This window comes from Alkalihalobacterium elongatum, from assembly GCF_019024285.1.
Lineage (GTDB): Bacteria > Bacillota > Bacilli > Bacillales > Bacillaceae_F > Alkalihalobacterium > Alkalihalobacterium elongatum.
In genome coordinates this window covers 57,320-114,990 of sequence record NZ_WMKZ01000003.1, presented here as the reverse complement: position 1 = coordinate 114,990, position 57,671 = coordinate 57,320, and the positions used below count along the sequence as shown (strand labels likewise).

The following is a 57,671-nucleotide window of genomic DNA, read 5'->3' as shown; positions in this document are numbered from 1 at the left end:
GAGTGTATCAAGAGCTTTTAAATCAGCCCCAGAACTAAATGAAGTGTCGCCTGCTCCTGTTAAGATCGCGACTTTTGCTAGGTCATCCTCTTGAAACTTTTTCCAGGCCAAACCAAGTCCTTTGGCTGTTTCACCATCGATGCAGTTATGTACGTCAGGACGATTAATGGTAATAATCGCTACTGGACCCTCTAATTCATAGCGAACTTTTCGTTCCATTTAACCCCTCCCTAGTGATATTTATGTTTTCTGATTTTTCTAACTTATTATACTTTATAGTTAACGTTAATGTAAAGTATTTTACGTTAATTGTATTTCTGTGCAAAAAAAAAAAAAAAAAAAAAAACCAAATGGCTTTTCCTCTTCTTAATCAGCTTACAGTTGATTTCTGTTTTTCAACTGCTATTACTGGTGTCTGAGAGTTCCATTTGGGGTTGTATTCATTATGTTTCTTTATTTAGTTTCTTGTACTGCTCTTCTGCATCTCTTATTGCTTTTAATAATTCAGCTTCTAATTCTTCAAATTCTTTTCTTCTTTTTTGCACCGTTTCTAAATGCTGATAAGCTAGTTTTATCCCTTCCTCAAACTGCTTCTTTTGAGTTGGATCAATTTCATAAAGCTCAAATAAAGATGATGTTTGTTCAAGTGAAAAACCGAGTGTTTTTGCCCGTATAATCATTTTTACTCGAGCTCGATCCCGTTTCGAATAAATTCGATGGTTACCAGATGTGCGTTTGGGTTGAATAAGGCCGATCTCTTCATAGTAACGAATGGTTCGCGGGCTTATATTAAATTCATTGGCTAGGTCGGAAATGGAATAACCGATAGCGTCGTTACCTTCCATCTACATTCACCTCTACCTTATAAGCCTTCTTCTTCAAAACGTTTTAAATCATTTTTATGACCGATTACGATCAATATGTCATTTAAGTGGATGAGATCATCTGGTAATGGCGATACGATAACTTCCTCTTTTCGTTTAAAAGCTAAAATTGTACAGCCGTATTTGGCACGTATATCTAACTGTATAAGTGAACGATTTGCTACTTTTTCTGTTGCTAATAATTCGACGATACTATATTCATCAGATAGCTCAATATAGTCTATAATTTTTTCAGAAACGAGGTGCTGCGCAATACGAATTCCCATATCTTTTTCTGGGTGAACGATACGGTCAGCTCCGATTTTTTCTAACACTTTGTGATGATAATCGTTTTGTGCTTTAACCCATACATTCTGAACGCCCATCTCTTTTAATAACAGCGTACATAGAATACTAGATTGAATGTTTTCACCGATTGCAACAATAACATAGTCAAAATTACGTATACCTAAGCTTTGCAAAGTACTTTCCTCTGTTGCATTAGCAATGACCGTATGTGTAGAAAAGTTAGTGAATTCATTAACTTTATCTTCATTTGTATCGATCGCTAATACGTCGTGTCCCATTTTATAAAGTTCTTTACAAACAGATCCCCCAAAACGCCCTAAACCAATAACTGCAAATTGTTTCCTCATGATACTCTCCTTTTTAACACACCAAAAAGACCATCACTAAGAATGGTCTGTCGATTAGACCTTTCTCTCGATATATGTTTTAACGCTTACGAGGTTAGCTGTCGGGTTAGGGACTGAGAGTATCCCTTCAAAAAAGATTCACCCCTAGACAAATTGTCCAAAACGGTTCCCCCGCTCAAAAGATTCAGCGAATAAAAAGGTGTATTTCAATTTAATAGTATAATATTGTAATTTACTCCTACATACCACTTTTGTCAATGGTGGTGTTAAGTTTGATTTTTGATTTGATTTAATATGGCCTTGTCAATAAAAAAAGAAAAGGAAACCGCTCATTAAGAGGTACCTAGGCTTCCTTTCCTTTTATTTTAGTTAATAAGTGTACAGAAATAAAAGTCATATTACTATCTTACTTTTCCCAGTTATTAATGATGTGCATGATCATCCCCGTGTGCTGAGATAATTTCGAGTTTTTCGTCGATGATGCCTTGTGTTTGATAAGAAACTAAGTTTGTCGTTCCTAGAAGATAACCATGGTTATAAGGCCCTTCTGTTGGTTCAACATCAAACATTGGCTTAATGAGTGTTAGGAAGTCATACCAATCTTCCGTTAAATCACCTTCCTCTAACCATACCATCGGCGCATGCTTTCCAAGGTGTGCAAATGGAGCGGCGAGGATCGCTAGGTCAGGCGACGCAGTTGAGGCAATCATTAAACCGTGTCCAGGTTGATTTACTCCCCAGCCGAAGTTTGTTGCCGAATCTTTAAATTTTGCAAATTCAATTGATAATTCGACAGGTGTTTCCCCAGAAATTTTAGTTACAGTTCCATAGTCTTCTAGCTGTTTAAACACTTCTTGAGAAATGACATCTTCAGAACCGAGAACATAAATTTCTGCATTCCCATTCCGACGCTCTAATGCTTCAATTGTTTCTTTAGGCAACTCTGTCTTGGTAACGTAAAGAAGTGGTTCTGACATATGGGAAATCCAGCTGCCAGCAGGAATTGAATGTAACTTAGCATCTTCATCCATAGATCCAATGATAACGCCATTTGGTGTTCCATGTGTTAGTTCAGCATAAATTTTATCAATCTCATTGGCAAATGCAGCTGCTTCTGTTTCCTCTGTTTGTTCCACTTTAAAGCCAGCTAGCTTGTCCAATTCTCCATCATTAACTTTTCCCATAATCATTACTTGCGTTCTGGCAACATTGCCTTTCGGTTTTAATCGGTTGATTTCCATTACTACCCTATCAGGAATTGAACCGTTCTCTGTAAAGAATAACGGTCCATCATTAGGGTGATGAACGAGATTTAAACTTGCTAATGATAGCTGCCAGTTTTCAAGAGGTGCTAAGATGACAGTTCCTGGCTGATTTTCCTCGTGTGTAGCAGGCCAAATCATTTGCGAGGTAATTATTGATAACTCCATTGGGTTATCAGATGGTAAACGTGTGATGTTCTTTGTATTGTAATGAAGCAAATTTTCAGCTGCGTTTTCATTAAAGTTTGTAGGTGCAGTAAGTGTATCTGCGTGGTGCCCATCATCGTGATGATCGTGGCCATGTCCGTGATCATGCACATTGTCATCTCCTTCAATCTCTAGCTCCTCTTGAAGTTCAGTCTCCTCTAGGCTTGGATTTTCTTGGTCATGATCGTCATGATTGGCGCAAGCTCCTAGAACAGCAATGAATATTGTTAAAGCTACGATTGATATGGATCTTTTTATTTTCCTCATAGATTGTCCCCCTAAGTAAAATTCAGTATATTTATACGGTAACAAAGAATTTTGAAGAAAGTTTGCAGAATGGAAGAAAAACAGAACTATTTTTACAAATGTTAACTAATTGGACAAATTATTTTATTCAGCGGATGTTTGACTCTTCACACATAGCGTGAAGCTTAAACGGTCCAATGGCAACAAAGTATACAAGCCTTTTGAATAGACAAGAAATCTTTAGTTACATTCCAAATTAAATCGAAATAAAGCTGCAGATGCACCTTTATCAATTTGCCTCGTTTGTATTTTTATTATTCTTCAATAGGCAATTGTGCTAAAAGCCGTTCGGAAAAAGGTTTCGAGTCAAGTCTGGCAGCAACATGAGGAGGGTGATTTCGTCTCATCGCTTCAAGCGGGAGCCCTAACCATAAAACTCGTCTATCGATAAGTACAAACGGAAATGGAATATCTTCTTCAATCAATTTATACGGTTGTCCTATCGGCTGTTCAGTTGTAGAAAGGATTGTAATTTTTATTTTTTTTGACAGCTGATTAAATTGCTTTTTCCATTCTATTGGTAACATCATTTGATTGGGTAGTGATAAAACGATAGACTCGTCCGCTTCTCCTATATCGTGGAAAACTCTCGTTAATTTTAAAGCGTGTATCCATTGTAGCCGTGGATGTTGACTTTTAATCCATGTTCCGATGTCTTTTGGTGCAACTACTTGATTGTTGTCTATTTGATGTTCAATCAGTTGTCGCAGTGTCTTTCCTCGAAAAACACGTTGTTTAATAAATGCAGTATTGCTTACGTGAATAAACTTACCCTTCGTTCTTGTAATTGCGACATTCATCAGACGCTCACTATCTCTTCCTATTAATAACATTCCTGCTCGCTCTTCAGGGTAACTATCAACCGAGTCAAAAATCATTACATCTCGCTCACTTCCTTGAAAGCGGTGTACAGTTGCTGAAATAATATCAGCTACTAGTCGTTCTTGCTCATAAAGGTCATCAAGTATAACCTCCATCATTTGCGCTTGCGCTCGGTACGGTGTAACATAGCCAATCGATGTCGTCTTGTTGATAAATGCTTCATGTATTAATTGAAAGGATAATAGTAACTGCCAAGCATTAAAACGAGACTTCGAGAATTTTTCTTGCAAACCGTATTCTCCTGTGTAGCTTGTATCCAATAAAATGGAAGCTTGTTGTGGAAATGGTTGTTGATTAACTGTCTTTTCACGCTTTACTCGAACCGTTGGATGATCACCGACTAGCCCTTGATAAATATATTGATTTGTAAAAGCAGAAATGTCAGGGTGCATGCGCCGCTGTTCTTTTAATAAATACAAATGAGGGTGAAGTTTACCTTTATTTACAACATCAACAATACCTGCACGATGAAAAATATCTTCCTTTAACCACTTTTCGACTAACTCATGTCTTGCTGATGCAATCGGAGGTAATTGCTTGAAATCACCACATATGACCACTCGCTTTCCAAGAGATGCAGCAAATGCTGCTTGTGGTACATAGGCCATACTCGCTTCATCGACGATGACAATATCAAATTCCTTTTCATAGATTGCAACGTCTGTTGCCGCTTTAGCTAATGTCGTACAAACGATCGAGGCTTTTTTTACATATTGAATTTCTTTTTGGCGAATTTTCTCAAGCACCCTCGCAATCTTCGTTTCAAGTTCAAGTAATTGATCGGTATCTCTTTTACTAAAAGAACGCGCTAAATCTTGCTTTAGGCCCCGGCGCTCTGATAGGAGTGCCTCTCGTTCTTCGGCTAAATGTGGTTCACGCCTATCTAACAGTTGACTTGTAGTTATGGCTTCATGAAGTTGGAGTAACTCTCCTGCTTGTGAGCCGTAACGAAGAAGGTCTCCTTCTTCAAAACGTTTTTTCTTTTTAATAAATGATGCAACTTCACTTGAAAGCACATCGACTGCTTGGTTGCTGTGTGACAATATTAAAACGTTTCTGGCATTAAAATACATATTGGCGGCAACACGAGCTAATGTGTACGTTTTTCCCGTACCAGGTGGGCCCCAGACGAAAGTTACGGGATTCGTTTTAGTCTTTAAATACAATTCGTGAGCAGCGGTTTTCGCTATTTCAGTCGATTCCTTCACTTCCATTGTAGGGTCCATCAACTTTTTTATTCGTGCTCGTCTTTTTTTACTTTTTTTCAATTCTTCTAATCGTTCAATTAATTCATCAAGTAATTCCCAAGGATCGTGGAAAATAGTTGCTTCTGAAATGAGGTCGCCAATCGATTGTTCAACAGATATTAAAATGCTTTTTCCTTCAGATGATAGAATTCTACCATCTTGTTTTACGTTTCCCCATTCTAAACGGACATTAGAGCCAACAGGGACTCGTATAGGTGATGTCAATTCAAAATAGTACGTAAAAAAATTATCGGTTGATAATAGATGACCATTAACAACGCGATACTTATTGCTCCCATACTTTTTCAAGTGAGCAATTTCAATTTGGAGTGCTTTTTGCCATTCTTTTATATATGTTAATGTACTCGTCATCGATCTCTTCCTTTGTATCTAATTCTGAATCTTCCAGCATAGATAGCTTTTATCGTATGGATTTCCGTAAATCAAAAGTTCATGAGGACAGCTTCTGCTAAAAATATTATCTTAACATAATTAAGGCTAGCTTTTCACTTTTTTATTATGAATGGCTGGGAGTAGTTATTGTATTTGATCGTTGCCTTGTCCTATTTGTGTGAAAAATAATACTATTCTTATTTTGTATAGTTTCTGCATATGCTTTGTATTATTTCCATATAATAGTTAACGTCTCCTAACTCAATACATCATGAAATGGCCCGGGCTGATACTTAGGGTTAGGGGACACCAAATGATTTCCTTTAAATAACTTTTAATGTCCGATACAAACTATACTACGATTTTTTAATCCTGTATCTAACCGTTAAAACAAACATTGAATAAACCAAAAACGCGTACATTCCTTGAAAACGGACGCGATTTTATGCCTTTGTTTTATATTTTCTTATTTTCTTTTACGGTACAATCAAGGTCTTGTTTAAATTCCCCTTTGTATTCAACAAGGTCAATTTGACATCCAGGACCGATACGAACATTATTTCCACGAACAATTTTGGCGCTTGTAAATTCAAGGTCAACTTCATCCCCTTCGATCAGTTCAACGGTTAACTCACGAGTTAGTGCTTTAATTAATTTATCAAGACCGAGAAAGCTGCTTGCTTTTTTCACTTCGATTTTTTCGCAACCAATTTCTTTTACGTGAGATCTTCCGTGTAATCCAATTTTTATTTGATCTGCATTCAATAAACCATTGATAGAAAAGCTACCATCTAACTGAACTCTTTCAGCTTCGCAGTCTCCACCTACTTTTACAGAACCTTGTAGAAAGAATTGATCACCTGCCATACTTTTACCAATTGATGCTGAACCTTTCACCTCAATTGTTTTAAAGTTGACTTTACCTTCAATTGAAGTAGTTCCAGAAACATCCAATCGGTCTGCCTGAACGTCACCATTTATTTTTGCGCTACCTTTTATAGAAACGGTTTGCCCATTCAAATTCCCTGTTACTCTACTTGCACCGTTCGATTGGAAATCTAGACATTCCACGTCACCATTTACTTTTCCGTTCCCGTTAATTTTAACATGCTGAAATTGCCCACCAGCTGTACTTCCATTCCCTGATATCGTTAGGTCACCTGTGTAGGTTTTGTTCATATAGACCACTCCTTTTAATTTTGGCAAATTTTACGATTGCTTGAAAGAATTCATTTTTATTAATTATTCATCAAGCTTCCTTACCTCTTCTACTCTACAATCAAGTCTTTCTAGCTTTTTAAAAGAAGTACTGTATTCAACGAGATCAATCTGACAATGAGCCCCAATCACAACATTTTTACCACGAACAACTTTAGCTGTCGTATGTTCTAAGAAAATATTATCTCCTTCAATGATATTTGCTTCTAGACGGTGGGGCCCTTTATAGACGTTGATTGATTTACTGCCAACTTTAATCGTTTCTCCACCAAATTCATTTATACGACTTGTTGCATGCCGCAAGTTAATCGTAAGTTGACCGACATTTAATAAGCCATCGATTGAGACCCCACCATTAACTGTTATTTTTTCAAATTCAACATTTCCTTTTACATTCAGCCACCCTTTTACGTTGGCTTGTTCACCTGTTAGGTACTCTTAAACATCCAGATTCCCAAAAATTTTTAGCCTTTTTGCAACTAAACTCCTGTGAAAGGAAGTGGAGCCAAATAAATGAAATCTATTAATACATGCTTTCCCTTCAATTTGACTTTCTCCAAAAACTTTCATTTGCATAGATTGAAAATCACTTGTAACTTTGCCCTGACCCATAATGGTTACTTTTTGAAAATCTCCGCCAAAAGAGCTTCCTTCTCCATAAATTTTAATATTTGGTTTAGTTGTTGAAGTCATCCCTGTCCCCCGATCAATAATTTATTTTTAAGTTGTTCATGTATTTTTCCAATTTTAATTTGAATAGCAATTTTAGCAGCATCTTCTAGAAAAACTTCATCTTCTTGTGCCCAGAGTAATAAAACAACAGTTACCCCCATCTTTCGAATGACTAATAATTTAGCGTCTAGTTGCTTTGTTTTCGGAAGATGATTAATTAAAGTTTGTAGTACTTGCTTTGCTTCACTTAAACTAATTTCACCACTACGTAATGCTTCATCAATGATGTAAACAAATAAAATAGTCTCATATGAAAGATTGTCGGATGCTCCTATTACTTCTTCATATAGATCAACGGCTGCACCCGAAACAATGTTACGTTCTATCAGTTGTTTTTTCGTTAAAGAAATGTCAAAAGGTCCTTGGGAAAACATATTTGCTAGTTCATCTAAGGAAAGACCCGCTTTCATATTGATAATCTTGTCAATTCTCTCGAGTATACGGTCTTTCGGAAAAAATGTCTCCTGTCCTGTGAATGTGGACTTTCGAATAAACCAATCTTCAGGTACAAGGTTCTTTCGTTTCCACCGGTATAATTGACCGTAGGAAATACCAGTTTGTTTTAGTAAGTCTTTTTTTGAAATAAGTTCTTCCTCCATTACGTTCACCCCTACAACTTTAACTTAACTTTAATGTAACATAACACTGTTATGTTGTAAATATACATAAAGTGAAACTTATTTAATGGTGGTTTTCCTTCAATCTTCTACTGAGAATTTTTTAAATTAATCGTGTTGTTCTCTCGCCAACGATAAAGGTCACACAAAGGTTGCCACAGGACGTGCGACTTCACTCATGAAACCTCATCTACAACTTAGCCTCTTTTACTCACTCAAAAGGCTTGAAGTGACAGTCTTAGCCCCAGGTAAACGGGATGAACCATTTTTCTTGTATAATGAATAAAAAGCGACTTCCATCATACAATTCAATAGTACTTATTTGAGCTTTTAGGAAGGAACTGGACCTATGAATTTTTAATAGATTAGCTTATAATTGTTTTTTGGGAAGGAGGTAATAACATGGCAGATATACAACAATATGTGTTCTTTGATTTTGAAATGTTATGTTCAAATCGAGGAATGCCTTTTGAAGATATGGAGGCAATACGGTTAGGTGCTGTTAAATATGACCTAGCTACAGAAAACATTGTCTACTTTGATGAATATATTCGTCCGACAAACTTTAAACCCCTCTCTGCTTTTTGTAAAAAGCTAACGGGCATTCACGATCACAACTTAGTTGATGCACAGAACTTTGAAACAGTTTTTGAAGATTTTCTTACGTGGGTTGGCGGAATTAAACGGACAAGGTTTTTCTCCTGGTCTCCAAGCGATATTTCGAGGTTAAAACTTGATGCCCAAAGACATGAAATTCCTAGCAAAACGATCAAAAAAATTGATCAACGATATGTAGATTTTCAAGCTATTTTTACAAAGCGTGTTACAAAAGAAAATGTTTCTGTTGAACGTGGGCTTGATTTCTATGGTTTAACATTTAATGGACAGCAACACAACCCAATGCATGATGCTTATAATACACTTCGAATTTATTTAAGCTTTGTAAACGATCCAACTACAAGTGATTTCATTATGCTTAAACAATTCATCTTTCCAGACGCTAAATTTATTACACGTAACCAATACAAGTTAAATCAAGAAATCCGCAATCAGTTGGAACATGATGTACATTCTTTTTTACTTGAGTTAAAAGAAATTTATAAAATGAAAGACGCGTCAAAGTTAACAAAACGAGCTAGACGACTTGCCCAAAAGTATGAAAATATTTTAATTAATCGTTCAGGGATGTTTGCAGAAGACTTAATTGAAGATATTCGACTCTTAGTTGATTTTCATCATGAACTACAATTATCTTTTGAAGAACATATTACTCATGAATCGAGAGTTATGATCTTACCAGAAAGCATCGTAAAACCAATGAGTGAGCTTTCACTGAAGCGAGGTTGCTAAGCCATCTTGCTTCATACATAATTAAAACTGTACCAATTCTACTTATAACTCCAAAATACGCTTCACAAGATAAGTCCTTTCCTTTACGAAGAAGTTACACCTATTTAATTATCTTTAACTTCACTAACATAATCCTCATTACTTTGTTTTTTCTATATAATCTGTCATTAATATCTTACCCAAATTATCGAGCACTATTTAAGGCAAAAACTAGATACTTTTGTAACCTTCTCCTCGCATATTTGTATTAGTTGTGGTCGATTATAACTAATGTTTGAGGCAGTACTTCAAACATCATTTAGGAGGGGGATTTCAATCATGAACATGTTCGGAAGAAGACGAAACAACAATCGTAATGGTTTAATGTTGTCTTTAGTAGGCTTAGGTGTAGGTGCTGCTGCTTACGGAATGATGCGTGGTCGAAACAACAATAACAATAATATGAACATGAACAATATGATGGATACTGTGGGTCGAGCTATCCGACAAGTTCGTGACTAATCGTTTGAACGTCTTGAACAGCTTATCAAAGATAGGCTGTTCATTTTTAATGTAAAACTAATGAATTGAGGTGAGTGAATTGAAAAAAGAACAACACCTTGAAAATGAGCCTAAAATTGCAACGGGTATCGATGATGACGAAGAATTAAGTCAAAAGGCAACCAGAGAAGAAATAGAACGCGGCGAATATACGAGGGTAGTATCATTAAGATACGATGAAGATCCAAGGCTTTAAATGGACGAGGGCGCATACCCTCGTTCATTTTGAGGAATATGATTCTTGCTGTTTTGATACTTTCCTTATAAAGTAAATACTAATTCGAACAATAAAGTACTTTAATGTCATAGAAAAATATGTGTGGTACCATTTCCACCCTTTTTTCCAGCGAATAAGCTTAGTGTACCTTTCAGCTAAAACTTCAAGCAACATGTGAAAAATTGTAAATGGAAAGAGCTTTAAGAAAACTCTAAATGATTTATCTTTATACGTCCATTGGTTGTAGGCCACAGATACAACAGGACACATAATGTAGTCAAAAAGAAAATGAATTTGAAACTTTTTCGGAAATAAGCGTTTTGGATAGCTTAAATAGTTTTTACTAACAAGTACCATATCAATTATCCCTGAAATAATGCCTGTAAAAAGAAAAACGATTATCCAATCCTTTATCGGAGGTTTTCTGAACAATAGTAAAGGGATACTAATTAAACCTCCACAGAAAAAAATCCTTAAAACAATTTTTTCGAACATGTTTCTCCTCCTTTCTCTTATTTGTAGTATAGTATGTTCCCTTTTAGCTCTTTTAATAGGGATCTTTTTTTTTTGAAAGATTGTTACTATTGCTATTGGAAAAAATTCTCACGTATTACTTGATCTTATGGTCGAACAACAATTTATGATAAAATTAATACATAATGTAGCTTAACTACAATGAGTAAAGGATTGGAGGATCCAAACATGGACATACCAAAATACCCCGAAGGATTTGACGAATGCGATCGCAGCAAACGATTATCAGAAGAAGAAATAGACAAAAAGATAAATAAGGAAATTGAAAGTATGATTAATTATATGACTCGAAATGATACAGAAAACTATTCTAAAGCTTTTGAAGATGTTTTGATTATGATCGACCGAATTTACGAAGATGACCAAACATATTATGAAATTTCGGTCGCAAAGCAACATAGCAGAGCAATTGTTAGATAATAAAACTTCTTACTTGTAAGTAAGTAATTTACTACAGAAAATGAAAAATCCAAAAAGCTGACACTAAGAATAACCTTAGTGTCAGCTTTATTTAACATCTGGTTTAATTGTACTTACTTTAAATTTTTCGTTTTCTAAGATTTCAATATGGTTGTCTGTTGTTGTAGCAATCGCTTTTGTATGTTCAACTAATTGAATAACCGTACGATGTGCTTGCTTTGCTCCCTTTATTAGTAGTGGAACGCCGATAAAATCAATGCCGAACCGTCTTGAAAACAAACCGCCAAAAGTCATTGCAACTGGAACGGTTGGGGAACAATTAGAAAAAACTATTCGATCTATGTCTTTGCCATCGTCCTGCAGTAAAGAAATGAAGGAATGAAGAGCTGGAATTACAGCTGTTGACTTTCCCCTCCCTACTGTATAAACTTTATGTCCGTTTTCATCTTTCCCATGATAAATAAACCTACCGAAATCTCCTGGTGTTAATTTATTGAAAATATCAATCTCTAATATTTCATCTTTCGTTGGTTCTCGATCTTTCGGCAGCTTATCTAGATGGTATGCAGCAGCTAATGCCGAAGAGTGTGTTCCAGCAAAGCAATTATAAATATAAAGCAACACAAGCTCCCCCTTGCTGTAAAAGTAAACGATCGAATGTCATCTATCTGAACAAATAATTTTTATATACTTTGTAAAATGCCTTAGTTCTAACAGAATTATACTTTAGGAATAAAAATAAAATTAGAAATTAGATTATATTTTGCCAGAATGAACTACTTACTAAAATGCATAGTGGATAAAGGGAATCGGTAAAAATAATAATCGAAACTCAATAAAAACTATTGTAAAGGTGGGGAAACAAATGTCTCAATCAAAAAGTCAAGAAGATCGCCAATTTAGAAAGCGTAAAGAAGCACAAAATCCGCATGGTAAAATAAAATCCTTAAAACAATTGGCAGCTGAAACACCGCCTAAAGAGTAGTTGAAATCCATTGCTGTTTGTTATATTGTTGAGCCTTAAATCAACAATCAAAACAGCACCGACAATGGCTGGTTAAAATTGGACCGTTAACGAAACATAAGCATGTTATACTTTTTGCAAAAAAAGACGGTCCAATTGCAACAAATTTTACGATAACAGCCTTTAGACTAGTGCTAAATAAAAAACAGACACATAATAGCGTCTGCATTGAAAAATTAAAAACGTACTATTTTTTTCCGTTACAGTCATTTTATCTTCTTCTGTTTATTATAGTCTGCTAACATAATATTTAGATTATGAAAAGCAAACTGGTCCGCAGCTTTTTCATGAGGGATATTTCGATATTTTTTCTTTTCTTTATACGTGTGGCCGTATTTCATTTCTGCAATAAATCGATCGTAAAAATATTCTCCTCGATTAAAGTAGTCAAACAAACGATCTCGTTTGTCTCGTCCTTTTCCTCCAAGCAACCCGTGACAAAGGTGTCCCACTTCATGAAGACAAATAAAAGCAGCATATTGATAACAAGACACGTCCGCTTTTTTCATATCTAATAGATATTCTTTATTCTTAAAATCTTCAGCAATCGCCATGATGTTCATATAAATAACAGGTTTGAAGTCTCCTTCATCATCGATTTCTAATTGGCCAGGATAGTTGATGGGGGCATCGGAAATATAAAAGGTTACATCTTCAATAACGTTTTTGTAAATTGAAGTTTCTAACCAGTTAATTGTTGCTCGAATACCTGTTAATGCCTCAATAATGTGGTGCTTCTCAATTTTATACTTATTACGTATACCCTCATCTGTTTCATCTATAAAGTCTAATGATTCTATCTTTTTAAATGCCCGACACCCCCCTTTTGCTTTTTAGGTCAAAAGCCTAGTTAAGAGATTCTATTCTCTATTCGAATAAGATATGTTAAAGCCAAGAGGAAATCATCTTAATCTGTCCTGCTACAATTTAATGAATAGATAAAATCGAATTAACAAAGTCTATAAAAAAAACTCTTTTCTAAAGGATTGTTACTTTCTGCTATTAGAACGTTTTTTAGCCAGATGGGACAAATTAATTTGCCCATCTGGCCTGATTACTCTCAAAGTGATGAAATTCAATATATTCAAAGTGAATAAAATAAACAAAAAGAAGGAAAAAACATGGATAATCGCTCCTCTACACAACATGCTCGTTATTATCGTGCATACGTTAGTTCATTTAATACGAATGTAATTCACCCGAAAAATCCGTGGGTACCTTTATGGTGGTCTGCAGCTTTTCCTGGTATGGGGCACTTGATGCACGGTGCGTATATTAAAGGGTTTATTCTTTTTATTTGGGAATTTGTCGTCAACGTTAATTCTCACATTAATGAAGGAATGGTCTATTCTTTTACTAGACAATTTGAATTGGCGAAAGAAGTTATCGATACGAGATGGGTTTTACTTTATATACCTGTGTACATTGCTTCGATATGGGATAGCTATCGGAAGACGATTGATATTAACAAGCTTTGCGTATTAGCAAACAAGGAAAAGGCTCCCATTACCCCGTTTAATCTCGGTCCGATGGGATTAAATTTTTTAGATAGGCGTCAGCCGTGGCTAGCTATGGTGTGGTCTATACTAATGCCAGGAATGGGACATTTATACTTAAAGAGAATGCCCACTGGGTTCTTTCTATTATTTTGTTGGATGTTATGTACATATTTTTCTAACATACTTCCTTCTCTTCATCTTACATTAATAGGCGAATTTGCATTGGCTACTGCTGTTCTTAACCCGCAATGGGCATTGTTTATGCCGTCTCTCTATGGATTTGCAATTTACGAGGCTTATGCTTTAGCGGTTGAGTACAACAAGTTATACAAAATGGAGCAGTCAGAATACTTAAAAAAAGATTATCAAACATTGCAGTTACATTTGGAACAAAGGTGATAACTATATGCTAGTTGTATCCTCATTTGAACAATCGGCTTCATTAGAAATAGCGATTACTAATTTAGAGCAAAATGGAATAGCAAAGGAAAAAATTTTAGCTATCCCCTTTGACAAACGACGAGAAGAACGAAAATTTTTTGATAGTATTCATCGTTCAGACGGGTTAAGTTTGTTTGATGTATCTGCAGCTCTAGGAACAGCGTTTTCTGTCTTAGGCGCAAGTTTTGGGTTTGTTTTATATTGGGGGCCAATTATTTGGGGATTAATTGGCTTTGCAGTAGGAGCGATATTGGGTTTTATTATTGATTATTTTTTTACAAAGAGCCGTACTAAAAAACGCAAAAAAATCAATACACCATCGACTGAAGTCGTACTTATTGTTGAATGTGAACCCTTTCAAAGTCATATAGTTGAAGATATTCTTTGGTCCAACCTCGCTCTAGGGGTAGCCCAAGTAAAATGAATGAAAAATTGATAACTACTAAAAGGAGTATATAACATGAACAATAACAATGTCATTGATACACTTAATGAATTTTTGCAGGGACAATACATGGGTATTCACGCCTATGAGCATTTAATAGAAAGACTAGACGATGCGCAAGTGAAAAAACACTTTCAAAAAATCCAACAAAATCATAAACAGCATGCAATGCAAGTGGCAGATCGCATTCAAAACCTTGGAGGTACACCTGTAGATGATGAGGGGATAGTAGGTTCAATCCAAGGATTTATGAGTCAGTTTACATTACCTGAAAACACTGCAGACATTATAGAGTCTGCTATTAAAGGAGAAAGTGATTATGGAATAGGTATGTCAGAAAAAATTGTTCGAGGCGATTTAGACCCTGAAAGCTATCAGCTTATTGAACAAATCTTTGATGAAGACCGTAGACATGTTGATTTTTTAAGAGGTTTACTGCATTAGTTGGTTTGTGAGCACTTTTGATGGTCATATGTAGTCAAATACGATCCTAAAAATAAAAAAATGATCCGAACTAGTCAATTTATAATCCAAATACCATCGTTTATGATCCGAACTTTAATTTTATGAACGAAACAGTTGACGTACCTGTTACGTGACAAAACAAGAAGCAGAGCCCTAAAAAGGTTATACTCTGCTTCTTCTTCATTCATGATATCTCGGTATATAAATTATGCCGTTTGAACTTCAGAATTAATTTCGACCGTTGCTTTTTGTATTCGACGATTACGGACTTCCTCAATATAAATTTGGATATTTTCGTACACCATCGTCTCTCCTTTTTTTGGAAGGTACCCTAGCGTATCTGAAATCCAGCCACCAAGTGTGTTTGAACTTGTTTCTGGTAGAGTTATATTAGCAGACTCACAAAATTCCTCAACCGTAATGCGACCGTCTAATCGTAGTTTACCATCTTCAAGAACCTCAATCAATTGTTCGTTTTCATCATGTTCATCCCAGATCTCACCAACAATTTCTTCTAGAATATCCTCTATCGAAATAATACCAGCTGTTCCGCCGTATTCATCGAGGACGATCGCTAAATGTACTTTACTCTTTTGTAACTCCTTGAGTAGATTTGAGATTTTAACCGAACCAATAACGAAGTGTGGTTTACGAATAATCTCATCTAACGTAAATGAACCTTCTTGCACGTATTTTGTAAAAAAGTCACGATGAGAAATGATACCGATAATATTATCAATTGAACCATTATAAACAGGGACTCTTGAATATTTTTCATTAATGAACACATCTTTAATGTCATCAATGGGTGTTTCAATTGAAACGGCAATCACATCTGGTCGTGGTGTAAGAATATCCTTAACTACAATGTCATCAAATTCAATTGCGTTATGAAGAAGTTCTCGTTCTTGAGTGTGAAATGTCCCTTCTTCTTCTCCAATTTCGACTAAGGCCTTTACATCCTCTTCAGTCACGCTTGGCTCATCTGCTCTTTCCCCCATAAGTTTATTGATACCTAATTTGAGCTGCACAAAAAGCCATGTAATTGGATAGAAGATTTTCATGACTGCCCTTAAAGTTGCAGAGATTGCAAGTAAATATTTTTCTGCATATTGCTTAGCTAATGATTTCGGTAAGATTTCACCAAACACTAGAACTAATAAGGTAATAACAATCGTCGTAACAAGCAACGTACTCCCACTGCCACCGAACATATCCGTTGCAATCTTCGTTGCGATCGTTGCCATCGCTATGTTAACGATGTTGTTACCAATTAAAATCGTTGATAAACTTTGGTCAAAATTTTCTGCTATTTTTAGTGAACGCTGTGCTTTTACATTGTTTTGTTCGGCTTGATTTCGCAGCCTTACTTTATTTACGCTCGTAATTGCAGTTTCTGACGCAGAAAAATATCCAGATAACAATAACAATGCCCCTAATAAGATAATCGAGTCATAGGGTATACTGTCCAAAATTCCATCACTCTCCTGAAATGTATTACTACTAATATATATTACCTAATGAAATTTTAGCAATGTTTTTTACATAAATATTGAGATAACTTCATAAAATGAGCATTTGATCAGTTATGTCCCTATTACATATTTTTTATCTACAGAATGCAACCTAAAACGAAGGAGGTGTCATATTAAATGGATAAAGAAAAACAAGGAAGCAAAAATATGCCTGATTTTGATAAGTTATCGGATCGTATGATTGCCGAACCAACGGATAGTCCTACTTTTGTAATGAAAACAAACTTAGACCCCAAAAACGTAACTGAAGATAATCCTTATTTTAATGAAAAAAATAAACAACAATCTGAGGAATTTTGTGATTACTTTGAAGAGGAGTAGTTGCCTATCTTAAAGCTGGGGAGTTTCCCTAGCTTTTTTATATATTTTGTTGCAATGAAAACTAAAATGTAGATGCAAATGGTGACTCTGCTAAACGGAAAAATATTGTCACACAAATAACAGTTGCTATTATTTTACAGTTCACAATATACTCTTTGTATATACACCGTGATTTAATTTTAATAAGAGGAGAATGTTATGAGAGCTAACCCGACGACTATTTTTGTCACCTTCCTACCATCTATTTTAATTATCCTGTTATCCGTACTTTCATTTTCTGAAGTAACCGCTAATATAAAAGGACTGTTCATCCTTTCTTTACTTCTAATATTCCCAATTTTATTTGTTCTTCAAGGTGTCGCTTGTGCATTGGGAAAGGGATCGTTAGTAGTGTCGCTTCTTTTTTCAACCATTACGTTTATTGTCATTCTTATTATCTATCTAAATTCATCAGCTCTCATTTATATTTTTATTTACATCGTTTCTGGATTAATTGGTTATGGTATTATTAAGCTTTTTCAGAAAAACAAATAGCTTTTTTTAAATTCATACGATAATAATAAATACGTTAAGAAGTCAACATTATCCCGTTGACTTCTTAACGTTTCTTCACTCTGTAAAATGTTCCTGAAGTAGTGCTAACCAGTTCCCCTTCTTCATTAAAAATATCACATTCTGTAAACACCACATTGTAGCCATCTTTAGAATAACGAGCTTTTGCAATTAATTTTCCGCTCGTAATTGCTTTCATATGAGTTGTTTTTAATTCAAGTGATACGTATGGATCTTCCTTAAAGCGAAAATTTAAATGCCCAATCGCTGTATCTGCTAAATATGTGTAGATCCCTCCATGAACAGTACCAAAGGGGTTAAACATCGTTTCACTTACTGGACATTCGATCGTACATTCCTTCTTCTCATCATCATAAGAAAATTTAAAGTCAAAGAATTGAAATAAAAATGCTTTCTCTGGTGCCAGTTCCGTTTTTTCTGCAGCATTTCCCGCTTGTTGTAAAACATAGTCTTTGTTCATTGTTTGCCCCCTAATAATTCGTCTATTCCATTAATTTTTTAACCAACGTTTAATTTCTATGTTTATAGTTAAAAACCCTTCTTTTTAACGAAAATTGTAGTATTTTTGATATCAAATGTTAATAAGCAGGATTTAAAAAGAGACTGCCTTTGTTAGTGAGCCCAAACAGCAAGTTATAAAAATCCCAACATGCTATTACAGACTCCTTTAAGGTCAGTCTCTTTATTACATGGTTATGGTTTTAAAACAACTTTAATACAGTCATCTTCATGGTCGTTAAATATTTTATATGCTTGGCTTGCGTCATCTAGAGAAACTTTATGTGTAATAATTTCCTTAGGATCATATTCACCGTTAACAATTTGATCATATAGCATTGGCATATAAGGGATAACTGGGGCTTGTCCCATCTTTAACGTTATATTTCTAGCAAAAAAAGCACCTAACGGGAAAAGGTTATAATTCGACCCGTATACACCTGTTAGATGTACAGTTCCATTTTTTCTTACCGCTTTTGTTGCTATTTGAATAGGGCCTAAAGTTCCACCTTGAAGTTTCAGCTTTTGTTCAATAAATTCAAGTGGCGACTTTTTACCGTCCATGCCTACACAATCGATAACAACATCCGCTCCACCTTGTGTAATTTCTTTTAGATGTTCACCCATATCAGGAAACTTTGTGAAATCAAAAACTTCAACATTATTCATTTTTTTTGCATGGTTTAAGCGGTAATCTAAATAATCAATCGCAATTACCCTTTTTGCTCCTTTCATCCATGCATATTTTTGTGTCATTAATCCTACTGGCCCACAGCCGAGAACGATGACGGTATCCCCCTTTTTTACCCCACTATAATCAACGCTCCAATAAGCTGTAGGTAAAACATCCGATAAAAATAAAAGTGATTCATCCTCTAATTCACATGATTCTGGAATGACGAATGGCGTAAAGTTTCCAAATGGAACTTTTAAAAATTCGGCTTGTCCTCCTGGGTGATCTCCAAACTTTTCAGTGTACCCAAAATATCCTCCTGAATCATAATGAGGGTTAGAATTATCACATTGACTCGTCAAATCATGTTCACAGTAAATACAGTGACCACACGCAACATTAAATGGTACAACGACACGATCTCCTTTTTTCACCTTCGTAACTTCTGGTCCAACTTCTTCTACGATACCCATCGGTTCGTGCCCAATAATATATCCATCAGGTAACGGCATATTTCCTTGATATAAATGCAGATCGGATCCACAAATAGCGGTTGACGTAATTCTAACGATAATATCATCTTTTTTCTCTAATGTGGCATCTGGCACGTTTTTAACGACAACATTATTTGGTCCTTGGTAGGTTACAGCTTTCATAATTTCACTCCATCCAGGTTGATTAATTATTGATGATTAATGATGGCATATTTAAGGCTTTGAGCCCTCAAGCATAATATATATAGCTAGTGTGCCCATTTCTTCTTTTTAAATATTGCTTTTATAACTAGTAAGATGTGTAAAAATCAGAGGATGGGTGTATAATTTATGAAAGTTTCTTAAGATAATGCCCGTTTATAAAGTCATTAGGAAAACATGGTTACGAATAGCCTCGATCTATCTGTTTCGTGACTTTGCGAGGAAACTTTTAGAAGAATGCACTGTGATTACTACGAATAAGCGGGGCGGGTATGCTCCCATACATCAAAAAAACAATAACTTAGGGTTTAAAACATTGTTTCTAAGTTCCTGCCAAAGAACTAAATAAACAAAAACAAGACCCCTCCTAAAAGGGGTCTTCTAAATACTGGTACCTTGTTATTTTTTTATGAACTCTGCCTCGCGTTTTTCCAAAAATGCACTAATTCCTTCCTGACCTTCCTGACTGATTGCTCGCTCGGAAAGTGATGTTGATTCAATCGCCATTTGAGATTCAAGCGTTTCTTGTAAAGAATGTGCGAAAAGTTTTTTCGTTGCTCCAAAAGCATTCATTGGTCCTTGGGCTAGATTTTCTGCTAATTGAATGACAACATTCATTAGTTCAACTTCCGAAACGACATCATTAACAATACCCCAATCATTCGCTTCCTGAGCATTTAAAATACGGTTAGTATACATTAATTCTAAAGCGCGTTTCATCCCGACAATACGAGGTAAAAAGTAACTACCCGAACCATCAGGTGTTAGTCCGATTTTATTGTAAGCCATAACAAATTTAGAGTTTTCCGATGCGTAAACAAGGTCACATGCGCAAGCAAGACTCATCCCTGCCCCTGCTGCAATACCATTTACAGCACCAATAAACGGCTTATTCATTCTGGCGAAATAAGAAATGGCTTGATGTAAGTAAGCGGTAACTGTTTTCAGGTGCGAACCTATAGCTTCTCCTTCTTTGGCAAAGCTCTTTAAATCGCCACCAACTGAAAACTTATTTCCTGCTCCTGTTATAACTACAGCGCGAATTTCTTCATTCTCCGAACAGCTAATTGCTACTTCCATTAGTTCTTTAGCCATTTGTAAATCCAGTGCATTTCCAGCTTCAGGTCGGTTTAAGGTTACAATACCAACATGGTTTTCAATGGTTAAGGTTACTCGCTCCATATGTATTCCTCCCAATTTTTATTTATTATTACCATTTCATTCTAACAAACTTTGTATACAAAAATAAGAATTTTACAAATTTATTTTACGACAAAAATCTCCCTATGTGTTTGGTGCAAATCTATTATCAGATAGGACTGTAGTATTAAAGCATTTAATGATACATTGATTTTGGCTCATCGTATGAAAAGTTCATTTCACCACACCTTCCAGAAAAACTTTCTTTAATGAGCCCAAAATTAACACGAACAGCGCTTATTAATAAATCTAAAGGGTTAACATACGTTTTCTGGTATTCCTAGGTCATTCACGCAATGGTTTGCCCTCTTATACGTACAAGCCAATTTTCTTCCTGACTTTTTTAATAATATTGGCTGGGCAATCTTTCTTGCTTTTTCAGGACCTTCTAATCCAACTACTAAAAGCAAATAATCCATACGACACCACCTTCTTTGCCTCTAATGAAATACTTTATTATCATAAACAAAAATTCCCTTTATCGTTAGTGAGTGAAAGGCGTTTGAACTGAATATTCCAGCCGTTGGGCTGAACATCAACGGATATTAACAATATGCTGTAAAACGGCAAAAAAAATTTTGAAATGTATTTTAATAAAGTCGAATAATAATTTTGTTTTTCTCATTTTAAAAAGTGTAAAAAATTTCCTTTGGAAGAAACTTGCATTGTACTACTTGAACCTGCTATTATAAAAACAATTATTTTTGCTCCATAAAACATAAGAACAAATACTTACATATAAGTACTTCCGTTTCAAAAATTTTATTGGACAAAAATAGTAATTCTATCGTGGTATAACCACTCTGGAGGCATTTACACATGGCAGAAGGAAAAGTAAAATGGTTTAATGCAGAAAAAGGCTTTGGATTTATCGAAGTTGAAGGTGGCGATGATGTTTTCGTTCACTTTTCAGCTATTCAAGGTGATGGATTTAAGTCATTAGAAGAAGGTCAAACTGTAACGTTTGATATCGAACAAGGCGCTCGTGGACCACAAGCTGCTAATGTTCAAAAATAAGCAAAAATGGACTCCAATACTGGGGTCCTTTTCCTTTCTTTACCCTAAGTTCTTTAGGCTTTCTAAGCTTCTCGCTATAGCGTGAAGAACCAACTTTGGCTTTATTAACGATCCAATAGCTTTCAGAGAAAAAAGCTGACTCACCATCATTTCGATGAATTCAGCTTCCTCTTTTTTCAGCTATTAAAAAATGATATGTGCTATTAAAACAATAATAGGCAGTGTAATCAAAGTTCTTTCAAAGAAAATAATGACTAAGTCGGTAAATTTAACAGGTAGTTTCGAAGCCAATAATAGTCCACCAACTTCAGACATATAAATGAGTTGAGTGACAGATACACAAGCAATCACAAAGCGAGTAAAATCACTTTCAATTCCACTACCAATAACAGCTGGTAAAAACATATCAGCGAAACCAATAACCATCGTTTGGGCTGCTTGAGCAGCTTCAGGAACTTGCATTAAATTGAGAAGAGGAACAAATGGTGCACCTAATACCGCAAATAACATCGTATGTTCTGCAATAATTACAGCAATAGTCCCAAATGCCATAACGACAGGAAGAACGCCAAACCACATATCTAAAACATTTTTAACTCCGCCTTTTACATTTGCATTAATACTATTTGAACTAGATGTTGCCCGTTCAACTGCTTTCTGTATAGCAAGCGTAAAAATATTTTTACCTTTTAATTGACCATCATCAATACGCCGTTGATTTTGAACGTAATAGGAGTCTGGCTTTCGAGATAATGGTGGAATACGTGGAATAATGACTGCAGCTATAAAGCCAGCGAGAGCAATTGTGAAGTAATATTCTAAAAATAAGTACTCTAATTCCATATAAGCTAAGATTACAATACTAAACGTAATTGAAACGACAGAAAATGTAGTTCCGATTACTGCTGCTTCCCTCTTCGTATAATAGCCTTCTTCGTATTGCTTATTTGTTAATAGAACCCCAATTGTCCCATCCCCCATCCATGATGCTAAACAATCAATGGATGAGCGACCTGGCAGTGTAAAGACGGGCCGCATTACTTTGTTTAATAAAATCCCAAAAAACTCTAATAGGCCGAAATTTAATAAAAGTGGTAAGAAAAGACCTGCAAAAAGGAAGATCGTAAACAGCAAAGGTATTAAGACAAATAAAAGTAAACCCCCTGTGTCTTCTGACCAAATCCATTGCGGACCTATTTCGAATAGGGTAATTACCGCTAAAATAAATCCGATTACACGAATGACAAACCATGCAGGATGAACATAGAATAAAGCTTTTATCATTTCGTTCTTTAGAATGTTTTTTGGCTTAAGTAAGCTCACCCAACCAGTTATAATTGCAACAAAGAACAATATCAATGTTACTAGTGATGGTAGTACATTTATTAACATTCCTTCAAGTTGATTAGCTAAAAATGCAACTGGAATTGTAATGCCTGCTTCTTCAAATTGTAATGGCGTCATAAAAAGAAATATACCAATTAATGACGGTATTACAAAGAGCAAGTAACCGGTTAATGAGGGTTTAGCTGTCGTTTTTTTGTTTTGCATCTCATTGTCACTAGTTGTCAATACTAGTCCCTCCCATTGTATAAAAATAAAGTCGAATTAATATTATAATAGTCTTTTGCCCAGAAGGGAAGTAATTAATGCAACCGCAACATCACCCGTTTTATTTTTTATATCTAAAATAGGGTTAACCTCAACAAATTCTGCTGATGTAATTAGATTTGATTCTGCTAGCATTTCAAGTGCGAGATGACTTTCACGGTAAGATATACCACCAATAACTGGTGTTCCGACCCCAGGTGCATCTGAAGGATCTATACCGTCTAAATCAAGACTTAGATGTACCCCGTCCGTTCTTTCTCTTAAGTATTCAATCGATTCTTCCATCACTTTTGTCATTCCAAGACGATCGATTTCATGCATTGTATATACTTTTATTCCTTTTTCTTTAATAAGTACTCGCTCCCCTTCATCGATCGAACGAGCACCGATAATGACAATATTTTCAGGTTTAATTTTGGGACAATACCCGCCAATATTTAGTAGTGATGGGTGTCCAATTCCTAAATTCACTGCTAGTGGCATTCCGTGTATATTTCCAGACGGTGATGTTTCCGCTGTATTCAAGTCAGCGTGTGCATCATACCAAATGACACCGAGGTTTTGATAGCGCTTACTTAACCCTGCAATTGAACCGATACTCATGCTATGGTCGCCTCCTAACAGAAGTGGAAAACTACCTTCTTCCTGAATTTTCTCTACTTCTCTTTGGAGTTCTTCACTCACTCTTATGACTTCATGTAAATTCGTTAAATTTACTGGCACAGTTTCTTTCACACGAGACCTGTCTATTTGTAGATCACCATAATCTCTTACTTCATAGCCAATCTCTTCAATTTCCTCTATTAATCCTGCATATCTTAATGCGCTCGGACCCATATCAACGCCACGGCGTTTCTGTCCTAAATCCATTGGTACTCCGATAATAGATACTTTTTTAAATGTTGTGTTCATAAATTGTTCACCCCTCAAATCATTTGACTCATAAAATAAATATTGCAAAAACCATACCAATTATATTTAATATTTAGACTATGCATAAAACTATGAATATAGAATAAACTTTGGTTTATACATAATATACATCAATGTATAATTTTGCGCATTGCAAAATTTATGATCAGTTTTACAGCAAAGAAATTTTGCAGAAGAACACAAAAAAAAGAAGCAGTTGCATTCTACTATCGTGCAATTGCTTCTTTTTTCTTGTTGTTTAAATGAGAACAGTTGAATTCTAGTCCCACGTAAGTTTAATTGGGAGTACTTTTTCGATTTCTTCAAAATAAGAATCTTTTTGCTCTTTTGTCATCCACAGGTGGATAATTCCGTGGTCGTTCTGACTTCTAATTAAACGTCCTATTCCTTGGCGAAGACGGAGCAACATATATGGTGTATCAATTTCCTTCATTGGGTCTGCGACATGTTTCCGTTTGGCTTGGAAAACAGGATCATGTGGTGGAAACGGTAATGATGATATTATTACTTGTGTTAAAGACTCTCCTGGTACATCTAGGCCTTCCCATAAATGATATGCGCACAGCACTGTTGACGGGCTTTGCTGGAAATCATGTACGGCAACACTAATCTCCTGATCACCTTCATAAACGATATCAAATTTCCATGATTGTTGATCGGACCACTTGCGGAAACGATTCATCTCTTCGACCGAAGTAAACAGTACGAGTGAGTGGCCTTCATTATCTTTTAATGCTGTCCCAATTTTTTCCCATTTCATTTGTTCATTTATTTCGATATGTCCAATTAGTTTCATTTGTGCCTCATAATCAAAAGGTGAAGCTACAGTAAATGAAGAATAGTTTGATATTCCTAAGCTGTTTGCAATGTAGGAAAAGTCACCGTTCTTTGATAATGTAGCCGATGAAAAGATAAAGGGAATTCCCTGGGAAAATACTTCTTTCTTTAAAATATCTTCTACCAAACGTGGCATAATGACAAACGACGTTTCAAAGTCATTTTCTTCCAACCAAAAAATACCTTCCCCCTCTTTTAATAAAGTGGTTAAACCGTAAGAGAAAAATTCTAAATATTCTTCAATGATCTTTACGTGATAGCCTTCAAGTGTAAATAACTCAGAGTCAAAGACGAGTTGTTCTAACAGTTCTTGGACATAACGTTCCATTTTAGCCGCTAAATCAAGCATCACCTTTGAGCGAGGGACATCAAGTCGACTAGACCCTTCAATTACTTTTGCGGTATCTCGCAAAACGTCAAACCATTCATCATTTAACACTAGGATTTCTTCAATTAAAACGAGGGACTCTTCACGAACGTTTTGATTCATATAAGCAGTGAGTACCGTCGTTAATGTTTCTGAATGGAAGCGGTATGTAAGTGCTTTCTGTGCGGAAAATTCGAGCAAATGCCCTTCATCAAAGACAACACAGCTTGCTTCAGGCAATAGTGGAAGTTGACCTTCACGCTTACGAGACTCCTTTGTCCACACATGCTCCATGTAAAAGTCATGTGAACAAATGATTAAGTCAGTTGACTCTTTGTAATAGTTACGATGAAGTGTTTGGCCACAGCGGTGACGCCATTCACAGGTTGAACATTGCTGTAACGGATCCCAACCAATTTGTTCCCATTTTGGATTAGATAGCCAAGGATAATCTTTTCGATCACCGTAACGATCAAATAAAGCCATCGATGAACTTGTGTCATAAACGAATCCTGGAATCTCCTCGTGGACACGTAGAATATCTTCGTCTTCAGTACGGTTTGCAAGTGGATCTAACTTTTTCATACAAACGTATTGCTCACGAGATTTTGCTAAACGAACATCTATACTTAGGCCTAGAGCTTTTTCTAGTTTCTCAATGTCCCCACCCTTTTTAACAAGCTGTTCAATTAGGGTTTCATCGGCACAGGAAATAATCGCTGGTTTTCTCATATAACGTGCATAGCAGATTGCATACAATAAATAAACGAAGGTTTTACCAGTTCCTACACCAGCTTCGGCAAAACTAACACTTTTATTTTTAAATGCTTGTTCAATTTGAAAAGCCATATAAATTTGTTCATCCCGTAACTCGTAGCCGTGTTCAGGTAATATATCATAAAAAACATCACCGACATAATCTCCGAGGCGCTCAAAAAAATTTTCGGTTTTTGAAATGGTAAAAGGAAGCTTTTGAGTCATGCTATTTCTCCGTTCTAAAATAATTATATTATGTATGATTAAGTTATTTTGTTTATCTAGTTTTTAATTATGTTAAAAGCCTACATAAGAAGACCAACATCTATCATACCTAAAGGTGTATCAGCTGTAAATGAATAAAAACAAAAACATTTGAATTTCTGCTGGTTTCGATTGGTATGGGTAGGCAAAAATTGACGAAAATTATCAGACTTTTGCTAGCATTCTAAATAAAAGACATCATGTCCATTTAATTAAATGAACATGATGCCTACTAATTGATCCTCTTTAAGTTTTTTTCTAGAACGTGTTTGTAATATTTGATAATTTATCAGAAGCGATAGCTACTTGTTCAACAGCTCCATTAATTTCTTCAAAAATATTTTTTAATTGGTTCATTTCATTGGCAATTAAAACATTTTGTTTTTTCATATTAACCATAGATTGAACGATCTCATCAAAAAATTGGTTAGTCATACTAGACTCTGCTGTGCCTTTTTTTATGTGATCAGTATTTTCATTTATTGATTTTGACATATTGGAAGTATAGCGATTAATTTCATTCACTAAAACAGAAACACCAGAAACTGCATTTTTTGTATCCTCGGCTAACTTCCGTACTTCATTGGCAACTACTGCAAATCCTTTGCCTTGTTCTCCTGCCCGCGCCGCTTCAATCGCTGCATTTAAAGCAAGTAAGTTGGTTTGGTCGGCAATTGAAGTAACCATCCGCGAAATTTCTTCAATTTTTTTCGACGCTGTCATTAGATCATTCATTTCTGTAGCGATATTGTTCATGTTTTCTTCTGTTTTCATGATCACCTTTACTAGGTAGTCTAATCGCTCTTTTCCGTCTTTAGACTTTTCTTCCGTTGAAATCGCAATGTGTGAACTAGCTTCGGTTAATTCATTAATTTCATTCGTTTTAAACGTTACCTCTTGTAACGACGAACTCGTTTCTTCACTTATTGCAGCTAGCTCTTGTGCATTTGTACTAACTTCATACTCCATTTCTTTCTTATGATTTGCAGCCTCATTTCGGATACGTTCATTTTCAAGTTCATATGCTTCTAAAACGATTTGCTGTTCTAAATTCATGATTTTTGTAATTGCCATTATCACTTCAGTATTTTCCTGCTTGCTATAGACTTTATCGCTAAAAATCTCTATTAAAGATTGAAGGAGGTCTTGAAAAGCACACATATACCATTTTGGTTCGAGTCCAATTCTCACGTGCACATGAGCAATAACATTTCTTTGCTCAATGAAAGCTTCATCAATCTGCCCACTAAACATCTCGAGAATATGATTGTAAAGAGTCTTTTTCAATCGGTCTACATGACTATGGTCATTAATGATTCGCATTAAAGATTGTTCTTTTGCTAAGTTCTTATAAAATTGTTCAACAATGGTTTCTAGATGTTCCTTTACAACTGGTTGTAATGCGCGGATAATCGCTAAATCTTTCGTTGTTAAATGGATCATTTCAATTTGTTTTAATAGGTCACCATTTCTGTCTAGTTTTATGTATACCTCAGAATCATTTCGGTTTAATGTATCAAATATACTTTGTGTTGTCTCTCTTTTTTTTATAGTAAATAAGTTTCTCATAAGTCCCCCAAATTAATAAAATTTAAAAAATCTAGTTGTCTGTTTTAATCTAATGGTACATACATCGCAGTTTTACATAAATACTCATCAATATCATTGTCAGGCAGCGGTTTACTTAAAAGGTATCCTTGAACATCATCACAATTTTTCATCCTTAATAATTCGTACTGTTCTTCTGTCTCAACACCTTCTGCAATAACGGTAAGTTCTAAACTATGACATACAGAAATGATGGCTTCTATTAACGTTAGATCAAACTTACTTTCTTTCATATCCCATACAAAGGATTTGTCTATTTTAACAATATCAATCGGCATTTCTTTTAAATAATTTAGGGATGAATATCCTGTTCCAAAGTCATCAATTGCTAATTTTACACCCATTTGTTTGAGTTGAGATAGTACTTTTATTGTAAATTCTTTATGTTCCATGGCGACTGTTTCTGTTATTTCTAGTTCAAGATATTTTGCAGGGAGGCCAACCATTATGAGAATATCGTTAACTCTGTTGACAAAGTCATCATGAAGTAATTGAACCATTGAAACATTTACTGAAATACGAATATCTATATTTTGTTCAAGTAAACCCTTTGCTTTTTCACACGCTGTACGAATGACCCAATCACCAATCGGGATAATCATTCCTGTTTTTTCCGCAATCGGAATAAAATCAACTGGCGTTACGATCCCGAGCGTTGAATGATGCCAGCGGACAAGTGCTTCTAAACCATATATATGACCCGAGTCGATATTTACTTTTGGCTGGTAATATAAACTTAGTTCATCTTTTTCAATTGCTTTTCTTAGGCCATTTTCTAATTCTAGCGTTTCAATTACTTCTAATTGATGCTTCTCCTCGTAATAGATATATTGATTACCACCATTCTGCTTTGCTTTATACATAGAGATATCAGCTTGTTTTATTAATTCTTCTACTTGGTTACTATGTTGAGGATATAGGCTAATTCCAATGCTAGTAGAAATAAAGATTTCTCTATCATCCACTTTATACGACTTGGAAAATGATTTTAGTATCGCTACGACAACACGTTCAACCTCTTGAATGTCCGTAAAAGGAACGACAAAAATAAATTCATCGCCGCCTTGCCGGGAGACAATTACTTTATTTTCTATTATTCTTTTAAAACGCTCGGCCACTTCTTTTAAAAGTAAGTCTCCAAAGGAGTGTCCATATGTATCATTAATTAGTTTAAACCGGTCAAAATCAAGAAACAGTACAGCTAACGTCTGATGGTCTTGCATCATTTGCTCTAATGATAAATTAAAACTTAGACGGTTAGGTAATTCAGTTAAAAGATCAAAATGTGCTAATTTTCGATAATTTTCTTGACTTTGACGAAGATCTTCTTCTATTTTCTTTCTCGCACTAATATCATTACGAATTCCTACGTATTGGTAAGGCTTCCCCTGGCCGTCTAGGAAGGGAACAATTGTTGTATCGACCCAATATAAGGTACCATCCTTTGCTTTATTTTGAATTTCCCCCTGCCATATTTCCCCTTTTTCAATCGTCTCCCACAGCTCTTTAAAAAAGGCTTTTGAATGAAAGCCAGAATTGATCAAGCGATGGGTTGACCCAATAAGTTCATCTTTGTCATATTGAGAGATGGCACAAAATTTGTCATTTACATACGTAATAACTCCATTTACATCTGTCAAAACTAATATCGATGACTTATCAAGAGCATATTTTATATCTGATAATTCTTTGTGAATTTCATGTTTTGCAGGATATAATAACCTATCCAAAAAGCTCCCCCCAATATTTTTATCTATAAATCTATGTACGCACGGTTGGCATTTTAATAAGCCTAACTTTAGCATTGTCATATATTTTTGATAGTTATTGTATTTTTTGTCGATCCTTTGTTCTATTAGAATATTACCATTTTTTATTTTTCTCTTACAATCCTTTATTTATGGATGCACAATAAAGGATTATTCTTTTGTCAATTTTGTTAATTAAATATGAAATTACAACAGGTATTACTACCTGTTTTTCTAATAACTCAAAAGAGTGTTCACAAATCATTCGAGAATTTTTTAGGTATATAACAAAACAATGAGCTAAACGTATTTATCGTGTAAATAAAGTGAAAATTTTTCAGCTTAATGAGACTTTTTTGAAACTAAACTAAAAAGACTAAAACCTCCAAGGTCTTAGTCCATTAAGTGAAATTCGATACTGAAATTTCACTTTTGTGTATGACTAGCTATGTCATCTAATATACTAGGAAACTAATTGATCTCGACCATTTTTTTTTGCTTTATATAGCTTTTCATCAGCAGCTTTTACGGCAGTTTGTAATTGTGAATCTTCTAAGCGGGCAAGACCTATCGAAACGGTAATGGATAAAGAGATCCCATCTAAACTAAATTTAGTTTTCCGGATTTCATTTTGAATCGTTTCAAGTATTTCCACAACATGGTGTATATGATCTTCATCTATGTAGATAATAAACTCTTCTCCTCCATATCTAGCTACAGTCATTTTATCGTTTTCAAATTTTCTTAGTATTTCAGACAACTTTACTAATATGTAGTCACCTGTTAAATGTCCGTATGTATCATTTAAACGTTTAAAATGGTCTATATCAATCATCGCGATATAACAATTACCCCGCGTTACATTTATTTTTTTTTCGACGACATTAAAAAATCTTTTCTTATTAAGAAGTTTTGTTAGTTGGTCATGTGTAGCTAAAAATTCTAATCGCTGTTTCAACACTTCCCGCTTATATTCCAATATCGTCAGTGAATAAAGTATAAATGCAGCCCCAATAAAAGAGCCATACCTTATAAGGTAGATACTTTTAAATAGCTCTAACCCATCTGGAATGATGAAGATGATTGGAAAGTCTGATATAAACCAACAAAAAGTTACGATAACAAATTTATGGAGTAACATGGTATGAATGTTATTTTTATTAAAAAAAGCAAGGGCAAGTAATGTAGGTCCCACCATCCCAAATACAATTCCAGGAACAGCTCCATCGCCTCCCATAAAAAAGCGCCACGCAGAAACAATTATTAATACTGGTATAGTAGTCTTCCAACCCTTCAAAAGTGCTAAAAAAACGAGTGGAATCAGTCTTAGATCTAATTTATACTCACCAAATTCGATAGGTAAATAAAACATGGAAATAACTGCACCAGAGAAAATAACAATTATACTGACCGACACTAACCGCTTATTTAAGCGGTCACGATAATTCATTATCGTACTCATCATTAGGTGCATTAATAAGACGATAGCTAAATTTGATAAGATAGATTGATGCATTAGTTTCTCCTTTTTCTTCTCTCTTTCTACTCCTAATAGACCTTAACTTTTACTTGTGAGTATAGACCTTAACTTTTACTTGTGAGTATAGACCTATGAATTTAACCTTAGTACCTACTATAGAATAATAGAAATCCCATAAATTATCAATGTTTTCCAAATAAATGCAAAAAAAATAAAACGGAATTGTTTCCGTCTTAAAATAAGCTGCGAACTAGAAAATTAGTTAATTTATCTTTATTATTAGTGTTAGTTAGTAAGGTATTAGAATTTCTCTTTTAAACTATCACTTGAAATAGGTAATGAGATGCTAACGGTAGTTCCTACACCCTCTTTACTATCAATCGTAATGTTTCCTTGATGTTCTTCTATAATTTTAAAGCATACCATAAGTCCTAAACCTGTTCCATGGTCTTTACTCGAGTAGAACGGTTCTCCGAGTTTCTCTATTTTCTCTGTCGGTATGCCACACCCTCTATCTTTTACTTTAATTAGAACGTAAGAGTCATCGTTTTTCATTTCTATATCAAGTTTTCCACCAGTAGGCATAGACTCAATGGCATTTTTTAATATATTTATAAGTACTTGTTTAATTTTATGTTCGTTACAATAGATCAAATGAATGCTATTTTCGATGTTACACTCAATTTCAATTTGATTTAATAGAGCTTCCGTATCAATGATAGCTAATGTATTCCTTAATATTTGTACAGGGTCTTTTTCTAAGAATAGATTAGCCTGTGGTTTTGCCAAAGACAAGAATTCAGTTACAATGACTTCTATTCTTTCTAACTCTGAGAGCATTAAATCTGCATATTCTCTTTTTATTTGATCCCTAAATAGCTGGATAAACCCTTTGATGGATGTTAACGGATTTCGTATTTCATGGGCAACTGCAGCTGACAATTGACCAATCACTGAAAGCTTATCCGATCTTTTTAGTAACTCATCTGTTTTCTTTCGATCACTAATATCCCTAGAAACAGACGTGAATCCTATTAGCTTACCTGTACCATCGCTTAACGGTGAGTAAGTGATACTGACGTCAATGAGAGTCCCATCCTTCTTTTGTCTTTTCGTTTCTAAACCGATGATATCTCTTCTAGCTTTCATTTCTTTAATGATCTCTTGCATCTCTTCATTCATCTCTTCAGGAAGTACAGGAAACTTCTTACCAATTATTTCCTTTAATTTCCATCCGTAGATACTTTCAATTGCTGGGTTTACATGAAGAATTTCGCCTTCTAATGATAATGTACCTATACAATCAGCGCTATGGTAAATTAAAGATTCCAAAAATTCTTTTGTTTGTTTTAAATTCTCTTCAGATTTGATCTTCTCTGTAATATCTTCAACAATTCCGTAAACACCAATCACGTTTTCTTTTACAATTATAGGAACGTTCGTCACTTTAAGATAAACTTTTCTACCTGTTTTATGTGTAATTGTTGTCTGATATTCTTGCGATGTACCTTCGAGAGAGAGTGTGAAATACTTTCTTACCATTTCAACATCATCTTTATCGACAAAGCTATAGCAGTTTTCTTTCATCTCATCGAACCGATAGCCGATTATTTGTTCGAGTGAATGATTACAGCTCGTGACCTTCCCATTTAAATCCATAATACAAATACCATTTGGATTATGGTCAAATAATGATTTAAATTGTTGTTCATTGCGTTCTAAAAGTTGTTCCGTTTTTTTGCGTTCTGTTATCTCACGACCGATAACTACTATACCTTTATTCAATATATGATCGTCACTTTTAAGAGGAACTTTTAAGATATCGTACACTAATTCTTCGCCATTAGGCTGTGGAAACTTCATTTCTCTTCTTACAGGAGCACTTTGTTCCCAAGCAAGTTGATCGGTTTCTTCTACTTGTGTAAGAAAGTGCTGATATTGCTTAAATGAAGGAGCGGTTTCATCCACTTGGTTATCTTGAAAAAATGGTAGTTTTTCTTTTGCTGTTTGATTTCCTTCAATCCAACGACCTTTTTCATCCTTGAATACAATTAGATCTGGAATGATATCCATAACAAAATTAAAACGTTTTTCGGTTTCACGTATAAGTTTTTTTTCGTCCTCTCTTCTTTCGACAGCTAGTCCAACTAATTTAGCGCAAGTCTCGATCATTTCCATTTCCAACTGACTAGGAGTAGACAGAAATGGATGATAAATTGCAAAAGAACCAATGACTTCGTTATCCACAAAAATAGGAATTGACCAGCAAGAGCGAAGACCATTAGATATAGCATGGTTCCGAAAATCATCCCAGAGTGAGTCCGTTAAAATGTCTAAGGTTATGACAGCTTCTTTACGGTACATAGCTGCACCACATGAACCTTTTTCACTTATTTCAACGCCAAAAAATGGTTCTATAAATTGACTGGGTAGATTAGGTGCTACGATTTTATGCATTCGTTTATCCTGGTCGAGTAGTATAATTGAAGAGAGCGCTTTCCTAACAAAATATGCTTCAACCATTATCGACAATCGATGTAATATATTTTGTAATGAATCACGTTTAACAATCATATTGAGGACCGTTTGATTTACATCTAACAATAAATCACGCTGTTTTTGTTTTGTAATATCTTCTAAAGTAACTAAAACTACTTCTATATCACTTTCTAAAAATAACCGACAATGAATAGTAAGCCAAGTTTTATTGATCGTTTTAATTTCAATCGATTGGGATGTTTTTATCTCTTCATTTAATTGAGAAATAGAAGTTTTAATTTTTCTGTGATATCCGTTTTGAATATAATTATAGAATGATAAATTGGTTGTATTTTCTTTTTGGTTTAATATTTCATTAGCCATTTCATTTGCACTAACTATTATTCCATCCATAGTGATAGCAAGTGTTGGTATTGGACTATTGCTACACAAAAAATGTATAGTTCGAAATGATCCTTCTAGTTGCTTCATTAAAAATTCCTCCAGTTTCCCTTACTTCCCTAAAATGTCCCTCCTATAATTTACAGAACATATATAATTAATTATAAAGCGAATTCCCATTAAAGTCCTTAGTTTTATTGTAGTATTATTTTCTCAAAGTTTTAGAAAAAAAGTTTTTTTATATAATGGTATATACCCTTATCTTCCAACTACAAAACAATAACCAGAAAAACAGGCACCTTTACCCTATTGCAGTGGTAAAGGTGCCTGGCACCTATTTCTATTTAATATATAATGTCTCGAAGCCTGGTTGAATAGAGAGATTCATTTTATGAATTGTAATATCATCAGCATAAAGATAGTGTGTATTAAAATAAAATTGCTCACCATCGATATTTGCTTTTACAAGGGATGCAAGATTAGGTAATAATTCTTTTTCAACATCCATATACCATTGACGCTTTAATGTAATAGGTATTTTCCCAAATAGCATTCTAGCTGTCAGTTTCTCAACATACATTTCTGAAACATCTACCCGTAAATCTCTTCTACTGATAGGTCCATTAACTTCTACTCTTCCATTACCTACTATCTGAATATGAAAAGGTGTCTTACCTTCAAAATTACGATAAAGCTTTAATTCTTCCATTCTCACTTGATCTAATTTAATACTTCCTAAACGTGTACTGCTTTGAGTTGCTGTTTCTCGTTGTACTGACGTTAGATCAAAGGCTTTACCTTGTGAAATCAATGGTGTTTTAATGACAAAGCCTCCCATAAGATCTTGACTCGGAAATTGCCCAGTACGCTCCTCTAATAGTTCGATTTTGATTTCCATTTCATCGCCCTGCATCCCACCAGTTTCATCTCTTTTTATATCCTCTTCAACTTCATGAATTTCTTCATTTTCGCTTATACTTTTTTTATCCTCTGTTTCTACTTCTTTTGATCTTGCCTCTTTACTATTCACTTCTTTTAAGCTAATTTCTTCGTACTGAGTATCGTCTATACCTTGATTATCCTTCTGTGGATTTTCAGGCACTTCATTTTTATTTATTTTATCTTTTTCTACCACTTTTTTTTCACCATCGGACACATCTTTATCCTTTATTTTTGAATTATTTGTATCATCTTTTCCTTCTGTTTTAATTAGGTCTTTTATTAAGGGCTTTTTTAGAATAGGGGTTGTTTTAGGATCAAGTTCATTAGTTAAATCGACTTCTTTTAGGTCTTCAAGTATTTTTTCTTCTATTATTTTATGAATATCATCTAAAATATGCTTTTCGAGCTCTGTTCCAGTTAATTTAGGGTACTTATTACCTTTTTTCACATCCTCTAAATAGTCTACAATTGTTGTTTCTAACACTGAGTTTTTTTTAATGCTCTTTATCATGTCATTTGATAAGAGTGGACTTAAGACATTATCTTCATTTAATACAGTATCAATAATATCCTTTGTAAACTCTGTCGTATTTACTAACAGGTTACTTGTTTCATTTACTACTTCTTGAATAGGAAGAAGGTTGTTAACGCGGATACCTGCTTGTTCAGAGTAATTGGCTTTGATGTGTTCTAGAGAACTTTGTCTTGGCAATGCATGTACAGCACCTGTTACATTTAAAAATGTAATTAAAAGTAGCAAGAAAAATGCAATTGAATAAAACATAAACAAGATAAATTGCTTTTTTCTCATGAAGTGATCAAACACGACCTCCCCTCCCTTTTATACTTCATCTTTTCCTGCAGCTATCATTTTTTCATGAACATATATCACAGACTGTGCTAGTTTGGTTTCCTTTGCTTCGGCCAGTTGCTTTGAAGTTATTTCGTCGTTGCCCTTCCAGCCAATAATGAAAGCACCACCAATAATTCCCAATACCCCCCCAATGATAAGACCACCAACTGCACCTACAAAAGATAAAATTGAGAGTACAATGATTAGACTCCCAATAAACATATTCATCGCAGGAAAGACGAGAGCCATTACAGACATGGTTAATAGAAGGGACCCGATAAATAATCCAGCCCATAATAAACCGCTTCCTGGTAAAAACAACATAGGAGCAATGTCGATTCCTATCCATAAAACTAAGCTAGAAGATGTAAATGTAAATACTGCACCAAGGATTGGTCTTTTTAGGTTAGCAGCAAGGAGAAATCCAGATGAAAACGAAAAAAATAAAGAAAGGAAAAACGGGACAAAAAATTGAATGATAGCTTGCCATATGTGAATGTGACTTCCAGTTACTAAATTGTTTACGATGAGGCTAGCAAATAAATATCCTAGCCAAACACCAATGAAACTAGAAAGCGTATAATATAATGGCTCTCCTTTAAAAGACAGATATATCGAGTTTGCTTTTTGACGAGCTATTAATGTAACACTGATTGTTCCAAATAAACATAAGAAAATAATCATGCCGATAAAAGTTCCTATAACTCCTAGCCCTAACGTTGTATTTCCCCCTATCAAGCCACCTGGTATAACACCAGCAATACCATAAATAATAAAATCGGAGGTTTTTTGGTATTTATATTTATCGCATAGATAAATGGTCAAAGTTAAAGTGATTCCAGTACAAATACCACCGATCATTGCTCCGTAAAGGTTGCTGGTGATAATAATTCCACCAATAAATGCACCAATAAAAGTCCCTATTAACAGCATTTGTATATAATAAAAAACTCCTTTACTTTCCATATCTTCACCTCAATACTCATTATTTTACATTAGGGGCCGGTTCAGAAAATCAGCTAGTTATTTTCCTCCAACGACATTACCATTTTTGTCATGTGGGACAACGGTAACATTTAAACCAGGAAGTTGAATTGAATTTATAAACATGGAATGAGTATTTAAAGCTGCATCTGTAAGCTTCATATTAGGTGCATTCAAACCAAAAGTCTCAATTGGATTTTGCTTAAATTTTTCACTTACTTCTAGCTCTTTAAAGTTTGCAATGTCAGCATCGATGTTTGTTACATTTAAAAGAAATCCTTTTCCAGTAACATCGCCTGTGGCCGATATAACAACATCAATAGTATGAATACCATAAGCTCCTAATGAATCACTGACATTGATCCCTTTTGTAATAACAAGACCTTTAATTGTGGCTTCACTTAGTTCAACAGCAGCTTGTGGCCATTTAGCTTTTTCGGACGTTTCACCAATCGCTGGATATAGTTTAAATCCTTTTGCATCAATACCTGACATAGCAACTTCATAGCCTCCTATTCCTGTTAAAGGAAAAGCAGCGAACACCTTTCCAGTAGCAAATAAAGAACCGATTAGTATTGATAGTCCAGCTAGTCCTGAAATGATTGCTACCCAAAACCGTTTTTGATTAAGATGAAATGTTGAAGTCATTGTTAATCTCCTCCTTTTATTTAGTGATTTTCCTTGAACCGTCCCCTAAAATGAATCCGTTATCAAAGGTATGTAAGCGTTATTATTTCAAATCTAAAAAACAATAAAAATTAGATACATTGCTTTGTTAATCATATTGTAAGTTTCAAAGCTCCCACAATCTATCCCTGTAAATATCGTATAAACTATTATCCTAATAAAAGAACATCCTACAATTGTCGGTAACCAACTAAGTAGTAAGATAGGCCATTGACTTTTTTGAATATTTATAATATTTTACAAATAACAATATGTTCGTAGTGAAAAGCTTGAAATACGATAACGAGGAGGGGTGCTTATGAACGGTTTTTTGAATGATGAATTACATACGATCGTTCAAAAAGCTGCTTCAGCTTTATTGCAGCTAAAAGACATTATTTCAGAAGAATGGAACATCCTGTTAAAACAGTATTTGGAGCAATACGTAATGGATGAAAATGAAGAAAAAATTAACGTGTATACTATTCTGTCTACCCAATATTTTTGGGATCAAATTAAGGCATTGAGCTGCGGTGAAAATGCTGAATCTACATTAGATCCTATTCACCATGAATTATTAACAAATATTCCAGAGCAAGTAGACGCCAATTTGCTGATTTTCATAACAACTATGCTAGAAAGCACAGCCTTAAAGATCATGAAAGACCATGGATTTCAATCCTACTATGACCAACAGTCCTTACAATATTTATTTTTTAATTTTACACAACAGCTACTCCCCTTTAAAAATCATACAACGAAAAAGGACGTTAGGACCCTTATAAAAGACCTACTCGTTGAAAGCGAAAGCCCATTCTATTGGATTTCAATCGTAAAAGAGCAGAAAGAAGAGTTTAAGGTTGAAGAAATTTTTACTCATAAAGATTACTTAATTGATGAGTCGTGGCTATCGATTGCAAAAAAATTATCAGCTCCTACAATTGAATTTATTAGTGAGTCGTTACTTCGGTTATTGGAACAAAAAAGGTCAGAAGATGTGAATATTATTCCGCTATCACTACCTTCAGAAACATTGCTGCTTTGTGTTCAAGGTGAAAAAACAACAAAATCCTTATTAACCTTTATTCTAAATGTTGTCAAAGAAAATGAAAGCGCTTTAAAAGATTACAAACTAACGAATAATTGGAAAGATGCCCTCATCCTATTCGATGAACTTATTATGCAAGCTAATAGTCTAGAAGATGCAATAGATAAAGTTTCTTCTGGACTCATTCATTATTTACCTTTTGAAAGAACAGCGATCTTTTCTTTAAAGGAAACGAATTCAGGAAAAATAGGAATTGGCATGTTTGGAAGACAAGTTGATTTAAAAGCGATCCAAAATATACGAGAGGATCTAACGAATTTACCAGTCATTAAAGAAAGCTTAGAAAACATTCAGCCTGTATTCGTACCAAAAGCCGAAGCAGTCTTTCCCTCCAGGTACGTTCAAATATTCGAGCTTGAATCTACTGTTTTTATTCCATTATTTAGCCCCTCAAAAAACCGACTTTGGGGTGGAATGTTATTAGACCAAGGTGGCGGGAAAGAGTTCGAACTGTCCAATCACCATATTGCTGCCTTAATGAAATTTGGTACCCATGCTGGAGAAATTTTAGAAAAGTTTTCAAGTGGAAAACTACTACCATCACAACCCTATACAGGCACACATCTTTCGCCACGTGAACAAGATATACTTAGACTAATGGCCAACGGGTATACCATTGATGAGGCCGCAGAAGAACTGTTTTTAAGTAAGTACACCGTTCGTGATTATGTATCAGATATTATTAAGAAAATGAACGCTAAAAATCGGACCCATGCTGTTGCATCAGGTATTAGACAAGGAATTATATAAGGCTTCAACTTCACCTAGATTTAAGAACATACAAAAAAAAGTTATGCTGTATAAGGTTACAGCATAACTTTTTATAATTTGAGGCTCTTTTTTCAAAGCTTATTGCTATTTGGCTTTTGGACCGTTAGCCTAGCAAATGCTTGAATCTTTTCTCAAACGTAAAGATGTTAAATTACAGAAACAGCCTTTTAAATATTGTAGTTTTACCAACAGCGTCATAAGGATTGCTTATATTCAAAGGAAGAATTACTTCGACTTTGGTATTCAATAATTTTTAATCTGTTTTCTATTTCTTCCCATTTTTTTTGCTCTGATTTAGTCAGCTGATCGATAAGACGCTCTATTGTAGGGTCTTTTCTATCAATAAACTCCTTCCAACGATCTTGTAATTCAAACTTTTGAGCTAATATCCACATAAGAAGGTCTTTTGTAGAATGATCATCTAAAAACACTTCAAGAAAAGCATCCTTAAACGTCTCGCGTTTACCAGGGATGCCGTGGTCTTTCCCGTTTAATAGATGGTTTTGGATGATCCGATTAATGTTGGGATTATTTGGTCCTCCACTCTGATCATAAAACGCCTGGATCCGCTTACTCATCGTCACCTTTTCTTGACCGTCCATATTATACCTCCTACTATTCCAAAATGGATATCATCAAAATTTTGCAAGTTAAAGTGTTACTCTGTTGATGTGCGTATTAAACTGGGTTTCAGCCTGTCTGTTAGAAGGTAAATGTCTAAAAGAAGCTTCTCGATTTCCGGGTTCGCCAAACTCGCCATAATAAAAATATACTTAATAGAAGACTGATGAAAAGAAAAGCAGCAGCTATAAACTGAAGAGATAAAAATGGGAGCAGCAACTCACTAGGAAGGTTCATAGTCATTAAGCCCGTTGCAAGAATAAAAGAAGCAGTTATAATAGCTAATACGAGTCGATTGACAGACTGCTGAACAATATCCTTAGTACTTCTCTCCATTTTTACCTGAAGGTTGAATTTCACATCATTATAATAAAGGTGCTCCAATATTTTATTTAATCGTCTAGGTAACGTTCCGATAAGTTTCGTAGATTCCTGCAGTAAACTTGCATTTGCACGGTAGTTAAATCGACTAGACATCATTCTTTTCATAATTTGAACATCGGCAGACTCAACGACATGATGAAAAGATACTTCTGGACATAGCCATCTTGCAGTTCCTTCGGTTGCAGAAAAAGCTTTCGCCCAAAGAGCAAGGCCATTAGGAATTTTGCAGTAATTTTGAATTCCAATTGAAATGATTTCTAAAACAAGCCTTCCCCAATTATATTTACTTCCTTGGGTACTGTTTACATAATGCAAAAACATGGCTCTATATTGATCTCGGAGTTTTACCGTATCAGTATAGATCGTTGGTTGAATTAAATCCATCGCACATTCAACTGCGTCTTCGGCTTGATTTAAACGGGTATGCATCAAAAACCGGAAGATCGCTTGACCATGTAGTGAGTCCATCTTCCCAATCATCCCAAAGTCAATTGGGACTGCTTTTTTTGTATGTTTATCGATCATTATATTAGAACCGTGAGCATCAGCATGGTAATTTCCTATTAAAAATGTTTCGATATAATAATGCGCTAAGTCCATTAGGAGTTCTAAACGCTCTTCAAACGTAAAGAAATCCACAGGAAAGTCTTTAATCGTCCACCCATCAATAAATTCCATAATTAAAACACTGTTTGTTGCCGAATAGACTTCAGCAATGTGAACCCCCTCATAAGGCTCAGCAATCGTCCTATGTTCATTCATGGAACGGGCTTCGTTTTGCATATTTAATTCATTCATCGAGCTACTGTAATAATCCGCTACTAAACTATTCAAATCTAGAGAAGCTGCTAGCTCGAGTGGTAAAAGTTTTTGAATTTTCTTTACCCATTTTTTAATAACTGTAATATCTGTCTCAAATAACTTTTCAACGGTTGGACGTAAAACCTTTACAGCAACGACAGGACCATCTAATAGCTTTGCTTTATATACTTGAGCCAATGACGCAGAACCTAGTGGTTTTCCTTCGATCCATTCAAACATATCAAGTCCTTGTGGGAGTTCTGTTTCTAAAATGTATTGCATGATTTCAAAGTCCATTGCAGGAACTCGGTCTAGGAGTTTCTCTAGTTCAAGGGTAATTGGTTCTGGTAAAATGTCTTGCCTAGTTACGAGTACTTGGCCGAGCTTGATAAACGTTGGTCCTAATTCTTCAAAGACTTTCCGTAAACGAACTCCAATTTTGTGCAATTTCACATCATCTTCGTACGTTCTGTTTTTTTTATTCCATTTTGATAGTATTGATGCATCCTTTAGGAGATAAGCAAGACCATGTTTCGACATAACAGAAATGATTTTTCTTGTCCTTTTACTCGCAGTTATGGAACTCTTGTCTTTATAAATTTTCGTTTTAATCATTTCTATTTGTTGTGGATTTAACGTATTCACCTCTTGAATTGTTGCTGTCACTTAGCTTCCCCCCTTATTATTTTGTACAAATAGGAGAAAGAAGTTCTCCCTCCTATTTGCTCTTCTTAGAAGAATGTTGTCGGTGTATCATTTACGTCCACAATAACTGACTTTGTTTCTAAATAACCGTCTAAAGCTCGTGGCCCTAGTTCTCTTCCTAATCCACTCTGCTTAAAACCTCCGAATGGTGCTGTTGGTGTTAATACTTGAATAGTGTTTAACCATATAGTACCTGCTTGTATGCCTTGAGCAAGCCTGAAGCCGCGTTTAATGTCTTTTGTCCAAACGGCAGCAGCTAATCCATAAATCGTATCGTTTGCCATTCGAATTACGTCTTCTTCATGTCGGAATCGAATAATCGATAATACAGGACCAAATACTTCTTCTTGAGCAATTTTCATATCAGGATGAACGTCCGAAAATACCGTTGGTTCGATAAAATATCCTCGTCTATGTTCATTTGGCTGTTTACCACCTGTGAGTAGTTTCGCTCCTTCCTTTTTAGCAATTTCTACATATTGAAGGATTTTATTCAACTGCTCTTTGCTAATAACAGGCCCTAAATCGTTTTCATGATCGTTACCTGGACCGACCTTTAACTTTCTTGCACGTTCGGTTATTTTTTCAATAAAAGCTTCATAGATTTCCTCTTGGACAAATACTCTTGAACCAGCTTGACATACTTGCCCAGAATTTAGAAAAATTCCAAATAAAGCACCATTTACAGCTTCTTCAAGGTTCGCATCGTTAAATACAATGTTTGGCGATTTCCCGCCTAACTCTAATGTCACTCGTTTTATGTTCGTGGCCGCTGATTGAAGTATATGTTTTCCAGTTTCGGTTTCACCAGTAAAAGCAATTTTCCAGGCATCAGGATGACAAACAAGAGCTTTTCCGGCCTCATCAGTTCCTGGAACAACTTGAAGTACACCTTCTGGAACACCAGCTTCAAGACAGATTTCGGCTAATTTTAAAGCTGTTAACGGTGTTTGTGGTGCTGGCTTCAAAACAGCACTGCAACCAGCCGCTAATGCAGGAGCGATTTTCCATGCAGGCATTAGTAATGGGAAGTTCCAAGGCGTAATTAAGCCAGCAACTCCAATCGGCTCTTTTTGTGTAAATACAAAATGGTTCGGCGCTGCACCTGTCATAGAAAATGGAAGAGTTTCTCCCGTTGGCTGTGAGCACAGGCCAGCCATATAATCAAAGCATTCAATGACAAGTGGGATTTCTAGGAAAAGGGCTGTGTTAAAAGGCATACCGTTTTCTTTTGTCATAAGTTCAGCAATTTCAATTTGTTTTTCTTTAATCTTCGCTGCTACTTGATGAAGAATTCGCCCACGTTCAATCGGAGAAATTGCACGCCATCTTCGATCAGCAAATGCTTCTTTTGCTCCTTTCACAGCCAGGTCGACATCTTTTTCATTTGCATCAGCAACTTGTGCGATAACTTCTCCAGTTGCGGGATTAAACACGGAAAATGTTTTACTAGAACTAGATGGAACCCACTCGCCGTTTATGAGTAAGTTGAATTCATTAACCTTTTGGACCTTAGACATCTAATCACCAACCTTTATCCAACGAGGTCTTCGCGACCAACCTCTATTAAATGTTCTTTGTATAACGGAAACCACCCTTGAAGATGAGGGACTACTTTTAATGACTTTGAAAGTGGCCCGTGAGCTGTCATTTGTTGTCTCGCTAAGGCTTGGCTAAGCTCTACTTTTCCAGACCAAAACTTATGCCCAATATCTGCGTTCATTTCAAATTTAAGTTCTGGATTTAAGTTCGTTTCTCCACAAATAATATCGATACCGTCACCTGTTTCATTTTTTATCCACGTTATTTTTGCCTCTGGTTTCGTATAAACGAATTGAACGAGTGCATCATGAGTTTCAGAAGGTTGATAGGATTGGAGGATTTTTTTTGCTACATCACCTTCTTTCACATTTTCAAAGAATGCTCCTAAAATCTCATAGATTTCTTGTTCGGATTGAAAAACTGCCATATGATCATCTCCTTAAAAAGTAATTAACATTTGTGCTAAATTGTAAGAATACTTCTAGCTATTTTACCTGCTGCTAAATTGTCAAATGCGTCATTAACCCCTTCTAATGAGTAATACGTCTTTGAAATTAATTCATTCAGCTTTAACTTTTCCGCCATATATAAGTCGAGTAACATCGGGATATCGATCGCTGGATTTGATTGCCCATACCATGAACCTGTCAATGTTTTTCCTTGTGAGGGTAGTGAGAAAGCGTTTATGGAAACGTTTACATTTGGTGGCGCAACCCCTACTACCACACCAAGACCGCATTTCCCTAACACATTATAGGATTGGGCAATCGTTTCAGGCCGACCGATCACTTCAAACGAGTAATCTACACCACGCCCTTCTGTTAACTCTAGAACAGCATCAATTACATCATCTTCTGCTCCGTTGACAGTATGTGTGGCTCCGAAATGTTTTGCCATTGCAAACTTTTCCTCGACAACATCTACGGCAATTATTTTTACAGCACCTGCAAGCTTAGCTCCTTGAATTACATTTAAACCGACCCCTCCTGCACCAATAACTGCAACAGTACTACCTGGTGTTACTTTTGCCGTATTAACAACTGCTCCGACACCAGTTAGTGCACCACAGCCTACCAAAGCAGCTTGAGGAAACGGTACATCCTTTCGAATAGGTATAACTCCGTTTGCTGGGACAACGGTATATTCAGAAAAAGTCCCTGTCATACTGAATTGGTAGATTTCTTGTTCCCCTTTGTAAAAGCGGGTTGTTCCATCTAGTAATGTACCGTACTCTGCAGAGCGTTGGGCATGTTCACACATATCCTTTCTACCTTTTAGGCAGTAATAACACTTCCCACAATGAGGCACCCAGTTTAAGACGACATGGTCTCCTTTTTTTACATGAGTTACCCCCTCTCCAATTTCTTCTACAATGCCAGCTCCTTCATGTCCTAAGACCATTGGAACAGGAAGAGGAAGATCTGCTTGCACGACGTGTAAATCACTATGACAAACCCCAGCAGCTTTTATTTTTACAAGAACCTCTTCTTTTTTAGGGCTTTTCAGTTGAACATCTTCGATTGAAACTTTTTGTCCATAATCCATTAATACGGCAGCTTTCATATTTTCCTCCTTTCTGAACCACTGAAATCGTTCGTGTGTCTCTATTATAGTTTTAAGAATTTTCAATAAATACCCCTCCGATTATCGGGTAATTGCACAGTATATGAAAGGATACCCGATAGTTGAGGGGATTTGTGGCTCTTTGTTGTGTATTTGTAAATCCCCCGACAAATATCGGTCTTCGTACGGAAAAGACGATAAATTTAGGGCTGTTCTTCAGGTAAGCGTTTTCATAAACTTAAGTTAACAAACGATTACAAATTTTAATGGCTAAGGGGGAAATGGTATGGCACACGTTAGAAGTAACCACCAGTCTTTTCAAACAGCAGGTACACAATTAATTAATTGGGATGCACCAGGGTACAAATTATATGAGAAAGCAAAAAAATTTGGTGGATGGGATCCCAAAAGTATTGATTTTTCTCAAGATAAGGTAGATTTTCAAAAACTTAATGATGCTGAGCGAGAAATGATTTGTTTATTAGTATCACAGTTTGCCGCTGGTGAGGAAGCAGTCACCCTCGATATCTTACCGATGATTGCTGCTATGAGCAGACAAGGAAGATTGGAAGATACGATGTACTTAACAACCTTTGTTTATGAAGAGGCGAAACATACAGAGTTATTTGCCCGTTGGCGTGAGGAAGTTGGGATGCTGGAAGATTTAACGAAATATCATAATGAAAACTATCGTAAAATCTTTTATGAAAAGCTGCCTGAAGCGATGGATCGACTATATACTGATGACTCCTCTGCAGCGATCATTCGTGCTGCAACGATTTATCATATGATAGTAGAAGGGTTATTGGCGGAATCTGGTTATCACTCATTCCGTCAAGCCTTTGAATCGAAAGGAGTGTGTCCAGGGATATTAAAAGCTGTCGATTATTTAAACAGGGATGAAGGACGACATATTGGTTTTGGGACTTATACAATCCAACGATTAATTACCGAAGATGAGAAAAATTATGATGTGTTCATGGAGACGATGGATGAATTGCTGCCTTTAGCTCTCGGTGTTATTCAAGATACAATGCCATATGCAGAAAATGAAGATGGTGAGAAAGTCTTTGGCATTGATTGGTCGATGATGATTGATTACGGCCTAAAGCAATATCAATTACGTGAAATGACAGTTTCCCGAGCTAAGAAAAGCACAATTAGTGACGTAGAAAAAGAAGCCATCGAAATGTCCGAAGCTAACTAACAGAGTGCCAGGCACCTTTACCCTATTGCAGTGGTAAAGGTGCCTGGCACCGTTGTTTTAAAGTTTTACATCTGCGAGGACTGTTGTTTTCATTAGTGGTTTGCCGTTTATATGCCATGCCTTAAAAGTTGGTCATATTGCTGTATTTCGATGAGTTGTCTTTCAAGTCTTTCAAGTGAAATTATTTTCTTTTCTGTCACTGTTGCATTGAAATTAGCACTGTAACTTAGTAAAGGTGCCTGGCACTATAACGGCACAATAACTGTGGCACCTTTACCTCTACATTTTTATGTTTGCTAGAGTGTTCATCTTCTTCTCTTGTTCGTTTGCCCCTAGTTTTACAGTAACTCCTTGAAATTTCGAATAATTCGTCTTAATACCATCGTCTAAATCTAGAGTCACTCGTTTATTAGCAACGGCAGCCAACAATTGATCATACTGACGACATTCAATTAGTTGTGTATCGATAACGGTATACTTTTTCTTTGCTTCTGCACGTTCTCGCGTCGACACGTCTGAAAGTATTGAACTATCTAGCCGAAAAAGCTCCGATTCATATTTTCGCTCGAGTAGGTGTAAATAATCTGTTCGTATTCGAGCAACTAACTCTTCATCGTAGCGATGAATGTAAACGAGTGCTTTAAAACCATTGTGTTTCCCGCTATCAAATAACCAATAGATGGGACGTTTTTTATAGGCTTGTACATGATCTTTGTAGAAATCCTTTAAAAAATACCTTCTTATCGTTTGTCTTGATGTTTCGGTTTCCTTTTCGTTTAATGCCTTGGCAATGAATTGAAGGTTGTCTTCTAATTCCTTTTCTCCAAATGCTGCTCTCACAAACTCAACAAACTTTGTCGCAAGGTCAACTTCAAAATACTCTTCATCTGTAACAATCATCACATTGTCTTTAACTGGAACGAATGTTTCATAATTAGAGAGGTCCAGTTTCCCACCTGCAAGAACAAGCCCCTCTTTATCTAATGAATATCGACCAAAGATACAACCTACAGCGTAAGAAATAAATGATTTCACATCTTTGGCTACATTTGCTCTCGTTAATACAATATCACTACTTTTGATTTCGTCCGAAACAATATCTTCTAAACCATATATTTTAATAAACTCTTTATTTAACTGCTCCTCATACTTTTGTAAGCGAATCAATTGTTCATTTGTAAGCGAGTACCAGCTGTTAAAAGATTTTTCTGCTGATGTTGCTTTACATCGATCATATAAAAATGGGTGACGAGTAAAATTCCAAGACAATTCATGCAAATCCCAATCTTGTTTTGAAATTTCAATACATTTTTCTGTTAATTCATTAATAATTACTTGCTGTTCTTTATTTGGTAACACAATTGGTAATGATTTAATCGTTCCTACCTCATAATTAATCGTTGTGCTAATCGCACTTAATAAAGCCTCGTTTACATTTGAATTTAATAAAGATAAAAAATAAAAATTATATGGTTCTAGATCAAATATTGAACAACCAGCAACATCAAATATAAATCCATTTTTAATGTACCTGACTGAAAATTTCCCTGATGTTACTTTTGACCACGTAATCGATTCCTTGAAGAAATAATTGATATTTTTAACGGTTCGAGAGTAGCTTTTATACAAAGAGGCAGCATATTCTTTTATTTCACTGCCATTATTTTCCCAGTTCACGACAAAATCCTCGTTGCCGTACCACTTTCGGTATTTTCCCCCTTTATTATAAGGAAACCACTTCTTATGAGAAAGTGTCGCTTCATCATTATCATTAAGGTTAAATCCAATTTTATGGTGAGGAACTTCAAACCAATGGCGTAAATACTTATCATTATTTGAAGTCGCCATACCTTGCCTAGGATTAGCTATTTTCTCTAAGGGTTTTCCTTCTGTAAATATCGTTCTGACTTTTTCGTCAATCCAATAAGTAATCGGTTGGTTTGGTAAAGAATGAAAAGTGTTCATTGATGCAATATACATTTTCTCTTGGTTTGGAAAAATGATAGGATCACCATATTCATTGAGATTCGCCATACTCACTTTACAATAGACACCTTTATACTTATCGAGCCTCGTCTTCCTCCAAACGGTGGCTGACGTTCCAAACGCAATACCCATGACCATATTATCTAAATGACTTAAAGTTACGATATGACTTTCTCTTTGTAAATCACTACGAAACTGTTCAAAAGACGACAGAAACATCCAGGATTGCATCGTTACCATTGCATTAAACCCATGATCCTTTAAAAACCTCATTCCACGTGCAATTAAGATTGCAAAAAGATCGTACTTTGCATTAGGGTACAGTGCTTCTAGTGTTTTGGCCATATTACTGTTCATATTACGGATACCCATATACGGCGGGTTTGTTACGACGACATCATATTTAGCACTCATAAGTTTAGCTTGCTCTAAAAATTTCGGAAAAAAGTTTAAGACTATTTCTCGATAATGCGTAGTAAATAAATCTAGATTTTTATCTTCTATGATTTCTTGTAGACGGTGTTCCAATACTTCAAAATCCAATGAGTCTATTTCTAAGATCGAACCAAATTCTTTTGCATCCTTAAAGGTTCTGACTAAATACTCAATTTCTTCTTTTCGAAGCTTGTGTTTAAGCTGTGTATTATCCGTTTCAACAAAATAGTCAATTGCTTCTTGCGGAAGTTCATTACTTTCTTGAATCGAGCTAAGGTTAACTTTAATCGTTTGGTCGAAAAATCTGCGATGATAACTACGGGCTTTCATCATGATTGCAAAATAGGCTAACTGAGCGGCACGATCATCTATATCAAGGCCAAATAGGTTTTTTTCGAGAATTAACTTTGGAATTTCCCGCGGTGAATAACCACTTCTAGAATAAATGTCATATAGAACATCAAATGCATAAACGAGAACATGGCCTGAACCCATGCAAGGGTCTAGTACTTTTATTTCTTCAGGGTTTAACGTTACACATTTAAGAGAGTTAAGTTGTTGTTGTACTTCCTTATCTTGTTCTACTTCATCAATATAGAATGGCCATCTAGTTTTCAGGTCATCATTTGGATTCGCTTCGTGCCACAATCGACCTAATGAATTTTCAACCATGTATTGAACGATCCACTTCGGTGTAAAAAGCTGTGTAGCAGCTGGAATATTAGCTTTCGTTACTTTTTCATTGTTCTTTAAACGGGAAAATACATCATCTTTCTTTTCTGAAATGTAATATTGATATAACCAACCAATGATCTCGACTTGATCTCGCCAATCGTCTTCTCTAATCGAATTGACGAGAAGGCAAACAATTGAATTCTCCTGCAGTAAATTGACAGGTAATAAAATTTCAGTATAATCGTTAATTTTTTCAAACATGTTTGGCAAAATCGAATAAAGGGCATTACACTGTTTAATTAATAAATATTTATATAAACCTTCTAAATCATTTGTATCTTGTAATCTATAAATGGTCTCTCGTTCTAAATTCAAGTCGATATCCAACGCAGCTGCTAATATATCAGGCTCTGTTTTTCCAGCTTGTTCAGAAGATAGTATTCTAACACCTGTAGGTAAATAATGATTTACTTCCATGAAACGAAGGGCAATGAGTCGATTGAACCACGTGTAGGCAACTTCTTCTAGAATTTGATCAAAGCCATTTTCCTCTATTTTATTGATGAGTTCTTGGCGCATTTTCAACTCTGACGAATGAAATACGTTCTCGTTGATGTGGAAATCGCCTTGAAAGACGACAGGTTCTTTTATTTCTTCTCTCGAAATCCCTAATTCATAAGCTCTTTGTTGAATATCAGCCATAAGCTTTGCTCTTGCTTGTATAGCAAACTTCCGAATTGCAGTTTTATTCATCTTAACCTCCATTCATAGGTTATAACTTTGAGGTCCTTTGTCACGAATATACTTAGATTTTAATGGTAGCCCCTTCCCTGTATATATAGGCTCTTTTTTCATTGCAACAAAGTTTACAATAACAGCCTTATATTAAGCGGATGATTTTATCTTCTTTAAGCTCCTTAACGAGACGTTCTCGTAATTCTTCTAACAATTGATCAATATCTTGTTCGTCTTGTACCGTTGTCGTCTCTTTTAAAATGTTTGCCATACTGACATTGATCATTGTTTTACGTGGAATTATCGTACTAATTTCACTAGAAATAACGGTTGTCGTAGTTACTTTGTTTTGATGTTGTGCAGTTGTTTCTTCTTGTTTTTGTTTTAGTTCAACTTCATGTAAGTAAATTTCATTAAAACATTGAAGCTTTAAACGATCACTTTCATCTTTCATGGCAATGGCTTCATAAACGTTTTGAACACAGTCCAACCGCATCTTTAAATGATTAAAGCGTTCTTCTATGAAAGAAAGAAGTTGATCTTTAAACGGCTGTGAAGCTATTTCGTAAATTACTTTTTTATAGTCTTTCTCAATAACTTCTCGGATAGGCTCACTTTCTCTTTCTAGTAAGTCCTTATACTTTTCATCAAACTCTTTTATTAAACCTGGCAATTGATAAATGCTACGATATGGAGACGGGTTTTGGACGATAGTTTTCATTTTATCGATTATTTTTGTTACCTTTTCATCGTTGATGTACGTTTTATTTTTTTCAAAGAGCTTAATTTTCTCGAGTGCAGTATCAAAAATAGGTTGTTGCTCTTCAAAAAAATGAACGATATCTTTACGATCATCTATATAATTAAAAATTTCGCCTTTTAATTGATAGGCCATTTTATATACGGTTAGTGAGTCCGTTAACGATTTTAATGTTATAAATGTTTCTTCTGCAGAATTTAAGAGTTCTTTGCCTGGATAGTTTTTACTTTGACAGTACTCTCTGTACTTGTTAATGACAGAGTACAGCTCTTCTTTTATTAACATTTTAAAATGAATGACTAAACGATCTTCCTCTAATGGAGGTGAGATTGCATCGGATAGTTCCCTGCAGATGTCTTTTACATTATTGATCAATTTATGGGACACTTTCTCGTGCTCTTTTATCAAAACATTTTCACTATATTCATGTTTTGTTAGATAATCAATAATGTTTTTATTTTCTAATAAAATCAGTTGTTCATTGAAGTGTAATTCGATTTTTCTAGCTTTATATAATTTAATGACACAAGCGACAATATCGTTTTTAAACCACCCATAGGGAATATTTGAAAAGAAAACTACTAAGCTCTTCATTGTAATGGGAATGTTTCTCTCATTATTCCGCTTAATATATGCATGCACTTCGGCTAAAGCAAGTTTATTTGGAGTATTATCAAGATCATGTAATCGATCGTCTCGACCTACTGTTAATTCAAGCAACTGTTTACTTTCGGTTGGCTGTGAAATTAAATTCATCTTATGGTAGAGCATTTCGATAAATACAGTAAGCGCTTCATTTAACCGCTGCGCTGGTTGCTTTGCTTTTACTCGAAGAACATCACCGTTGACATATATACTGGCATCTTTTAAAGCTTCTATTAAAAGTGTCCTCACTCTCTTCTTACGATCTGTGGCCTCTTTCCTTTTTTGCTCCTTTATTTCTTCGACCGCTGGCGAGATTGAAAAACCGCTAGTTTTCCGTATATAAGCATCAGCCTTTTTTGCTTCTTCCATTTCTTCTATAGCAACAAGCGTTTCAGATGGAAGTTTAACAATTACGTTTTTTTCTCGAAGGGACAAAGACTTTAGTTCAGCCTCATGAAGATCACTAATATTTTCAAAACTGGGAGTAATAACCTTGATTCCAAAAGGTTCATCTACATTTCGTATATGGAGATTATCAATACATGTGTTAAATGAAAAGTGATAGCGTTCTGAATACTGAAATTTATTGCCTTTGTAGAGCTCCTTAAAAATCAATGTGCCAATCTCACGGATTGTTTCAGATAAATCGATAGAAACATGGTTGATTTCCTTATTTATTCGTTGTTCTTCATTGGTTAAAAAAAGATACTCTTCCCCATTTTTCTGAATGAGAGATTCACGAAGCAGTCGTTGCAGTGAGCCTTGGATGCTCTGCATTTTTTCAACTTTATCCTCATCAATTGAATTGGCAAGTAAAGTAGCGATGTTTTCAAGGTTAGTTGGCATTTCGTTAACGAACTTTACTAATAATAATAATTTTAATACAACAATATCATCTTTAAGTAAACGACGATTTTGTGCTGCCTGACTAATGATAGAACGTAAACTTTCATCCAATAGCACTTCAATTGTTTCATAAAATGCAGAAAATGGTATGAGTGCTCCAACTTCTTTTGCAGCATGCAAATTGGCGCATTGTTGAAAAGCACTTAGTAAAGAACGTTCTCCCTCAGATACGCTTTTTCCAGCTGCACCATTAGTACGAATTCCTTTAAGGACCTTTCGCAACAAGTTGAATTGATAAGGGATGAATGGATAAACATCAAGAAATTCATTCATGTCGTTATATGACTTCATATCAGTTGTGTCTTTAAAAGTAAGTAAATTATTTACAATCGACCGTTTATTCGTATAAAAAGTTCGTAAAGTTTCTTTTACATGGCCTTCTTTTTTCTCTAGAATTCGTTTGCGAATGATTTCCTCAACATTTTCACTTGATAAATGTAATCTCGTATTAAAACGCCCTTCAATTTTAGAAAAGTCGTTTTCTGTTTCTTGAGTTAACGAATTAATTTGTTGTTGGCTTGTAACGATCACCCAACACTTTCCGCGACATATGATACCTAACTGTTCAACGAGCGTTTGTAGGTTTAGCAAATGCTTTCGATCATCACCAATATATTGGCCGATTTCGTCGATTAGAAATATTACGTGATGACTTCTACTCTTGCTTTCAATGTATTCGTTGATGCGATTGGCAAACATTTCAATACTTAGGCTATAATTCTCCTCAGCTTTTTGGTACCAATTTCTAGCAGTTCTTTCACTCATTTTTGACGTTTGAGCTAGTGCTTTAATGAGTGAATCTTCTTCATAGTAAATGTGTCCACGAGCTTCTTTCCATGACCTTCCTGAAAATTGTTTGAAAGCTTTTTTAAACTCACCATATACATTGTCTTTCATTAGGTGACGCTCTAAGTCCGCAAGCCAAGGAATTTGTGCACAAAAACCTTGCATTTCATTAAAAACTTGATTAAACACTCTTAATATTGAGTCTTCCTGTTTTTTTTCGTCTGTATCGGATTTGGCATCAATATTAAAGAGTATGACATCGGTCGTAATGTTTGAAACTTCTTTCATATTCTCTAAAATCGCAGGATCTTTAAGCTTATCTTCAAAAAAAGAAACTGTTTTTTTTCCTAGTACTTCTTTGTTCGAAAGAAGATGAGATAATATTTTAAGATAATGTGATTTACCAGAACCAAAGAAACCTGAAATCCAAACCCCTATTTTGTCAGTATATCCTACTATGCCTTTTTTGTAGGCCTCAAAAAAGCTTTCAAAACGTTGTCTTAATTCGGTGGTAACCACATATTCTTCTAATTCTCGATAAATACTAGACTCATCATCTTGTCCAACTTTAATAACTCCTTGTATGTCCCGATCAATCGGCTTTTGAAATATGTCTTTCAGGTGCATATAAAATACCTCACATCTCTAGTTTTCTATCGCTGAAAAGCACTAATATCGTGAATGTTAATAGTTAACACTATTTTAATATTTCTATACCCTGACTGTCTTTGTGCTGATACAATTATGAGAACAGGGATTTTGTATATGTATACTGTTCTTAAAAACTAGAAAATTTTCATTTAGTTTTATTTTACACTTATTCATATATGGGGTAAACGTAAATGGAAGTATTGAATAAAGAGCATATCAATTTCAAGTCTATTAATGGAACGTCCAGAAAATAAAACGAACCTGTTATTATACCCTTTTATAGCAAAAATTGTTATGCAAGTATAAAAATGCTATGATTAGTAGATAAAGGAGGCTGTTATGAGTGTTTCTACTAGAACGATAGCGCTAACAGATAGTATACAAGTAAATGAAGGTTCACATATTCTCTACTTTTATCAATCTGAAGAATTATATGTACAAAATCTCGTATCATTTATCCTCAGTGCAATTGAGTTAAAACAACATGCTATAGTGATTGAAACGCCAGAACGTTTTAAAGAAGTAAAAAAGAAGCTAATACAAATTTTAAATGAGAATGAAATTGAACAATTTCTATATTTTGTAGATAATTATGAATTCTATCAAAAATACCAAGACTTTCATTTTGATAGAGTTCTAGATAATTTTAAAAATACTGTGCAACCTTTTGTTAACGAAAATCTAGTTGCCCGCGTCTGGGGTCTTGTTGAATGGAAAGACCAACCAAACATACTGGAGAAACTATATACATATGAATGTGAATGTGACCTTACCGTAAGTGAAATTGGTTACATCACCGTTTGTTGTTATGATGGAAATACTGTTCCTTCCTATATATTAACAGAGATGATGCGAAGCCATCCTTATTTTATGACGGATAAAGAATTAGTGAAATCTACCCTTTACAACCATGGCGAACAAACAGTATTTCCTTCATTAGCCACACAAAGAGAAATCGAGTCCGAGTTAGATTTCTATAAACAAAAATTAGATTTTATTCATGTTGTAGCTCATGAAGTTCGTAATCCTTTAACAGTGATCAAGTCCTTTGCTACGATTTTAAAAACTGAACTAAGTGACCCCGATGTTCAAGCAAGGTTAAGCTTAATTGAAGATTATTCAGTTGCGATTGATCATGAAATTCATCATATTATTCAAACGGAACAAATGCTCACGAGTGATACGTTTTGGAAAAAGAAGCTCATTAAGGTAGAACCTATTTTAGAGGAAGTATTTGATATTATGATGGTTAAGGCAAGAACACAAAATATAACCATTAAATCAGATATACGTGTACCGAATAATACAATCATTCGCGGAAACAATATGGGCTTTAAATTAATTTTATCCAATTTATTAAGTAATGCGATTAAATATAGTTTTGAAAATAGCAATGTATACTTAACTTGTTTTATTAAGGATAATGCACTCGTATTGGATATTATTGATCAAGGAGTAGGGATCTCTCCTGAAAATTTGGAGAAGTTGTTTCAAAAATATCAAAAGTTAAACGAGGAAGCAGCTGGACAAGGCATTGGCTTGTTTATGGTGTATAAGCTAGTTAACCACTTTAATGGTGATATTTCAGTTGAAAGTGAATTAGGTAGGGGTACTTCTTTCAGACTGACCTTCCCATTGTAGTAATACATAGTAAATTAAAACTAGATAGCGAATAAATTTAGTTATAAGCACACTTGTAATCGATAAGATGAAAGATAATGTGCTTATTCAAAGGAAGTAATTAAAAAGACGAAGAAACAAACGTTGTTTCTTCGTCTTTTTATAGTATTACAAATTATTATGAGCCTGATGTTGTAGCTTCTTTATAATCAACAGCTTGCTCCTCGACTCCTTTGTGACCAAGAAATGTACCGCGATGACGGTATAGTAAATAAGAAGCCAAAATGAAAGAAAAGGTATCTGCTATCGGGAACGCTAACCAAACCCCTGTTGTGCCAAAAAAATGTGGCAAGATCAAGACGAGCGGAATTAGGAAGATAAATTGACGAGATAATGATAGGATTAACGCAAGCTTTGCTTTTCCTAATGCTTGGTAAAGACCACTACTAATGATTTGAATTCCAATTAAGAAAACAGCAGCAAACATTACTCGCATTGAGTCTGCACCAGCTTCAATGACCGCCGTGTCAGATGTAAAGATGGACATTAGGAAAGATGGAAACAGCATGACAATGAGGAACACAAAGGCTGACATAATCGTTGTAACTTTTAAACTTAATAAGACAGTTTGTCGTAGGCGTGCAAAATTATTAGCACCATAGTTATATCCAACAATCGGTTGCATGCCCTGCATCACACCTGCCATTGGCATAAAGGACATCATAATAATTCTTTGAATAATCCCAAATACCCCAACGTAAAATTCACCACCAAAACGAATAAGCATCGCATTAATAGCAATCATCATAAGACTGCCTGCTGCTTGTTGAACAAAAGCTGGAAGTCCCACAAGCGTAATTTCCTTAACAAGTGCAAACTTTAATTTGAAATCTGACATTGTCAACGATAAAGTGCTCTTACCGGATAAAAAATATTGAATTACCATAGCACTTGTAAAAACCTGAGAAATAACCGTCGCATATGCAGCCCCGCGTACTCCCATATTTAATCCGAAAATAAAAATAGCATCAAGAATGATATTAAGCACTGATGGAATAATCATTGCCATCATCGCAAATCGAGCATTTCCTTCTGAACGAATAATACTATTTGCAGCAAAACCGAATGTAAAGAATAATGTTGCTAATAAGATTGGAAACATGTAATCGAGTGCATACGGAAGTATATCAGGAGTAGCACCAAATGCTAGTAAAACTGGCTCTAAAAATGTGAATGCACCAGTAAACCCTATAACACTAAGCAATAAGATGAGTGTTAAGACGTTTCCAAACACACGATTTGCTTCTTTTTCCCTTTTTTCCCCTAGTCTTCTGGAAATAACAGAGGCACCACCAATACCCATCGCCGCTGAAATAGCCATCATAATCATCATGAGTGGAAATGTTATTGTTACTCCAGCAACAGCAGAAATACCTACACCGTAAGAAATAAAGATAGTATCAATGACGTTGTAAAGAGCCATCACGACCATACCGATAATCGCTGGGATTGATAAACTCTTTAGTAATTTCGGAATCGGTTCGGTACCAAGGCGTTCACTTTGAAATTTTTGACTCATGTTGTTTGAACCTTCTTTCTGTATAACTAGTAACTTACTACTCCTGTAAGTTTTGTGCTAATTTTTTTAACCATATAATAAGGATACTTTGTTCTTCTTTCGAAAGACCTGTGACAAGCTCTTTTTCGAGAAGACCAATATCATTCCATAACGTTTCTTCTAGTACTCTACCTTTTTCAGTCAATATAATCATTTTGCTTCGTCGATCGTTTTCATTATCTCTTTTTTCAATGAGTTCCTTTTTTAACATTGAATCGATAATTCCGTTCATCGTTGGCGCTTTAATTAATAAGCTTTTTTGCAGCTCTGATTGAAGTTGATCACCGTTAGCATGAAGTAAGAAAATGACTTTTGCTTGTGCAACTGTAAGGCCGTATTTACTTAATTTTTCATTGTACAAATTTTGAATAAGGTGGCCAACAACACCGATAT

Annotated in this window: 50 protein-coding genes and 1 riboswitch (2 of these 51 running past the window's edge); of the genes, 14 read left to right on the top strand and 36 right to left on the bottom strand. The window is 35.2% G+C overall.

Annotated features, from left to right (window positions below):
- From GKP30_RS06210 to GKP30_RS06170, 9 genes are all read right to left on the bottom strand, one after another.
- Positions 1-219 carry the 5' portion of an enoyl-CoA hydratase-related protein gene (locus tag GKP30_RS06210; RefSeq protein WP_216828553.1) on the bottom strand. 558 nt of this gene lie to the left of the window's left edge, so the window shows 219 of its 777 coding nt (coding positions 1-219); it begins with the start codon at positions 217-219; its stop codon lies beyond the left edge, outside the window.
- 224 nt (positions 220-443) lie between these two features.
- Positions 444-845 carry a MerR family transcriptional regulator gene (locus GKP30_RS06205; protein WP_216828552.1) on the bottom strand — a complete coding sequence of 134 codons (402 nt, stop codon included), beginning with the start codon at positions 843-845 and terminating at the stop codon, positions 444-446.
- 17 nt (positions 846-862) lie between these two features.
- Positions 863-1,519, bottom strand: coding sequence for a potassium channel family protein (locus GKP30_RS06200; RefSeq protein WP_216828551.1), 657 nt, complete (start codon positions 1,517-1,519; stop codon positions 863-865).
- Between the two features lie 68 nt (positions 1,520-1,587).
- A riboswitch (cyclic di-AMP (ydaO/yuaA leader) is annotated at positions 1,588-1,719 on the bottom strand.
- A gap of 222 nt (positions 1,720-1,941) precedes the next feature.
- Entirely contained in the window at positions 1,942-3,255 is a 1,314-nt protein-coding gene (locus tag GKP30_RS06195) for a cell wall-binding repeat-containing protein (RefSeq protein ID WP_216828550.1), read from the bottom strand.
- 293 nt (positions 3,256-3,548) lie between these two features.
- Positions 3,549-5,795 (bottom strand): DEAD/DEAH box helicase, encoded by a 2,247-nt coding sequence (locus tag GKP30_RS06190; protein ID WP_216828549.1) that lies wholly within the window; start codon positions 5,793-5,795, stop codon positions 3,549-3,551.
- 477 nt (positions 5,796-6,272) lie between these two features.
- Entirely contained in the window at positions 6,273-6,995 is a 723-nt protein-coding gene (locus GKP30_RS06185; RefSeq protein ID WP_216828548.1) for a polymer-forming cytoskeletal protein, read from the bottom strand.
- A gap of 63 nt (positions 6,996-7,058) precedes the next feature.
- Entirely contained in the window at positions 7,059-7,337 is a 279-nt protein-coding gene (locus tag GKP30_RS06180; RefSeq protein WP_216828547.1) for a hypothetical protein, read from the bottom strand.
- A 135-nt stretch (positions 7,338-7,472) separates the two neighbouring features.
- The gene (locus GKP30_RS06175; protein ID WP_216828546.1) at positions 7,473-7,727 is read right to left on the bottom strand and encodes a hypothetical protein; all 255 of its coding nucleotides are present in this window, start codon (positions 7,725-7,727) and stop codon (positions 7,473-7,475) included.
- Complete coding sequence (locus GKP30_RS06170; protein WP_216828545.1) at positions 7,724-8,365, bottom strand: YhbD family protein; 642 nt, start codon at positions 8,363-8,365, stop codon at positions 7,724-7,726. The genes GKP30_RS06175 and GKP30_RS06170 overlap by 4 nt, the downstream gene beginning before the upstream one ends.
- 420 nt (positions 8,366-8,785) lie before the next feature.
- On the opposite strand from GKP30_RS06170, the gene GKP30_RS06165 reads away from it, so the two are divergent.
- From GKP30_RS06165 to GKP30_RS06155, 3 genes are all read left to right on the top strand, one after another.
- Positions 8,786-9,733 (top strand): 3'-5' exonuclease, encoded by a 948-nt coding sequence (locus GKP30_RS06165; RefSeq protein ID WP_216828544.1) that lies wholly within the window; start codon positions 8,786-8,788, stop codon positions 9,731-9,733.
- Between the two features lie 318 nt (positions 9,734-10,051).
- Positions 10,052-10,234: a DUF3918 domain-containing protein gene (locus GKP30_RS06160; protein ID WP_216828543.1), complete on the top strand. Its 183-nt coding sequence runs from the start codon at positions 10,052-10,054 to the stop codon at positions 10,232-10,234.
- A gap of 79 nt (positions 10,235-10,313) precedes the next feature.
- Positions 10,314-10,469: a hypothetical protein gene (locus tag GKP30_RS06155; RefSeq protein WP_216828542.1), complete on the top strand. Its 156-nt coding sequence runs from the start codon at positions 10,314-10,316 to the stop codon at positions 10,467-10,469.
- A 24-nt stretch (positions 10,470-10,493) separates the two neighbouring features.
- Here the strand turns inward: GKP30_RS06155 and GKP30_RS06150 are convergent, their stop codons facing one another.
- Positions 10,494-10,985, bottom strand: coding sequence for a CBO0543 family protein (locus tag GKP30_RS06150; RefSeq protein WP_216828541.1), 492 nt, complete (start codon positions 10,983-10,985; stop codon positions 10,494-10,496).
- Between the two features lie 207 nt (positions 10,986-11,192).
- Between GKP30_RS06150 and GKP30_RS06145 the strand changes: the two genes are divergently transcribed.
- Positions 11,193-11,444, top strand: coding sequence for a hypothetical protein (locus GKP30_RS06145; RefSeq protein WP_216828540.1), 252 nt, complete (start codon positions 11,193-11,195; stop codon positions 11,442-11,444).
- A gap of 87 nt (positions 11,445-11,531) precedes the next feature.
- On the opposite strand, the gene GKP30_RS06140 is transcribed toward GKP30_RS06145, so the two are convergent.
- A complete protein-coding gene (locus GKP30_RS06140; protein WP_216828539.1) occupies positions 11,532-12,065 on the bottom strand; it encodes a DUF3189 family protein in 534 nt (177 codons plus the stop codon).
- A 244-nt stretch (positions 12,066-12,309) separates the two neighbouring features.
- On the opposite strand from GKP30_RS06140, the gene GKP30_RS23410 reads away from it, so the two are divergent.
- Entirely contained in the window at positions 12,310-12,429 is a 120-nt protein-coding gene (locus GKP30_RS23410; protein ID WP_236034932.1) for a DUF6254 family protein, read from the top strand.
- A 245-nt stretch (positions 12,430-12,674) separates the two neighbouring features.
- Here GKP30_RS23410 and GKP30_RS06135 read toward each other — a convergent pair whose 3' ends face one another.
- Entirely contained in the window at positions 12,675-13,022 is a 348-nt protein-coding gene (locus GKP30_RS06135; RefSeq protein WP_216828538.1) for a hypothetical protein, read from the bottom strand.
- Between the two features lie 567 nt (positions 13,023-13,589).
- Here GKP30_RS06135 and GKP30_RS06130 point away from each other — a divergent pair.
- From GKP30_RS06130 to GKP30_RS06120, 3 genes are read left to right on the top strand one after another with little or no spacing between them, the layout of a single operon-like run.
- Positions 13,590-14,366, top strand: coding sequence for a hypothetical protein (locus tag GKP30_RS06130; RefSeq protein WP_216828537.1), 777 nt, complete (start codon positions 13,590-13,592; stop codon positions 14,364-14,366).
- 7 nt (positions 14,367-14,373) lie between these two features.
- A complete protein-coding gene (locus GKP30_RS06125; protein ID WP_216828536.1) occupies positions 14,374-14,832 on the top strand; it encodes a hypothetical protein in 459 nt (152 codons plus the stop codon).
- Between the two features lie 36 nt (positions 14,833-14,868).
- Positions 14,869-15,297 carry a ferritin-like domain-containing protein gene (locus GKP30_RS06120; protein WP_216828535.1) on the top strand — a complete coding sequence of 143 codons (429 nt, stop codon included), beginning with the start codon at positions 14,869-14,871 and terminating at the stop codon, positions 15,295-15,297.
- Positions 15,298-15,524: 227 nt separating this feature from the next.
- Here the strand turns inward: GKP30_RS06120 and GKP30_RS06115 are convergent, their stop codons facing one another.
- A complete protein-coding gene (locus GKP30_RS06115) occupies positions 15,525-16,790 on the bottom strand; it encodes a hemolysin family protein (protein WP_216828534.1) in 1,266 nt (421 codons plus the stop codon).
- Between the two features lie 180 nt (positions 16,791-16,970).
- Between GKP30_RS06115 and GKP30_RS06110 the strand changes: the two genes are divergently transcribed.
- Both GKP30_RS06110 and GKP30_RS06105 read left to right on the top strand, forming a co-directional pair.
- Positions 16,971-17,174 carry a hypothetical protein gene (locus tag GKP30_RS06110; protein ID WP_216828533.1) on the top strand — a complete coding sequence of 68 codons (204 nt, stop codon included), beginning with the start codon at positions 16,971-16,973 and terminating at the stop codon, positions 17,172-17,174.
- Between the two features lie 198 nt (positions 17,175-17,372).
- Positions 17,373-17,708: a hypothetical protein gene (locus GKP30_RS06105; RefSeq protein ID WP_216828532.1), complete on the top strand. Its 336-nt coding sequence runs from the start codon at positions 17,373-17,375 to the stop codon at positions 17,706-17,708.
- 64 nt (positions 17,709-17,772) lie between these two features.
- On the opposite strand, the gene GKP30_RS06100 is transcribed toward GKP30_RS06105, so the two are convergent.
- The 4 genes from GKP30_RS06100 to GKP30_RS06085 form a co-directional block, all read right to left on the bottom strand.
- A complete protein-coding gene (locus GKP30_RS06100) occupies positions 17,773-18,207 on the bottom strand; it encodes a PaaI family thioesterase (protein WP_216828531.1) in 435 nt (144 codons plus the stop codon).
- A 233-nt stretch (positions 18,208-18,440) separates the two neighbouring features.
- A complete protein-coding gene (locus GKP30_RS06095; protein ID WP_216828530.1) occupies positions 18,441-19,574 on the bottom strand; it encodes a zinc-dependent alcohol dehydrogenase in 1,134 nt (377 codons plus the stop codon).
- Positions 19,575-20,012: 438 nt separating this feature from the next.
- Positions 20,013-20,795 carry an enoyl-CoA hydratase/isomerase family protein gene (locus GKP30_RS06090; protein ID WP_216828529.1) on the bottom strand — a complete coding sequence of 261 codons (783 nt, stop codon included), beginning with the start codon at positions 20,793-20,795 and terminating at the stop codon, positions 20,013-20,015.
- Positions 20,796-21,070: 275 nt separating this feature from the next.
- Positions 21,071-21,232 (bottom strand): hypothetical protein, encoded by a 162-nt coding sequence (locus tag GKP30_RS06085; RefSeq protein ID WP_216828528.1) that lies wholly within the window; start codon positions 21,230-21,232, stop codon positions 21,071-21,073.
- 400 nt (positions 21,233-21,632) lie between these two features.
- Between GKP30_RS06085 and GKP30_RS06080 the strand changes: the two genes are divergently transcribed.
- Positions 21,633-21,830, top strand: a complete 198-nt coding sequence (locus GKP30_RS06080; protein WP_216828527.1) for a cold-shock protein — start codon at positions 21,633-21,635, stop codon at positions 21,828-21,830.
- A 183-nt stretch (positions 21,831-22,013) separates the two neighbouring features.
- Here GKP30_RS06080 and GKP30_RS06075 read toward each other — a convergent pair whose 3' ends face one another.
- From GKP30_RS06075 to GKP30_RS06030, 10 genes are all read right to left on the bottom strand, one after another.
- Positions 22,014-23,402, bottom strand: a complete 1,389-nt coding sequence (locus tag GKP30_RS06075) for a YjiH family protein (RefSeq protein ID WP_407928588.1) — start codon at positions 23,400-23,402, stop codon at positions 22,014-22,016.
- Positions 23,403-23,444: 42 nt separating this feature from the next.
- Positions 23,445-24,353, bottom strand: a complete 909-nt coding sequence (rocF, locus tag GKP30_RS06070; RefSeq protein WP_216828526.1) for an arginase — start codon at positions 24,351-24,353, stop codon at positions 23,445-23,447.
- 280 nt (positions 24,354-24,633) lie between these two features.
- Positions 24,634-26,559, bottom strand: coding sequence for an ATP-dependent DNA helicase (locus GKP30_RS06065; protein WP_216828525.1), 1,926 nt, complete (start codon positions 26,557-26,559; stop codon positions 24,634-24,636).
- 297 nt (positions 26,560-26,856) lie between these two features.
- Positions 26,857-28,167 (bottom strand): globin-coupled sensor protein, encoded by a 1,311-nt coding sequence (locus GKP30_RS06060; protein ID WP_216828524.1) that lies wholly within the window; start codon positions 28,165-28,167, stop codon positions 26,857-26,859.
- A gap of 44 nt (positions 28,168-28,211) precedes the next feature.
- Positions 28,212-29,936, bottom strand: a complete 1,725-nt coding sequence (locus GKP30_RS06055) for a putative bifunctional diguanylate cyclase/phosphodiesterase (protein ID WP_216828523.1) — start codon at positions 29,934-29,936, stop codon at positions 28,212-28,214.
- Between the two features lie 481 nt (positions 29,937-30,417).
- A complete protein-coding gene (locus GKP30_RS06050; protein ID WP_216828522.1) occupies positions 30,418-31,470 on the bottom strand; it encodes a GGDEF domain-containing protein in 1,053 nt (350 codons plus the stop codon).
- A 264-nt stretch (positions 31,471-31,734) separates the two neighbouring features.
- Entirely contained in the window at positions 31,735-34,404 is a 2,670-nt protein-coding gene (locus GKP30_RS06045) for a PAS domain S-box protein (protein WP_216828521.1), read from the bottom strand.
- 250 nt (positions 34,405-34,654) lie between these two features.
- Entirely contained in the window at positions 34,655-36,082 is a 1,428-nt protein-coding gene (locus tag GKP30_RS06040) for a hypothetical protein (protein ID WP_216828520.1), read from the bottom strand.
- Between the two features lie 15 nt (positions 36,083-36,097).
- Positions 36,098-37,075: a DUF6114 domain-containing protein gene (locus tag GKP30_RS06035; RefSeq protein WP_216828519.1), complete on the bottom strand. Its 978-nt coding sequence runs from the start codon at positions 37,073-37,075 to the stop codon at positions 36,098-36,100.
- Positions 37,076-37,132: 57 nt separating this feature from the next.
- Positions 37,133-37,741 (bottom strand): DUF6230 family protein, encoded by a 609-nt coding sequence (locus GKP30_RS06030; protein ID WP_216828518.1) that lies wholly within the window; start codon positions 37,739-37,741, stop codon positions 37,133-37,135.
- Positions 37,742-38,078: 337 nt separating this feature from the next.
- On the opposite strand from GKP30_RS06030, the gene GKP30_RS06025 reads away from it, so the two are divergent.
- On the top strand, positions 38,079-39,617 hold the full coding sequence (locus tag GKP30_RS06025) for a helix-turn-helix domain-containing protein (RefSeq protein ID WP_216828517.1): 1,539 nt from the start codon (positions 38,079-38,081) through the stop codon (positions 39,615-39,617).
- A 215-nt stretch (positions 39,618-39,832) separates the two neighbouring features.
- On the opposite strand, the gene GKP30_RS06020 is transcribed toward GKP30_RS06025, so the two are convergent.
- The 5 genes from GKP30_RS06020 to GKP30_RS06000 all read right to left on the bottom strand — a co-directional run bounded on the left by GKP30_RS06020 (position 39,833) and on the right by GKP30_RS06000 (position 45,254).
- Complete coding sequence (locus GKP30_RS06020; protein WP_216828516.1) at positions 39,833-40,240, bottom strand: hypothetical protein; 408 nt, start codon at positions 40,238-40,240, stop codon at positions 39,833-39,835.
- Between the two features lie 115 nt (positions 40,241-40,355).
- Positions 40,356-42,110 (bottom strand): ABC1 kinase family protein, encoded by a 1,755-nt coding sequence (locus GKP30_RS06015; protein ID WP_328703124.1) that lies wholly within the window; start codon positions 42,108-42,110, stop codon positions 40,356-40,358.
- Positions 42,111-42,175: 65 nt separating this feature from the next.
- The gene (locus tag GKP30_RS06010; protein ID WP_216828515.1) at positions 42,176-43,669 is read right to left on the bottom strand and encodes an aldehyde dehydrogenase family protein; all 1,494 of its coding nucleotides are present in this window, start codon (positions 43,667-43,669) and stop codon (positions 42,176-42,178) included.
- Between the two features lie 14 nt (positions 43,670-43,683).
- Positions 43,684-44,118, bottom strand: a complete 435-nt coding sequence (locus GKP30_RS06005; RefSeq protein ID WP_216828514.1) for a hypothetical protein — start codon at positions 44,116-44,118, stop codon at positions 43,684-43,686.
- Between the two features lie 35 nt (positions 44,119-44,153).
- The gene (locus GKP30_RS06000; RefSeq protein WP_216828513.1) at positions 44,154-45,254 is read right to left on the bottom strand and encodes a Zn-dependent alcohol dehydrogenase; all 1,101 of its coding nucleotides are present in this window, start codon (positions 45,252-45,254) and stop codon (positions 44,154-44,156) included.
- Between the two features lie 286 nt (positions 45,255-45,540).
- On the opposite strand from GKP30_RS06000, the gene GKP30_RS05995 reads away from it, so the two are divergent.
- Positions 45,541-46,461, top strand: coding sequence for a R2-like ligand-binding oxidase (locus GKP30_RS05995; RefSeq protein WP_216828512.1), 921 nt, complete (start codon positions 45,541-45,543; stop codon positions 46,459-46,461).
- A gap of 279 nt (positions 46,462-46,740) precedes the next feature.
- Here the strand turns inward: GKP30_RS05995 and pglX are convergent, their stop codons facing one another.
- Both pglX and brxC read right to left on the bottom strand, forming a co-directional pair.
- Positions 46,741-50,310, bottom strand: coding sequence for a BREX-1 system adenine-specific DNA-methyltransferase PglX (gene pglX / locus GKP30_RS05990; protein ID WP_216828511.1), 3,570 nt, complete (start codon positions 50,308-50,310; stop codon positions 46,741-46,743).
- A gap of 127 nt (positions 50,311-50,437) precedes the next feature.
- On the bottom strand, positions 50,438-54,016 hold the full coding sequence (gene brxC, locus GKP30_RS05985) for a BREX system P-loop protein BrxC (RefSeq protein ID WP_216828510.1): 3,579 nt from the start codon (positions 54,014-54,016) through the stop codon (positions 50,438-50,440).
- A gap of 363 nt (positions 54,017-54,379) precedes the next feature.
- Between brxC and GKP30_RS05980 the strand changes: the two genes are divergently transcribed.
- Complete coding sequence (locus tag GKP30_RS05980) at positions 54,380-55,681, top strand: MEDS domain-containing protein (protein WP_216828509.1); 1,302 nt, start codon at positions 54,380-54,382, stop codon at positions 55,679-55,681.
- A gap of 157 nt (positions 55,682-55,838) precedes the next feature.
- On the opposite strand, the gene GKP30_RS05975 is transcribed toward GKP30_RS05980, so the two are convergent.
- Positions 55,839-57,239 (bottom strand): MATE family efflux transporter, encoded by a 1,401-nt coding sequence (locus GKP30_RS05975; protein WP_216828508.1) that lies wholly within the window; start codon positions 57,237-57,239, stop codon positions 55,839-55,841.
- A gap of 37 nt (positions 57,240-57,276) precedes the next feature.
- Positions 57,277-57,671 carry the 3' portion of a MarR family winged helix-turn-helix transcriptional regulator gene (locus GKP30_RS05970; RefSeq protein WP_216828507.1) on the bottom strand. It continues 34 nt past the right edge of the window, so the window shows 395 of its 429 coding nt (coding positions 35-429); the start codon falls outside the window, past its right edge — the gene reads right to left on this strand; it ends in the stop codon at positions 57,277-57,279.

Excerpts from the sequence above, each read along its gene's own strand:
- GKP30_RS06145 (WP_216828540.1), top strand. The coding sequence starts at position 11,193 with ATGGACATACCAAAATACCCCGAAGGATTTGACGAATGCGATCGCAGC.
- GKP30_RS06035 (WP_216828519.1), bottom strand. The coding sequence starts at position 37,075 with ATGGAAAGTAAAGGAGTTTTTTATTATATACAAATGCTGTTAATAGGG.
- GKP30_RS06000 (WP_216828513.1), bottom strand. The coding sequence starts at position 45,254 with ATGAAAGCTGCCGTATTAATGGATTATGGACAAAAAGTTTCAATCGAA.
- GKP30_RS06195 (WP_216828550.1), bottom strand. The coding sequence starts at position 3,255 with ATGAGGAAAATAAAAAGATCCATATCAATCGTAGCTTTAACAATATTC.
- GKP30_RS06120 (WP_216828535.1), top strand. The coding sequence starts at position 14,869 with ATGAACAATAACAATGTCATTGATACACTTAATGAATTTTTGCAGGGA.
- GKP30_RS06095 (WP_216828530.1), bottom strand. The coding sequence starts at position 19,574 with ATGAAAGCTGTAACCTACCAAGGACCAAATAATGTTGTCGTTAAAAAC.
- GKP30_RS06130 (WP_216828537.1), top strand. The coding sequence starts at position 13,590 with ATGGATAATCGCTCCTCTACACAACATGCTCGTTATTATCGTGCATAC.
- GKP30_RS06030 (WP_216828518.1), bottom strand. The coding sequence starts at position 37,741 with ATGACTTCAACATTTCATCTTAATCAAAAACGGTTTTGGGTAGCAATC.
- GKP30_RS06005 (WP_216828514.1), bottom strand. The coding sequence starts at position 44,118 with ATGGCAGTTTTTCAATCCGAACAAGAAATCTATGAGATTTTAGGAGCA.
- GKP30_RS06200 (WP_216828551.1), bottom strand. The coding sequence starts at position 1,519 with ATGAGGAAACAATTTGCAGTTATTGGTTTAGGGCGTTTTGGGGGATCT.
- GKP30_RS06110 (WP_216828533.1), top strand. The coding sequence starts at position 16,971 with ATGGATAAAGAAAAACAAGGAAGCAAAAATATGCCTGATTTTGATAAG.
- brxC (WP_216828510.1), bottom strand. The coding sequence starts at position 54,016 with ATGCACCTGAAAGACATATTTCAAAAGCCGATTGATCGGGACATACAA.
- GKP30_RS06050 (WP_216828522.1), bottom strand. The coding sequence starts at position 31,470 with ATGCATCAATCTATCTTATCAAATTTAGCTATCGTCTTATTAATGCAC.
- GKP30_RS06175 (WP_216828546.1), bottom strand. The coding sequence starts at position 7,727 with ATGACTTCAACAACTAAACCAAATATTAAAATTTATGGAGAAGGAAGC.
- GKP30_RS06020 (WP_216828516.1), bottom strand. The coding sequence starts at position 40,240 with ATGGACGGTCAAGAAAAGGTGACGATGAGTAAGCGGATCCAGGCGTTT.
- GKP30_RS06045 (WP_216828521.1), bottom strand. The coding sequence starts at position 34,404 with ATGAAGCAACTAGAAGGATCATTTCGAACTATACATTTTTTGTGTAGC.
- GKP30_RS06190 (WP_216828549.1), bottom strand. The coding sequence starts at position 5,795 with ATGACGAGTACATTAACATATATAAAAGAATGGCAAAAAGCACTCCAA.
- GKP30_RS06170 (WP_216828545.1), bottom strand. The coding sequence starts at position 8,365 with ATGGAGGAAGAACTTATTTCAAAAAAAGACTTACTAAAACAAACTGGT.
- GKP30_RS23410 (WP_236034932.1), top strand. The coding sequence starts at position 12,310 with ATGTCTCAATCAAAAAGTCAAGAAGATCGCCAATTTAGAAAGCGTAAA.
- GKP30_RS06025 (WP_216828517.1), top strand. The coding sequence starts at position 38,079 with ATGAACGGTTTTTTGAATGATGAATTACATACGATCGTTCAAAAAGCT.
- GKP30_RS05975 (WP_216828508.1), bottom strand. The coding sequence starts at position 57,239 with ATGAGTCAAAAATTTCAAAGTGAACGCCTTGGTACCGAACCGATTCCG.
- GKP30_RS06105 (WP_216828532.1), top strand. The coding sequence starts at position 17,373 with ATGAGAGCTAACCCGACGACTATTTTTGTCACCTTCCTACCATCTATT.
- pglX (WP_216828511.1), bottom strand. The coding sequence starts at position 50,310 with ATGAATAAAACTGCAATTCGGAAGTTTGCTATACAAGCAAGAGCAAAG.
- GKP30_RS06185 (WP_216828548.1), bottom strand. The coding sequence starts at position 6,995 with ATGAACAAAACCTACACAGGTGACCTAACGATATCAGGGAATGGAAGT.
- GKP30_RS06165 (WP_216828544.1), top strand. The coding sequence starts at position 8,786 with ATGGCAGATATACAACAATATGTGTTCTTTGATTTTGAAATGTTATGT.
- GKP30_RS06080 (WP_216828527.1), top strand. The coding sequence starts at position 21,633 with ATGGCAGAAGGAAAAGTAAAATGGTTTAATGCAGAAAAAGGCTTTGGA.
- GKP30_RS06010 (WP_216828515.1), bottom strand. The coding sequence starts at position 43,669 with ATGTCTAAGGTCCAAAAGGTTAATGAATTCAACTTACTCATAAACGGC.
- GKP30_RS06205 (WP_216828552.1), bottom strand. The coding sequence starts at position 845 with ATGGAAGGTAACGACGCTATCGGTTATTCCATTTCCGACCTAGCCAAT.
- GKP30_RS06125 (WP_216828536.1), top strand. The coding sequence starts at position 14,374 with ATGCTAGTTGTATCCTCATTTGAACAATCGGCTTCATTAGAAATAGCG.
- GKP30_RS06135 (WP_216828538.1), bottom strand. The coding sequence starts at position 13,022 with ATGGCGATTGCTGAAGATTTTAAGAATAAAGAATATCTATTAGATATG.
- rocF (WP_216828526.1), bottom strand. The coding sequence starts at position 24,353 with ATGAACACAACATTTAAAAAAGTATCTATTATCGGAGTACCAATGGAT.
- GKP30_RS05980 (WP_216828509.1), top strand. The coding sequence starts at position 54,380 with ATGAGTGTTTCTACTAGAACGATAGCGCTAACAGATAGTATACAAGTA.
- GKP30_RS06100 (WP_216828531.1), bottom strand. The coding sequence starts at position 18,207 with ATGAACAAAGACTATGTTTTACAACAAGCGGGAAATGCTGCAGAAAAA.
- GKP30_RS06150 (WP_216828541.1), bottom strand. The coding sequence starts at position 10,985 with ATGTTCGAAAAAATTGTTTTAAGGATTTTTTTCTGTGGAGGTTTAATT.
- GKP30_RS06060 (WP_216828524.1), bottom strand. The coding sequence starts at position 28,167 with ATGAGAAACTTATTTACTATAAAAAAAAGAGAGACAACACAAAGTATA.
- GKP30_RS05995 (WP_216828512.1), top strand. The coding sequence starts at position 45,541 with ATGGCACACGTTAGAAGTAACCACCAGTCTTTTCAAACAGCAGGTACA.
- GKP30_RS06065 (WP_216828525.1), bottom strand. The coding sequence starts at position 26,559 with ATGACTCAAAAGCTTCCTTTTACCATTTCAAAAACCGAAAATTTTTTT.
- GKP30_RS06160 (WP_216828543.1), top strand. The coding sequence starts at position 10,052 with ATGAACATGTTCGGAAGAAGACGAAACAACAATCGTAATGGTTTAATG.
- GKP30_RS06090 (WP_216828529.1), bottom strand. The coding sequence starts at position 20,795 with ATGGAGCGAGTAACCTTAACCATTGAAAACCATGTTGGTATTGTAACC.
- GKP30_RS06085 (WP_216828528.1), bottom strand. The coding sequence starts at position 21,232 with ATGGATTATTTGCTTTTAGTAGTTGGATTAGAAGGTCCTGAAAAAGCA.